This window comes from Arthrobacter sp. C9C5 (genome assembly GCF_013359735.1).
Taxonomy (GTDB): Bacteria; Actinomycetota; Actinomycetes; order Actinomycetales; family Micrococcaceae; genus Arthrobacter.
The window spans coordinates 111893-156799 of sequence record NZ_JABFMX010000010.1; the positions used below are offsets into that span (position 1 = coordinate 111893).

Annotated in this window: 38 protein-coding genes and 2 pseudogenes (1 of these 40 running past the window's edge); 23 read left to right on the forward strand and 17 right to left on the reverse strand. The window is 62.6% G+C overall.

Features of this window, described 5'->3' with window-relative positions; translation table 11 throughout:
• Both fabG and HNO80_RS09885 read left to right on the forward strand, forming a co-directional pair.
• Window positions 1–371, forward strand: partial view of a 3-oxoacyl-ACP reductase FabG gene (gene fabG / locus HNO80_RS09880; RefSeq protein WP_175322675.1) — the 3' portion only. The gene continues 364 nt to the left of window position 1, outside the view; only the last 371 of its 735 coding nucleotides appear in the window; its start codon lies off the left edge, out of view; it ends in the stop codon at window positions 369–371.
• Between the two features lie 31 nt (window positions 372–402).
• Entirely contained in the window at window positions 403–852 is a 450-nt protein-coding gene (locus tag HNO80_RS09885; RefSeq protein ID WP_175322676.1) for an acyl-CoA thioesterase, read from the forward strand.
• A gap of 451 nt (window positions 853–1303) precedes the next feature.
• On the opposite strand, the gene HNO80_RS09890 is transcribed toward HNO80_RS09885, so the two are convergent.
• From HNO80_RS09890 to HNO80_RS09900, 3 genes are read right to left on the reverse strand one after another with little or no spacing between them, the layout of a single operon-like run.
• Complete coding sequence (locus tag HNO80_RS09890; RefSeq protein WP_175322677.1) at window positions 1304–2077, reverse strand: SDR family oxidoreductase; 774 nt, start codon at window positions 2075–2077, stop codon at window positions 1304–1306.
• A gap of 17 nt (window positions 2078–2094) precedes the next feature.
• On the reverse strand, window positions 2095–2901 hold the full coding sequence (locus tag HNO80_RS09895) for a CoA-transferase subunit beta (protein ID WP_175322678.1): 807 nt from the start codon (window positions 2899–2901) through the stop codon (window positions 2095–2097).
• Window positions 2898–3818 (reverse strand): CoA transferase subunit A, encoded by a 921-nt coding sequence (locus HNO80_RS09900; RefSeq protein WP_175322679.1) that lies wholly within the window; start codon window positions 3816–3818, stop codon window positions 2898–2900. Before HNO80_RS09900 ends, HNO80_RS09895 begins: the two co-directional genes overlap by 4 nt.
• 120 nt (window positions 3819–3938) lie before the next feature.
• Here HNO80_RS09900 and HNO80_RS09905 point away from each other — a divergent pair, with 120 nt between their 5' ends.
• Window positions 3939–4883, forward strand: a complete 945-nt coding sequence (locus HNO80_RS09905) for a LysR family transcriptional regulator (RefSeq protein WP_175322680.1) — start codon at window positions 3939–3941, stop codon at window positions 4881–4883.
• A 123-nt stretch (window positions 4884–5006) separates the two neighbouring features.
• Window positions 5007–6404, forward strand: coding sequence for an MFS transporter (locus HNO80_RS09910; RefSeq protein WP_217500767.1), 1398 nt, complete (start codon window positions 5007–5009; stop codon window positions 6402–6404).
• A 1377-nt stretch (window positions 6405–7781) separates the two neighbouring features.
• On the opposite strand, the pseudogene HNO80_RS18210 reads toward HNO80_RS09910, so the two are convergent.
• From HNO80_RS18210 to HNO80_RS09935, 4 genes and pseudogenes are all read right to left on the reverse strand, one after another.
• Window positions 7782–8668 (reverse strand): annotated as a pseudogene (locus HNO80_RS18210) (Ldh family oxidoreductase).
• 120 nt (window positions 8669–8788) lie between these two features.
• Complete coding sequence (locus HNO80_RS09925; RefSeq protein WP_175322683.1) at window positions 8789–10270, reverse strand: NAD-dependent succinate-semialdehyde dehydrogenase; 1482 nt, start codon at window positions 10268–10270, stop codon at window positions 8789–8791.
• Window positions 10271–10459: 189 nt separating this feature from the next.
• A complete protein-coding gene (locus HNO80_RS09930; RefSeq protein WP_175322684.1) occupies window positions 10460–11320 on the reverse strand; it encodes an alpha/beta fold hydrolase in 861 nt (286 codons plus the stop codon).
• An 18-nt stretch (window positions 11321–11338) separates the two neighbouring features.
• Entirely contained in the window at window positions 11339–11746 is a 408-nt protein-coding gene (locus HNO80_RS09935; RefSeq protein WP_175322685.1) for a hypothetical protein, read from the reverse strand.
• A 217-nt stretch (window positions 11747–11963) separates the two neighbouring features.
• Here HNO80_RS09935 and HNO80_RS09940 point away from each other — a divergent pair, with 217 nt between their 5' ends.
• Entirely contained in the window at window positions 11964–12926 is a 963-nt protein-coding gene (locus HNO80_RS09940; RefSeq protein ID WP_175322686.1) for a LysR family transcriptional regulator, read from the forward strand.
• Window positions 12927–13105: 179 nt separating this feature from the next.
• Here the strand turns inward: HNO80_RS09940 and trxA are convergent, their stop codons facing one another.
• Genes trxA through dnaK form a run of 6 tightly spaced genes read right to left on the reverse strand, consistent with a single transcriptional unit; the run spans window position 13106 to window position 19864 of the window.
• Window positions 13106–13534 carry a thioredoxin gene (trxA, locus tag HNO80_RS09945; RefSeq protein ID WP_175322687.1) on the reverse strand — a complete coding sequence of 143 codons (429 nt, stop codon included), beginning with the start codon at window positions 13532–13534 and terminating at the stop codon, window positions 13106–13108.
• Complete coding sequence (clpB, locus tag HNO80_RS09950) at window positions 13531–16167, reverse strand: ATP-dependent chaperone ClpB (protein WP_175322688.1); 2637 nt, start codon at window positions 16165–16167, stop codon at window positions 13531–13533. Before clpB ends, trxA begins: the two co-directional genes overlap by 4 nt.
• Entirely contained in the window at window positions 16164–16481 is a 318-nt protein-coding gene (locus tag HNO80_RS09955) for a chaperone modulator CbpM (protein ID WP_175322689.1), read from the reverse strand. The genes clpB and HNO80_RS09955 overlap by 4 nt, the downstream gene beginning before the upstream one ends.
• The gene (locus tag HNO80_RS09960) at window positions 16478–17428 is read right to left on the reverse strand and encodes a DnaJ C-terminal domain-containing protein (protein WP_175322690.1); all 951 of its coding nucleotides are present in this window, start codon (window positions 17426–17428) and stop codon (window positions 16478–16480) included. The genes HNO80_RS09955 and HNO80_RS09960 overlap by 4 nt, the downstream gene beginning before the upstream one ends.
• Window positions 17421–17963 (reverse strand): nucleotide exchange factor GrpE, encoded by a 543-nt coding sequence (locus tag HNO80_RS09965; RefSeq protein ID WP_175322691.1) that lies wholly within the window; start codon window positions 17961–17963, stop codon window positions 17421–17423. The genes HNO80_RS09960 and HNO80_RS09965 overlap by 8 nt, the downstream gene beginning before the upstream one ends.
• 8 nt (window positions 17964–17971) lie before the next feature.
• A complete protein-coding gene (gene dnaK, locus HNO80_RS09970; RefSeq protein WP_175322692.1) occupies window positions 17972–19864 on the reverse strand; it encodes a molecular chaperone DnaK in 1893 nt (630 codons plus the stop codon).
• 737 nt (window positions 19865–20601) lie between these two features.
• Between dnaK and HNO80_RS09975 the strand changes: the two genes are divergently transcribed.
• The 6 genes from HNO80_RS09975 to HNO80_RS10000 all read left to right on the forward strand — a co-directional run bounded on the left by HNO80_RS09975 (window position 20602) and on the right by HNO80_RS10000 (window position 27690).
• Window positions 20602–21471 carry a S1C family serine protease gene (locus HNO80_RS09975; RefSeq protein ID WP_175322693.1) on the forward strand — a complete coding sequence of 290 codons (870 nt, stop codon included), beginning with the start codon at window positions 20602–20604 and terminating at the stop codon, window positions 21469–21471.
• A gap of 63 nt (window positions 21472–21534) precedes the next feature.
• Entirely contained in the window at window positions 21535–22107 is a 573-nt protein-coding gene (locus HNO80_RS09980; protein ID WP_175322694.1) for an HdeD family acid-resistance protein, read from the forward strand.
• A 106-nt stretch (window positions 22108–22213) separates the two neighbouring features.
• Complete coding sequence (locus HNO80_RS09985; RefSeq protein ID WP_175322724.1) at window positions 22214–22477, forward strand: UBP-type zinc finger domain-containing protein; 264 nt, start codon at window positions 22214–22216, stop codon at window positions 22475–22477.
• A gap of 24 nt (window positions 22478–22501) precedes the next feature.
• Window positions 22502–24247, forward strand: coding sequence for an FAD-dependent oxidoreductase (locus HNO80_RS09990; RefSeq protein ID WP_175322695.1), 1746 nt, complete (start codon window positions 22502–22504; stop codon window positions 24245–24247).
• A gap of 518 nt (window positions 24248–24765) precedes the next feature.
• A complete protein-coding gene (locus HNO80_RS09995; protein WP_175322696.1) occupies window positions 24766–26394 on the forward strand; it encodes a PucR family transcriptional regulator in 1629 nt (542 codons plus the stop codon).
• Between the two features lie 186 nt (window positions 26395–26580).
• Window positions 26581–27690, forward strand: a complete 1110-nt coding sequence (locus tag HNO80_RS10000) for a hypothetical protein (protein ID WP_175322697.1) — start codon at window positions 26581–26583, stop codon at window positions 27688–27690.
• Window positions 27691–27718: 28 nt separating this feature from the next.
• On the opposite strand, the gene HNO80_RS10005 is transcribed toward HNO80_RS10000, so the two are convergent.
• Entirely contained in the window at window positions 27719–28801 is a 1083-nt protein-coding gene (locus tag HNO80_RS10005) for a LacI family DNA-binding transcriptional regulator (RefSeq protein ID WP_175322698.1), read from the reverse strand.
• Window positions 28802–29010: 209 nt separating this feature from the next.
• Between HNO80_RS10005 and HNO80_RS10010 the strand changes: the two genes are divergently transcribed.
• The 10 genes from HNO80_RS10010 (at window position 29011) to HNO80_RS10055 (ending at window position 39271) form a co-directional block, all read left to right on the forward strand.
• Complete coding sequence (locus HNO80_RS10010; RefSeq protein ID WP_175322699.1) at window positions 29011–29493, forward strand: hypothetical protein; 483 nt, start codon at window positions 29011–29013, stop codon at window positions 29491–29493.
• A 48-nt stretch (window positions 29494–29541) separates the two neighbouring features.
• Entirely contained in the window at window positions 29542–30702 is a 1161-nt protein-coding gene (locus tag HNO80_RS10015; protein WP_175322700.1) for a substrate-binding domain-containing protein, read from the forward strand.
• Window positions 30703–30753: 51 nt separating this feature from the next.
• Window positions 30754–32262: a sugar ABC transporter ATP-binding protein gene (locus tag HNO80_RS10020; RefSeq protein WP_175322701.1), complete on the forward strand. Its 1509-nt coding sequence runs from the start codon at window positions 30754–30756 to the stop codon at window positions 32260–32262.
• Window positions 32263–32265: 3 nt separating this feature from the next.
• Window positions 32266–33252 (forward strand): ABC transporter permease, encoded by a 987-nt coding sequence (locus HNO80_RS10025; protein WP_175322702.1) that lies wholly within the window; start codon window positions 32266–32268, stop codon window positions 33250–33252.
• Window positions 33253–33258: 6 nt separating this feature from the next.
• Entirely contained in the window at window positions 33259–34413 is a 1155-nt protein-coding gene (locus HNO80_RS10030) for a Gfo/Idh/MocA family protein (protein WP_175322703.1), read from the forward strand.
• The gene (locus HNO80_RS10035) at window positions 34410–35225 is read left to right on the forward strand and encodes a sugar phosphate isomerase/epimerase family protein (protein ID WP_175322704.1); all 816 of its coding nucleotides are present in this window, start codon (window positions 34410–34412) and stop codon (window positions 35223–35225) included. Before HNO80_RS10030 ends, HNO80_RS10035 begins: the two co-directional genes overlap by 4 nt.
• Before the next feature lie 69 nt (window positions 35226–35294).
• Window positions 35295–36467, forward strand: coding sequence for a levoglucosan dehydrogenase (locus tag HNO80_RS10040; RefSeq protein WP_175322705.1), 1173 nt, complete (start codon window positions 35295–35297; stop codon window positions 36465–36467).
• Window positions 36468–36530: 63 nt separating this feature from the next.
• Window positions 36531–36854: a putative quinol monooxygenase gene (locus HNO80_RS10045; protein WP_249777269.1), complete on the forward strand. Its 324-nt coding sequence runs from the start codon at window positions 36531–36533 to the stop codon at window positions 36852–36854.
• A 119-nt stretch (window positions 36855–36973) separates the two neighbouring features.
• Window positions 36974–37969, forward strand: coding sequence for a sugar phosphate isomerase/epimerase family protein (locus tag HNO80_RS10050; RefSeq protein WP_175322706.1), 996 nt, complete (start codon window positions 36974–36976; stop codon window positions 37967–37969).
• Between the two features lie 255 nt (window positions 37970–38224).
• Complete coding sequence (locus HNO80_RS10055) at window positions 38225–39271, forward strand: helix-turn-helix domain-containing protein (RefSeq protein ID WP_175322707.1); 1047 nt, start codon at window positions 38225–38227, stop codon at window positions 39269–39271.
• 150 nt (window positions 39272–39421) lie between these two features.
• Here HNO80_RS10055 and HNO80_RS10060 read toward each other — a convergent pair whose 3' ends face one another.
• From HNO80_RS10060 to HNO80_RS10075, 3 genes are all read right to left on the reverse strand, one after another.
• Window positions 39422–40150: a hypothetical protein gene (locus HNO80_RS10060; RefSeq protein ID WP_175322708.1), complete on the reverse strand. Its 729-nt coding sequence runs from the start codon at window positions 40148–40150 to the stop codon at window positions 39422–39424.
• A gap of 114 nt (window positions 40151–40264) precedes the next feature.
• On the reverse strand, window positions 40265–41386 hold the full coding sequence (locus HNO80_RS10065) for a sensor domain-containing phosphodiesterase (RefSeq protein WP_249777270.1): 1122 nt from the start codon (window positions 41384–41386) through the stop codon (window positions 40265–40267).
• A gap of 411 nt (window positions 41387–41797) precedes the next feature.
• Window positions 41798–42013 (reverse strand): hypothetical protein, encoded by a 216-nt coding sequence (locus HNO80_RS10075; RefSeq protein ID WP_249777271.1) that lies wholly within the window; start codon window positions 42011–42013, stop codon window positions 41798–41800.
• A gap of 502 nt (window positions 42014–42515) precedes the next feature.
• Between HNO80_RS10075 and HNO80_RS10080 the strand changes: the two genes are divergently transcribed.
• Complete coding sequence (locus HNO80_RS10080) at window positions 42516–43679, forward strand: low temperature requirement protein A (RefSeq protein WP_175322709.1); 1164 nt, start codon at window positions 42516–42518, stop codon at window positions 43677–43679.
• Between the two features lie 364 nt (window positions 43680–44043).
• Window positions 44044–44285: pseudogene (locus HNO80_RS10085) on the forward strand (Y-family DNA polymerase); the annotation flags it as partial.
• Window positions 44286–44907 lie beyond the last annotated feature (622 nt).

The window sequence follows — 44907 nt, forward strand, 5'->3', positions numbered from 1 at the left end:
CCGACATCATGCGAAGGGTCGGAACGGCCGGCTCGATTATTAATGTGTCCTCTATCTCGGGAAAGGTAGGGATGCCGGGACAGACGAACTACAGTGCCGCGAAGGCCGGCATCGTGGGTCTGACAAAAGCTGCGGCCAAAGAACTCGGTTTCACCGGCATCCGGGTCAACGCTATCCAGCCGGGCATTATCCGGACCGACATGGTCGAAGCCCTGCGCGCGGACATACTCGAAAAGAAACTCGCCGAAATCCCGTTGGCACGGTTCGGCGAGCCTGAGGAAGTTGCCAGCGTGGTGCTGTTCCTTGCCAGCGGAATGTCCAGTTATATGACAGGAACGGTTCTTGAGATTACCGGTGGCCGGCATGCCTAGCAGGAGGGCATCCGAAACGGCGCCGCCCTACATGAATGCCGCCGACCACCGTGGCGTGCAGGAGCGCTTCGAATGCCTCATGCCTCTGCGTTGGTCGGATCAGGATCTTAACGGGCACATCAACAACGCCCGCATTGTCACGTTGATGGAAGAGGCACGGATACTTTGGCTCAACCAGAGAGCCGCCGCTGAAGGGTTGGAATCGTTCCGGTGTCCTAAGGTGGTTGCCGCCCTGACCGTTGAATACCTCAGACCTGTCAGCTACGGGGATGAGCTCCTGCTGATGCTCGATATTTCCAGAATTGGTAGCGGATCCTTCACCGTCCGCTACTCGGCGATCCAACAATCGTCACCCGTCTTTAGGGGCAGCACGGTACTGGTCCCGCTTGAACGTGAATCGAACCGCCCCAGAAAACTCACCGCCGCTGAAACGGCATATCTCTCGCGATATACCGAAACGGAGACGTCACGACCGGAATAACCGGGTCCTTGCTGGAAGAATCCCTAACTCCGGGGAACCGCCCATCGCCTTCCGGGTGCGCCCCCTGCTGACAGCTTGAGCCGCATGTTGCCCCGGCTGCAGGCCAGTATCCCGAGGCCTGTTCCCGGCTGCCCCATCCCTAGTTCGCCGGTGACGAGCCGAGAGTCCCCGGCTTACGCCAGTCCCGCGCCGCGGCCCAGGGCTACGCCATCCCATACGGCAATCACCGGCTGCGGCACCTGCGTGATGCGGCTGAAATGGTTGAGGAGCTGCCCGCCAGCGCATCGACCGACGGCGTCCGCGCAGCTCCCAAATGTCGGTGTGGGAGGCCGAGCCCCTTTTCCGTTGGCTTCGGACCGTGAAAGGCCTCTCGGGATCGCACCTTCTCTCACGGATGCCGGGGCTCCCGCCGCCTCCCAGGAATGCATCGGCCACGTTTGCCTTCTCCTTGTCAGTGGCCGGTTAGACGCCGGCCGCCGTCGATCAGCAGCTCACTTCCGGTGATGTACGAGCCAAAATCACTGAGCAGAAAGGCGCAGGCATCGGCAATTTCTTCCTTCCTGGCCAGCCTTCCCAGCGGAATATTTGCCAGGTGCCCCTCCATCTCAGGTTCCGTTCCGTACAGTATCCCGGCACCACCGGTCTGCTCCGTCAGCCCGGGCGTGAGCACGTTGAGGCGGACTCCGTGAGGTGCCCAGGCCGCGGCGAGTGACTTCGTCATGGCCATCACTCCCGCCTTCGCACTGGCCGAGTGGACCGTGTCCGGGTTTCCCATGAGAGCCGCGGACGTGCCGATGTTCACCACTGACAGCGGCACCGACAGAGTGATGGCCCGCCGGCCGACAGCCTGGGTGAGGTTCCAGGTGCCGTTGAGCACAATGTTTACGACCGCATTCCAGCCGTTGGGCGTCAGGTCCAGCGGGTTGACTCGGAAATTTCCCGCGGCGTTGTTCACGAGCAGGCCCACCGGCGAGAAGTCCGACTCGATCGCCTCAAGGGCGCCGTGCACCGCCGCTTCATCGCGGACATCCGCCTTGTAGCCCCTTACTTCGAATCCTCTCGCCGCCAAAGAGGCGACGGCCCTTTCGAGTTTGCTTTCGTCACGACCGATGATTGCAGTCCTGGCACCGAGCGATGCCAGGCGTTCGGCAATGGCCAAGCCGATGCCGGAGGTGCCTCCGGTGACAAGCGCGGTTCGGTCGCCAAAAATCTGGGTGCTGAACATCCGTCCCTTTCCGTCCCTCACCGGAGGTAGACGCGGCCCGGGTCGATGTCATCACGCAGTAGCCGGAGCTCTTCTCCCGTGGGCGGAGGCGTCACAGTCAGGCCGTCCATCACCTTGATCGGCCACCCGGTCTGCTCGCGAACCTGGTCCACCGTCACGCCTTCATGCACACTGGCCAGGCATAATTCACCTGCTGCATTGGCTTTGAAGACACCGAGTTCGCTGATGACGGTGGTTACACCAGCGCCGTGTGTCGGCACTTTGGGATCCGCCCGCCGCGCGGCCGCCGGCGACGGGCTGGTGCAAAAGTCCAGTTCCCGGACAAAGGAAGTTTTGTTATGCCGGCGCATGACGACGAATACCTCTCGGGAGTTCACCATCACTTCGGCGGCACCGCCGGAACCGGGAAGGCGTACTGTCGGCGAGTCCCACGGGCCGATGACGCTGGTATTCAGGCTGCCGAACTTGTCGATCTGCGCTGCGCCGAGAAAACCTACGTCGATCCAGCCGCCCTGGAGTACATACCCAAACAGCACGGGCATGGTCAGGATGGTTTCCGCGCCCGTGGCCAGGGAGGCGTCGGCGATGGTTTCCGGTAATTTCGGCGGATGAGCACCGCATACACCCGACTCGTAAACCTGCTCAATGTCCGGCGATGTGGACTTCTGTGCCAGCGCAACGGCGAGGGTAGGCAGGCCAATGCCAGCAAAAACCCGCCGTTTGCCCTGCAGGTAGCGGCAGCTGACAGCCGCCAGGAGTTCACTGACGGTGTAGTACGGAGTCGGGTCCGGCCCGGTAGTGGTTGTCTCGACGACGCTGGTCATAGGACGCTCCCATAGTTGACGGGGGTGGACAGGCGGGGAACCGGCGTCAGCCGGTCGAAGAATCCGTCGCCCAGCTTGCTGAGGTAACCGCGGTGGTCTCCGGCGTCGTGGATCCATTCCTGGATCCAGGACTCGAGACGGTCCGGGTCTTTGCTGATGGCTGACCACGAACGGTAGAAGTCGTTGTCGCGGTCATAGTAGCCCTGCGCGAAGGAGGGGTGTGCCCCATATCTGCACTCCACGACGGCATCGACGACGAAGCCGGGAATTAGCGTTCTGTTGGGATCGGAGCGGATGACATCATCATCGACAATCTCTTCCACCAACACGATGGTGCGCTTGGACGCAAAGGCGACTTCCTGTTGTGGCCCAAGGATGCCCCAGCTCTGGATATTGCCTTGCCGGTCCGCCCGCTGAGCGTGGATTATTGCCACGTCGGGGTTCAGTGCTGGCACCACGTAGGTTTCGACATCCTCCTCGAAAGGGGAGGCCACTTTTTTGAGCTGCGGGTTGATTTTGACCAGATCGCTGCCGGCATAGGACCTGACGGGCATGAACGGGATCCCGGCGGCGCCAGCCTGGTATCGCGCCAGGAGGCCGTAGTGGCTGTACTCCTCAAGCTCGAGCTCGCCGGCACCACCGGCCTCCACTGCCCGCCGCACCGCATACAAAGAACCGACCGAGCTGTTGCCGGTGAAGGCAAAGACCATCCTGTTCACGCAGCCGGCCGCCACCAGTTGGTCCGCAATGATGTCCGGAGTCATCCGCACCAGCGTCAGGCCCTTCACACCCTGCCGGATGATCTCGTGGCCCGCAGCGAAGGGAATGAGGTGAGTAAACCCTTCCAGTGCTACGACATCATCGTCGGACACGAAAGTGCCTATCGCGTCCTTCAAGGAGAACAATTTTTCGGCCATTGGGAACTGCCTTCCGGGTCTTTCGGCTGGTCTCCCATGCTTGCATCCGAGATATATAACGGTCCAATACATAAATCTGACCTATATGATAGGGATCTCATCTGAATCGAAGGGGCAGTAGTGGAACTAAGACATCTGGCGGGATTCATCGCGATAGCCGAGGAGCTGCATTTCGGCCGGGCTGCTGCCAAGATACACATGGCACAACCGGCCTTGAGCCAGCAAATCCGGCTTCTGGAGAAGGAACTGGGGGTCCCCCTGTTCCACCGGAATACTCGGTCCGTGAGCCTTAGCGATGCCGGCAAAGCTCTGCTCGGGCCAGCCAAACAGGTGATGGCCGACGTTGACATCGCCCGCCGTTCTGCGGTTCTGGGGATCTCGGAGATCGTCGGCAGGGTGACCATTGGTTTCGCCGGGGCAAGCAGCAGAAACGTCCTGCCAATATTGGCGCGTGCTGTCCGAGCAGAACAGCCCGGTATCGAACTTGTGCTGCAGGGCCAGACATATGCGGGGGCGGCGATTGCCGAGGTGGTCGCCGGCGATCTGGACATTGGCTTCTCACGCCTTCCTGTCAACAACCAGAGCATCACCACCCACGTCTATGGCTATGAACGAATGGTCGCCGCCTTGCCGTCGGACCACCCGCTCGCAAGCAGAGAAACGATCAGGGTGTCGGACCTCGCGAGCGAGCCGTTCGTGACTTTTCCGGGCACTCAGGGTTCCACCGTGCGGGATGCCTTGATCCATGTGGCCATGGGAGCCGGCTTCACTCCGCGGATCATGCAGGAGGCCCCGGATTCGTACACCATTCTGGGACTGGTCGCCGCCGGCGTTGGGGTCACCATCACCGTGTCGTCCGTGCAGCACATCAACACTCCAGGTCTTGTCTACCGGGACTTGGAAGATGACCTTCCGGAGCTTGCTGCAGTCCTCGCGTGGCGGAAGGACAACGTCTCCACGGCCACACACGCTGTGCTCGAAATTGCCCGACGGGTCCTCCCGACCCCACCGCTTCCCGGCTCGAGAAGCAGCCAAGCAACGGAAGCCGCCGAAGAACACTTATAGAGTTTTCCACTTACTGTAGAACGAACTAGATATTGGACGCTATTAGTTTCGGGTGTCAGGGTAGGGGATGAAATTCACCGTGTGCTGTGTCACAGGGTGCCACAGCTAGACAATGGAGTTGTTGTGAGCGGATTACAGAAGACGGAATCTGGCCCAGCCCAGTTCCGGCAGAAAATGGCCCGGAAAGCGGGCTGGGCATCGTTCGCGGGAACCACCGTCGAATGGTACGACTTTTACGCCTACGGGACCGCGTCCGCTCTTGTCTTCGGCAAGATCTTCTTTCCGGCCCAAGACCAGGCGGTCGGGACTCTGGCCGCTTTCGCGACGTTTTGGGTTGGTTTCCTCGCGAGGCCGCTTGGTGGGATCATTTTCGGTCACATCGGCGACAGGCTCGGTCGCAAGAAAGCCCTGGTGACCACGCTGCTAATGATGGGCATATGCACCACTGCCGTTGGGCTACTGCCCACGTACGCCCAAGTGGGCGGGTGGGCAGCGGTCCTCCTGGTGGCCCTTCGACTCATCCAGGGTATTGCCATGGGCGGCGAGTGGGGCGGCGCCGTCGTCCTCGCTGCCGAGCATGCACCCAAGGGCAAGGGAATTCTTTACGGCGCTTTCGCGCAACAAGGCTCCCCCATGGGCAACCTGCTTTCGACACTTGTCTGGCTGATGGTCGCCCAGCTTCCCGATGACGCCTTCATCACCTGGGGCTGGCGCATCCCATTCCTGCTGTCAGCGGCGCTTGTGGCAATTGGACTATTTGTTCGGCTAAGCATTGAAGAATCTCCGGCTATGCAGGCCCTCATGGAGACCAAGACCGTCGCGAAAGCGCCGTTGACTGAAGTGCTGAAGAGCTCCAAAGGCATCGTCGCCTTGGGTATCGGAGCGTGCGTCATTGGTGTCTCCGCCACCTACTTCAAAGGCACTTTCGCACTCGCCTGGGCCGTTGACGAAGGACTGTTCAGCAGAACAAGTTTCCTGTCCATCGTGACCATCTCCCTCGTGGTGCAGTTCATTGTGCAACCTTTTGGAGCCGTGATCGCCTCAAAACTGACACTGCGCAAAGCGGTGCTGCTGATGCTGGTCCCCGAGCTCCTGGTCCTGCCGCTGATGTTCATGCTGATCGGGACAGGCGACTACACGCTGGCCGTCATCGGAATGGCAGTGGCCACCATCCCGCATTCCATGTACTACGCCGCCATGGCAGGTATTCTCGCCAAGTCGTTCCCGCCCAACATCCGCTACACCGGTATCTCGCTCAGCTACCAGCTCAGCTCTACCGTCTTCGCAGGGACAGCCCCCATGATGGGGCAGTATCTTCTAAATGCGACAGGATCGATCCTGGCTGTCATCGTCTTGGCCATTGTGCACGTAGTCATCACGATCGCCTCAGTTCTCGGGCTGCTGTCACGCTCGCGCAGCCTGGGCGCGGACTACGGCAGCGCTGACAGCTTCGGAACGGAAAGCGAGAGGACTCCCGCGACCGGAATCGAAAGCGACAGGACCCCGAGCCTGCAGCGCTAGTACCGACCGAAACACTGACGCAGCGGTGTCGCCCGGGTTCTCCGGTGCGACACCGCTCTTTGCGTCATTTCCAAGACCCTCGTGACGTCAATGATGTAGTCGCCTGATTACGATCCGACAGAACGGGCAACCCGACAAACCACAATCGTTGAAGATAGCAATGCGGCGTCGCGCGAGCACAGTCAATCCGCACAAGTGGAACGTGGCGTCCCTTTGACTGTGGGCCCGCATCACGTGGTTGACCCTGCCTGCCTGTCCCGGGCGAAGGTCCGGTACTAGATCGCGGCTCTGGATGGCCTGCCCGTTGCCATAGGCGGGTCAACAATCGTGGTGTCCGGCGACTCACATGAGGCAACGAAAGCACCTTCCGGGACCTGTTGCCTTGAGTCAACAGGAACGCGTCGTGCCGCTGCTGAGCTGTTGGAGGACGGGCACAAACGCTCCAGCCATAGCCAAACAGTTGAAGCATTATTGAGCCCCCGCGCGCCCGCACTGGACATCAGGTGCGCGTCCAGTTCGTTCCGGGAATCAGGGCTTTCTGTCCTTCCCAAACAAATTCTTAGAAGCGCATAGTGAGGCATGACAGACATGTTGGTTGGGAAGCCAGAGTCGAGGGAGCGTCGATCCGGGACTAGCGGGAAAGAAGACACGGAAAGCTTACCCGGCGGGGGCTTCTCTACCAGCCTGGCAACCTGTCGAAGCAGGGGCATGTAGCTGAGTGAGGAATCCGCAATGGGAAGGCATGACGAAGCAAACGGACGACAAGCAGACGCGCTCAAGGCTTCCCCGGATTTCGGTCAAGTCATGCAGTTCCAGACGTGCGGCGCCATGAAGTACTGAAAGGCACCGCCATCAGCGAGAGGAACCTCGGCCACAACACCGGCCCACAAGAAAGGCCCCCGAAGGGGCCCATACGTCAACATTCTGTCCACCGTACCGGCGGTCAAAAACCCTGGTGACCTGCGGAAACACTGTGCCCGAGGTGGGACTCGAACCGGGTTCCGGACCCTGCACACGCTGGGACCCGGCCGAAACATACCGAATCAGGCCCAGTCCGCCACCAGTACGACCCGCTCCGACTGCAAGAGTGTGCACATTGTGCACACTTATTTTTATGCCCACTCTGCTGTTCCAACCAGCCGGCTCTCGCCCCCGGACTGTCGTGGGAGTCACCGTAGCCTGCCCAGATTGGGGCGAGCGTGGCCAGCTTGGGTGGGTACAGCTTCGCTACGAGGCCGCCGGCGAAACCGCGTAAATGAAATGAAGCAGCCAAGGGTGCCGAGGACTATGTGTCGAGGCACACCTGGTCGAAGGCCTGTTGTGGGCGGTGATCCCCTCCGTCGTCAAGAGAATGTCCGACGCCCAAGGGGGGGTCGTTCATTGTTCCTTCTGTGCAAGGGCCGTCACGGCCCCAAGGACCGCAACGTCGACGTCGAACCCGCCGGCGGCAAGCTGCTCGGCCCGCCGTGCGGCGGACCGTTCGAAGGGCATCCGGACGGGCACCTTCTCATCCGCGCGTCTGGTCTTCCGCATTGCCTCGGAAAACGTCGAGACCTTCTTCGCGAATTCGTCCCTCGGCGTCAACAGGTCGGGCTGCATGGCGAGGACAAAGAAGCCGAAGTCTTCCAACTGCTTCGGGAAAACCGGCGAGCCGGCCAGCATGCCCAGCAGCTGGATGCTCACGCCGAGACCGCTACCCTTGTGTCCGCCCCACGCTGTAAACGCTCCGGCCATGGCACGTGCAGGATCTGTCGTAGGTTGCCCGTCGGAGTCATAGGCGACACCGTGTGGAAGTTGTTGGCCTTGTCGCTGTGCGAGGACGGCTTGGGCATGAATGATTTCCGAGATCCCGATGTCCCAAATCACGGGCGTTGAGGTGCTGGGAAACCCAAGCAAAAAGGGTTTGTGCCGAACCGGCCCTCCGTCCCGCCGAACGGCGTCACCCAGGGCGAGGCATTTGAAGCGATCACAGCTACGAGCCCTTTGGCAGTGATCATTTCCGCGTAGTTCGACAGCATTCCTGTGTACCAGGTGTTGTTCGCTCCGACGACTGCCAAGCCCACGTCCGCAGCTTCGTCGATGGCGATCTCCACGGCTTGTTGCGCCACAACGTAGCCAACCCTGTCACCGCCGTCCAGCTGGGCTGACAAAGGAGTCTGCCGCGTTATTCTGAGGTCCTTTGCACCTGGCGGCTTCGCAGTCGACCGTTCACTGATGCTGAGACTCCGGGCTAGTCCGCTAAACGACAAGCCCTCAACTGGCAATCGAGAAGGTGCCGGAAGGTGATCTGCGTATCCGGAACGGACAATCCCACTGCCCTAAGAGCGGCAGTACCCACCTCAGTGGCGTCTTCCAAGCTGAGGGACACTCCCCCTCCTTTCGGTTTAGCCGGCGTAGGGGTCGGCGATGCCGATGTACTGCGTGTAGAGGTACTCCTCGATGCCCTCCAGTCCGCCTTCGCGGCCCAGGCCGGACTGCTTGACTCCGCCGAACGGTGCGGCCGCGTTGGACACCACACCGGCGTTCAGGCCCAGCATGCCGGTCTCAAGGCGTTCGCCCATCCGGATGCCCCGGTTCAGGTCCCGGGTGAAGACGTACGCCACCAGACCGTACTCGGTGTTGTTTGCCAGGCGGATAGCATCCTCCTCGGTGTCGAAGGTGATGATCGGTGCGACGGGGCCGAAGATTTCCTGGGACAGGATCCGGGCGCCTTCGCGCACGTCGAGGAGAAGGGTGGGTTCGTAGAAGTATCCCGGACCGTCCACGGGTGACCCGCCCATGATTAGGACGGCACCATCCTTCACGGCGTCGGTGACGAGCTCGTGGACCTTGTCCCGGCTCTTCGCGTCGATGAGCGGACCCACCGTGGACTCGGCCTCGGTGCCGCGGGCCGTGGTCATGCCGGCCATCTTGGCGGCGAATTTCTTGGCGAACTCCTCGGCGACGGATTCGTGGACGATGAACCGGTTCGCCGCGGTGCAAGCTTCGCCCATGTTCCGCAGCTTCGCCAGCATCGCCCCGGCCACCGCGGCGTCGACGTCGGCGTCTTCAAACACGACGAACGGGGCGTTCCCGCCAAGCTCCATCGAGGTCCGCAGGACCGTCTCGGACGCGTCCGCGAGCAGCCGGCGGCCGACTTCGGTGGAGCCGGTGAAGGAGAGCTTGCGGAGCCGGGAGTCCTCGATCAGAGGACCCGTGGTGGCACCGGCCGTGGAGGTCGGGATCAGGTTCAGCACACCGGCCGGCAGCCCGGCCTCCACCATCACGGCCGCAAACAGCTGGGACGTCAGCGGGGTCAGGTTCGCGGACTTGAGGACCATGGTGCAGCCGGCCGCGACGGCCGGGGCGACCTTGCGGGTGGCCATGGCCAGGGGGAAGTTCCACGGCGTGATCAGCAGGCAGGGGCCCACCGGCTTCTTCGTCACCAGGAGCCGGGACTTCCCGTCCGGGGACACCGAGTAGCGCCCGAAGGCCCGGACGGCCTCTTCGGAGAACCAGCGCAGGAACTCCGCACCGTACATGACCTCGCCGCGGGCCTCGGCCAGCGGCTTGCCCATTTCGAGGGTCATCAGCAGCGCGAAGTCCTCCGCACGCTCGGTCACCAGTTCGAAGGCGCGGCGCAGGATCTCCCCGCGCTCACGGGCCGAGACCTTCGCCCAGGACTCCTGCGCGGCAGCCGCGGCATCCAGTGCCGCCGCCCCGTCTTCCGGGCCGGCATCGGCAAGGCTCAACAGGACTTTGCCGGTCGAGGGATCCTCCACATCGAAGGTCTTGCCGGACGCGGCCGGACGCCACTCGCCGTTGATCAGCAGGCCAGTCGGCACGGACGCCAGCAGGGCGGCTTCACGCTGGGCGTTTATTGACATCGTTCTATCTCCAAGGGGTTTTAAGGAAGTCGTAGCGGTGTGCAGCCCGACCTTCAGCAGTTTGGTACGGTCCGGGTGCCAGAGGCAGAGCATGAGGAGGTTGAATCTTCTGTGTGTCTTTACCCGTTAAGGTGGCAGGGTCGGTGCCGACCCTCTTGGGTCGGCACCGACGCCTTAGGTGAGAATCGGCTAGGCTCCGACCGCCGTCTTGGTGCGGATCAGGTCCAGAGCCTGAACGAGGTATCCCTTGAAAACCGGGTAGTTCTCGCTCATCGGGAAGTGCCCAATGGCCTTCATCTCGATGAACTCGGCACCCGGGATCTGGCTGGCCGTGCGGGCTCCGTCTTCGGGGGTGGTGAGGTAGTCGTACTCGCCGGTCATCAGGACCACCGCGCATTTGTCGGTCTGGATCTCGCCCAGTTTGCCGCGCAGATCGTGGTCCACCGAGTAGAAGTACAGGTCACCCTTGAACGCCTCGGAACCCTGAGTGTAGTAGAACCACGTTTTCCAGCGGTCCGCCTCCGGCGATTGCGGGGCCATGAGGTCCCAGGTGCCGCTGCCGCACACCTGTGCGGCATTGGCATGGGGGTGCTGCCACCAGTCGAGATAGAAGCCCGGTGAGTGGTCCGCTCCCTCCACGGGGATGACGGCGTCGAACCTCTCCGGGAAGCGGTGGGCGAGCTGCAGCGCTATGTTGCCGCCGAAGGAGGATCCCATGAAGATGGGGTCAACCAGTTCCAGTGCATCGACGAGGGCGACGATGAAGTTAGCGAAGTGGTCCGCACTGAGCTGGTACTCCTCAGTCCACCACTCAGTGTTTTCAGGGGGGTCCGATTTGCCATGGCGGGGGAGGTCGTAGGCGATGACGCGGTATTTGGCGGTGATCTCCGGGTCCTCCAGAAGGCCGCGCCACTGGTGGTTGTGCGCTCCGGCGGTGTGCTGGCACACCAGGGGCTGGCCCTGGCCGTTTTCGAGGTAGAAAACCTTGTATTCGAGGCCATCCACGTCGACGGTGACGTAGCGGCCTGTGACGGGGGAAATTTTGCTCATTTCAGGAACTCCTATGGTCTAGACGGGTGCGCCGGTGGAGCGCAGCAGTTCGATCTGGCGGGTGAGGCAGCGCAGATTCTGCATCAGGACCAGGACATCGCCTTCCAGCTTCATGTCGCGCTGGAAAGTGGCGGCCCAGATGCCGTGGTACATGGGATCCGGGACGGGCTTGCCGAACTCACCCCACGTGTGTGCGCTGGCCCGGATGGCGAACTGGTAGGGCACCTCGATGGGTCCCGGGTCGACGGAAATCTGTGCGATGGTGCCGGACACCACCCGGACAACAAAGGTGTGCGCCTCCATGTCCAGCAGGTAGGAGCAGGTGAAGTACTTTCCGTGAGCCTGGATCTCCGGGTCGTGGTTGTTGGCCTCGGTGAAGCTCTGAACCCAGGATTCTACGGAAGGGGCACGTGTTACGACCGTCATTTCGTTGTTCCTCTCATTGGTCTCGCGGAGGGTCGGGCTTCTCTGCCCGAGCCTCTTTAGCGGGGTTTCTGGAGTGCCTCGGCGGCTGTCTCCGTTGGCAACCCTTCGCTGTTTCCATTGCAGCCCCCGTTGCCCCGAACGGTCCAATACCTGTCCCCTATCCACCAATAGCCTGAAACTATTGGACCCCGATTGTGGCGGAGCTTAGAGTTGAACGATGCAGCAGCCACAGCTTGACCTGCGCGTCCTGCAGTACTTCGTCGCCGTTGCGGAAGAGCTGCATTTCGGGCGAGCCGCTGCCCGACTTCACATCGCCCAGCCATCCCTCAGTGTCCAAATACGGAAGCTTGAACACGCTCTGGGCACTCCCCTGCTGATCCGGACCAGCCGCAGCGTCTCTCTGACCAGCGCGGGGGATGTTTTGCTGGGTGAAGCAAGACGCCTTATATCCGCTGCGCAGCGCGCCGTTTCGTTGACCCAGGAGGCTGCCAGCGGCGTGAGGGGCACCCTGATAGTCGGCTTTCAGGCCAACGCAGCAGCTGAACTGACTCCGCGGATCCTCGCCGCGTTCAAGAACAACCATCCGGAAATCCACGTCCAGATGAGGTCCTTCGATTTCGCAGACCCTACCGCCGGGCTTGCCGACGGAAGCGCTGACGTGGCATTTGTGAGGCCTCCCCTGCCGGCGGCTGACTGGCTCGCCATGGAGACACTGTTCATTGAGCCGCGGGTCCTCGTAGTTGCCAGCAGCTCCCGCTTTGCCGGGCTGTCCGAGGTCTCGGTGGAACAGGTCGTTGATGAGCCCTTCGTCGCCCGCAAGGCTCCGGATAAATGGCGGGATTTCTGGCTCGCAACCCAGGCCCGTGGCGGGCAGCCGGTCCGTCTGGGCACTCAGGTAGCCACCGTCGACGAGTGTTTCGAAGCCATCATGGGTGAGCGGGGAATTGCGTTCACTCAAGCCTCCACGCAGCGTTTCTATGACCGTCCGGGGCTGTCCTTCATCCCGGTCAAAGACGTCCCGCCCTCTCCGCTGTCGATTGCATGGCGCACTGACGTCAATGACGGGCTGGCACGCGAGTTCGTGGAGACCGCCCGGACCCTGGCCTCCTTCGGAGGCGTCCCGAACCTCGTCGACTCGCGTCGGCGTGCCTCGCTACCCTCCTCGCTCCAGTCCCACTAGCGCCACTGACGGTCGCAGTGCAGTCAAGAAATACCGCCGATATCGTCTCTGTAATAGTGGTTACCCGATGAGGGACTTGAGCGTCGTGGACGCCTTCTCAACCATCTGAACGGGGTTACCCGCGACCCATAACGGACGATGGCAGGCAACCGGCCGCCGTCGTCCGCTGCTCTTGTGAGCTACTTCGTGAGGGCCCCCTCCAACCAGGACCTCAGCACGGGAGCGGGAGCTGCGCCGGCCTGCCTCGCGACGATCTTGCCGTCGACGATGACCATCAACGTTGGCACCGCCTGAATGGCGAATCTGGCGGAGAGCTGCGGCGAGTGGTCCACGTCGACCTTCACAAGTTTGATTTGTCCCGCGCGTTCGTGTGCCAACTGGTCCAGCACGGGGCTCACCATTCGGCAGGGTCCGCACCACACCGCCCAGAAGTCCACCATCACCGGAACGTCGGACCGTTCAGCGATTTCGCCGAAGTCATCATCCCCCGCTTCAACGACCCAGGGAAGCTCCCGGTGACAACTCCCGCAGTGCGGCCGGCCCTCGGCAACAGCCGGTACGCGGTTGGACTTGCCGCAATGCGGGCATTTGATGATGGCCTTGTTCATAGGGTTCCAGCCCCCTCCAGCTCCAGCGTGCTGTAGTCAACCACTAATTCCCCTCCGGCCGTCGTCACCGTGACCACTCCGCCTTCCGCGATGCTGCCACGGAGCAGGGCCCGCCCCACTTGCGTTTCCACCACATGGGAAATGTAGCGGCGCAATGGACGCGCTCCGTAGACCGGATCGAAGCCGCGTTCGGCTATCAGAAGGCGCGCTTCCTCGGTCAGGTGCAGCTCTATTTGCTGCTCGGCCAGCCGCTGCCGCAGCTGTTGGAACTGCAGATCAACGATGCGCTCGATTTGCGGCAGTCCGAGGGGTGCGAACAAGACCGTATCGTCCACGCGGTTGAGGAACTCGGGGCGGAAATGCGCCCGGAGCTCACCCATCACCATGCCGCGCGCCTCCTCGGTGATCGCCCCGCCTTTGGTCGAACCCTCCAGAAGATACTGGGAGCCGATATTGGAGGTCATGATAATGACGGTGTTGCGGAAATCAATGGTCCGGCCCTGGGAGTCAGTAATCCGTCCGTCGTCGAGCACCTGCAGCAAAGTGTTGAAGATGTCCGGATGGGCCTTTTCCACCTCATCGAACAGCACCACCGAGTACGTCTTCCGGCGCACCGCTTCAGTGAGCTGTCCTCCTTCGTCGTAACCGACGTAGCCAGGAGGCGCCCCCAGCAGGCGGCTCACGGTGTGGCGCTCCTGGTACTCGCTCATGTCCAGCCGGATCATTGCGTTTTCGCTGTCGAAGAGCGCCGCAGCCAGAGCCTTTGCAAGCTCGGTCTTCCCCACGCCGGTCGGGCCGAGGAAGATGAAGGAACCGATGGGCCGGCGGGGATCCCGAATACCGGAGCGGGCGCGGATGATGGCGTCTGACACAGCACTAATCGCTTCTTCCTGCCCGACGACGCGGGCGCGCAGGATTTCGTCCAGGTGCAGGACTTTCTCACGTTCGCCCTGCTTCAGCCGTGCGACCGGTATGCCTGTCCATGCCGCAACGATGTCGGCGATCTCGTCCTCCGTCACCACCTCGCGGAGTAGGCGTTTTTCACCCTGTTTCGCGGTCAACCGTTCCTCCTCGGCGGCCAGCCGTCGTTCGAGGTCGGCTAGCCTGCCGTAGCGTAGCTCCGCCGCACGATTGAGGTCGTAATTCCGCTCGGCTTCCTCCGCCTCCTGCCGAGCCCGCTCCAGCTCACTGCGGATTTCCTGCAGTTTGTGGATCGCTTGGCGCTCGGCTTCCCATTGGGCCCTCTTCGCGTCGGCCTCACCGCGCAGGTCCGCCAATTCACGCCTCAGCTCCTCAAGCCGGGCCTTGCTTGCCGGATCGGTCTCCTTGGAGAGTGCCGCCTCTTCGATTTCGAGCCGGGTGACTTTCCGTGTGAGCTCGTCCAGTTCCGCGGGCATCGAATCAATTTCCGTCCGGAGGCGAGCGCACGCCTCATCCACGAGGTCGATGGCCTTGTCCGGAAGGAAACGATCGGTGATGTACCGGTGGGAAAGGGTGGCCGCAGCCACCAGGGCACTGTCTTGGATCCGTACGCCGTGGAAGACCTCGAGCCGCTCCCGCAGCCCGCGAAGAATGGAAATAGCGTCCTCGACGTCGGGCTCGTCCACCGTGACCGGCTGGAAACGGCGTTCCAAAGCCGGATCCGATTCAATGTGTTTGCGGTATTCGTCAAGGGTGGTCGCGCCGATCATGTGCAGCTCCCCGCGGGCCAGCATCGGCTTCAGCATGTTCCCGGCGTCCATCGACCCCTCGGACGCGCCTGCCCCGACGACGGTGTGCAGCTCGTCCACGAAGAGCAGGATCCTGCCTTCTGCCGCCAGCACCTCGGCCAGCACCGCCTTCAGCCGCTCCTCGAACTCTCCGCGGTACTTGGCGCCGGCCACGAGGGCGCTTATGTCGAGCGAGAAGATGGTCTTGTTCTTCAGCCCTTCCGGCACGTCCTGCCGGACGATCCGCTGGGCCAGACCCTCCACAATGGCGGTCTTGCCGACTCCAGGCTCGCCGATCAGCACCGGATTATTTTTGGTTTTGCGCGAAAGTATCTGGACGACCCGTCGGATTTCCGCGTCGCGGCCGATGACGGGATCCAGCTTTCCAGTGCGGGCGTCCGCCACCAGATCGCGGCCGTACTTCTCCAGCGCCTCGTAGGTCTGCTCCGGTGTTGCCGAGGTGACGCGCTGGTTTCCCCTGACCTGTGTCAGGACCGAGAGAAACGCCTCGCGGGTGATGCCATGCTCGGCCAGCACCCTGCCGGACGCGGTGGACCGACCTTCCTCCGCCAGGGCGACCAGCAGGTGTTCCACCGAGACGTATTCGTCTTTGAGCCGTTTGGCTTCACGTTCGGCCGCATCGAGGAGTGTGCCGAGCCTGCGGCTTACGTACACCTGCCCTGGTGCTGCCCCCGGGCCGGTGACCTTCGGCTTCCGCCGCAGCTCGGCTTCGACCGCTCTCTTCAGCTCGTCCACGTCAACCTGCATGCCCACGAGCAGCCGCGGAACGAGGCCCCCCTCCTGCTCCAGCAGGGCCGCCAGCAGATGCTCCCCGTCCGTTTCGGTGTGGCCGTGTTGCTGGGCGATCCGCTGGGCCGCGGCCAAGGCTTCCTGCGACTTCTGCGTCAAACTCTCCATATTCATCGCGAAGTAGTCCTTTCCACCTGCGTGATTTCAACCAAACGTCGTTCCAGCGCGTCCACCCGCGCCTGGAGGTCCAGTACCAGCGGGATTGCCGCATAATTCAGCGCCAGCTCCGCGTGCAGCCGCAGGACACGCGCGATCAGTTCCGGGGTTCGCGGACTGAACCAGGGGCCGCCGGGAGCATCACCGCCTAGCGGTCGGATCAGGTCCAGCTCCGCGAACCGCCTGACGATGTCGGGGTGGACGCCGCTGCTGCGCGCCACCGCCTCGAGATTCAGGCGCCACGGGTAGGCGAGCGCATACGTCTTGCTCATTGTTTCTCCCGGGGATTGAAGTCGGAGATGCTGCCGAGTTTCTGGTACAGCTTGCGTTCCTCTTTGTTAGGGCTCGGCGGCACCATGATCTTGAGCTCCGCATACAGGTGCCCCGGTAATCCCCGCGGGTTGGGCATGCCCTGCCCTCGCAGCCGCAGCCGGCGGCCGCTGGAGGAGCCCTCGGGCACGGTGATGGTGACTGTCCCGGTTGGCGCCTGGGTCTTGATCTTGGCCCCTAGGGCCGCCTCTGAGGGCGATACCGGAAGGTCGAGGTAGATATCCCGGCCCTTTAGCCGGTACCTGCTGTCGGGCAGGAGCCGTACGGTCAGCTGAAGGTCGCCCGGCGGTCCCCCTTCGCGGCCCGCCGCGCCTTCCCCAGCGAGACGGATGCGCTGTCCGTCGAGCACACCGGGAGGCACGTCGACGTCATAATCGCGGGTATCCCCGTCCGACTGAGCCAACCTGACGGTGCGCCTTCCGCCGCGGACTGCTTCCTCAACGGTCAGCCATAGCTCGGCTTCGTGGTCCGCACCCCGGGACGGGCCCCCCGCTTGTTGCCGGAACCAGCCACCGAGCAGATCCTCCCAATCGACGTCGCCGCCCATGTCGACGTGAGCATTGCCGTATGGGCCGCGTCCCGGACGCGGGCCCGGCCGGGGGCCCGGGCGCGGCCCCCCGGAACCCCACCGCGTGCCGCCGCCCCCCGGGCCTGCGCCGCTGCCGGCGTACTGCCGGAAATCAGCACCGAAACGGTCATAGCGCGCCCTGTTTTCGGGATCCGACAAAATCTCGTAGGCCTCGCCGATCTCCTTGAACCTATCGCCGGCATCCGGCTCCCGGTTCACGTCCGGATGGTATTTTCTGGCCAGCTTGCGGTAAGCGCGCTGGATTTCGTCAGGCTCCGCCGTGCGCGGGACGCCGAGAACTGAGTAGTGATCCTTAGCCACGGTCCGGGGTCACCGCCCGGCTCACCACAACGGCGGCTGGCCTGAGGACAGTGTCCGTACTGCCGTAGCCCGGGCGCAGAACGGTCAGCACAGTCCCGGGGGGAGCCTCGTCCGTTTCCGATACACTGACCACCTCGTGAATCCGCGGGTCGAAGGGGACGTTCTCGCCGTCGATCCGCGGATAGCCCAGACGGGCCAGGGTATCGATCGCCTGGGATCGGATAGCGGCTATGCCCTCCACAAGCGGATCCCCCGCGGAGGGTGCGTGAGCCATGGCCAATTCCAGGTTGTCCAGCACAGGTAGCCATGCCAAACAGACCGCGGCGCGTTCCTGTGCCCTCACTTGGGCGCCGTCACGGGCGGCGCGCTTGCGAACGTTATCCGCATCAGCCAGCGCACGGCGCCACAGATCCTCCATTTTGGCCAGCTCGCCGGCCTGCGCAGCCGCTTCGGCTCCCCTCTCATCGGCTGCGGAGGTCTCTGCCTCGTCACCTCCTGGATGGGCCTGTCCAGCAGGGCCCGCCCGGTCGCTCATGGCCGTTCCTAGCCACGATCGAATTCTGCATCGACGATGTCATCTGCATCGTCGGAGGCTCCGGGCTGGGATGCGGATCCCTGGCCCGCCCCTGCAGTGGCCGCGGCGGCAGCCGACGCACTCAGCGCCGACTGTAACTGCTGAAGCTCGGAAATTAATTCCCTCGCGGTGCCAACCTCCGCCTGGTTGCTGACAGCGTCGCGCGCCTGCCCGATCAGCAGTTCCGCGCGCGCCTTGTCATGCACCGGGGCTGCATCACCTAGCTCATTGACGGCCCGCTCAACCCGGTAGGCCACCGCGTCGAGTTCGTTCAAGGTGTCAATCCGCTCCCGGTTCTGCAAGTCATCGCTTCGGTGGGACTCAGCCTCGGCAATCATGCGCTCGACTTCCTTGGCGTCGAGGTTGGAGCCTTCGCTGATCGTGATGCCCTGTTCCTTGCCCGTGTCCTTGTCGCGAGCCGTGACGTTCAGAATGCCATTGGCGTCGACGTCGAACGTGACCTCGACCTGCGGTTCGCCGCGGGGCGCTGGCCGGATATCGCTCAGCTGGAACCGGCCCAGCACCCGATTATCCGCCGCTAGCTCCCGCTCCCCCTGCAAGACCACCACATCGACGGCGGGCTGGTTGTCGTCGGCGGTGGAGAACACTTCGCTGCGCCTGGCGGGAATAGTCGTATTGCGCTCGATGATCTTTGTCATCACCCCACCGCGAGTTTCGACACCGAGGGAAAGCGGCACAACGTCCAGTAGCAGGACGTCCGAGACCTCCCCCTTGAGCACCCCGGCCTGGATCGCCGCACCGATGGCGACGACTTCGTCTGGATTGACGCTCATGTTGGGATCTTTGCCGCCTGTCAGACGCCGAACGACGCTCTGTACCGCGGGAATGCGCGTGGAGCCGCCGACTAGAATCACTTCATCGATGTCGTTGGCGGTAACTTTGGCGTCCGTCATCGCCTGCTTGACCGGACCCATGGTGCGTTCCACCAAGTCATGGGTGATGTCTTCAAAAACAGAGCGCCGAACGGTGGTCGTCAGATGCTTGGGTCCCGTGGCGTCGGCAGTGATGAATGGAAGGTTCACCTGGGTCTGGGTCACTGAGCTGAGCTCGACCTTCGCTTTCTCGGCAGCCTCGAACAGTCGTTGCAGCGCCTGGGGGTCCGACCGGAGGTCGATGCCCGCCTCCTTCTGGAAGTCGTCAGCCAAGTAATCGACAAGCCGGCGGTCAAAATCGTCCCCGCCGAGGTGCGTGTCACCCGCCGTGGAACGGACCTCCACAACCCCGTCCCCCACGTCCAGCAGGCTCACATCAAAGGTTCCGCCGCCAAGGTCGAAAACCAACACCGTCTCATGCTGGCGTTTGTCGATGCCGTAGGCCAGGGCCGCTGCAGTAGGTTCGTTGATGATGCGCAGGACTTCCAGCCCGGCGATCTTGCCCGCGTCCTTGGTAGCGGTTCGCTGTGCGTCGTTAAAGTACGCGGGAACCGTAATGACGGCCTCCGTCACCTTTTCGCCCAACTGCTTCGCGGCGTCGTCCACCAGCTTGCGGAGAACGAGCGCACTCGCCTCTTCTGGCGCGACTTTTTTGCCCTGAACTTGAAACCGCGCTACGCCGTTGTCGTCCGCTACGACGTCGAAACTCACGGCCTTGGCCTCATCCGTGATCTCGTCATAGTGCCGGCCGATAAACCGCTTGGCGGACGTGATAGTCCCCTTGGGGTTGAGAATCGCCTGGCGGCGGGCCAGCTGCCCCACGAGCCGTTCTCCGGTGTCCGTGTACGCCACAACTGACGGAGTGGTCCGGGCTCCTTCCGCATTGGGTACGACGCGGGCTTCCCCGCCCTCCCAGACGGCGATTACCGAGTTGGTTGTTCCGAGATCAATTCCTACTGCTTTGGCCATGACTCACTCCGGTCCTAGAGGGCGCGACCGGTCCTGCGGCGACGTCCGCCCGATGTTGCACCCGCATGACGTACGCCTTGGCTGGGCCACGAGGCCCAAGGTCGTGTCATGGGGCCTTATGGGGTTGAGTCTGCCCTCGGGCGGGAGCGACGGCATGACCCTGGAGGGTCAAATATGTTCCAGAAAATTGACCTCTCGGGACACGGGTCCAGCTCTGGCTCGCCTCCGGCTATCCGACCACTGGTTTTGACCTCCCTGACTTCGAGATCCGCCCAAACCTGTACGAAGCCGCGCGTTCGCGATCCTTGCGTTTGAGGGTGGCGCGGCCCCCGCTAAAGCGTTGCCCAACTCCGGCCAGGCGGGAGATCCTAGCGCGCACGAGCTGCCCCGGGTTGACCTGTCGGATTCAAATGTGGGCGGTTTTTAGGCGTCCCGGGGCCATGCGGACGCGGAGGGGGCGGAGGAGAGTCAACCTGCTACCTGCTTCAGCAGCCAGAGAAAGCAACGGGAATCCAATGAGTATGAGCAGAACGACGGCCGCCGGGGGTACGGCCTCGCCCCCGCCAGGACGCGGAAGGGCTTGGACCGCCGCCCTCGGCGTGGGCTTACTCATGTTCGGGTCGGCGTGCACAGGGTCGCCCCCGGCTCCGGCGTCACAATCCGCCAGTGCTGGAGCTTCGAATTCCACGGGGGACCTTTCAGCCGTTCCTAGGATCGTCAGAGAGGTCGAGCCGTCTGTGGTCACGATCGAAACATCAGGCGGCATCGGCAGCGGAGTGGTCTACCGCAGCGACGGCACCATCGTCACGGACGCCCACGTGGTGGAGGACCAGCAAAAGAAGCCGTTTAAGCGCGTCCGGATCCACTTCGCGGACGGATCTCAGGCGCCAGCCACGGTCGTCGGTGTAGACGACGCAACCGACGTGGCAGTGGTGAAGGCTGACCGGGGCAACCTTCCGGCCGCCAAGTTCTCTACGGCGCCTCCAGAAGTCGGGCAGCTGACGGTTGTTATCGGCAGCCCGCTCGGGCTGGAGCAGACCGTCACGGCGGGCATTGTTTCCGCACTTCACCGTAATATGCCCCCGTCCGAGGGATCGCCCCAGGGGCTTATCGACCTTATCCAGACAGACGCCCCCATCTCCCCGGGCAATTCCGGCGGGGCCGCGGTCAACATCAGCTCTGAAATCATCGGACTCTCGGAAGCGTATCTGCCGCCCAGCTCGGGCGCCGTGTCGATCGGGTTCGTGACTCCCGCGGCCACCGTGACCGACATAGCGGACCAGATACTGAAGAGCGGAGTGGCCACGCACCCGGTCCTTGGAATTATTCCGACCGATATCTCCCAAGAGGTCGCCAACCGCTTTGGCCTCCCCACCACGTCGGGCGCGCTAGTCATCGAAGTTGCCAAGGGAGGGCCGGCAGCCAATGCGGGACTGCAGCCAGGTGACATCATCACCCAGTTCGACGGGCAGAAGATCAGCAGCGTGACCGATCTCCTTGCCGCTATCCGCAAGAAAGAGCCGGGCCAGCAGTCAGACGTCGGCTTCCAGCGCGGGCAGGATACAAAGTCGGTGAAAGTCACATTGGGCAGCACTTCAACGGGCTAGACCTGCTCGTGCGGCCGGGACCAGCAAGATTAGGAAACCAATTCCAGAAACAGAGGTGTGGCTATGTCCGACCCACTGGCAGAACAATTGTTTAAGGGATCAGGAATGGCGTTGATCATCCGGGGTGCTGCCGCCATTCTATTCGGTATTTTGGTCGTCCTCTGGCCCGGAGTCTCCGTACTTGCACTGGTGATCCTCTTCGGGATCTACGCTCTCTTTGACGGGGCAGCCAATATCGTGCACTACGCTACACGCAAGAAGCGCCGGTCGGTCTGGCAACTAGTGGGCGGCATCGTCTCCGTGCTCGCGGGTCTCGTCGCGTTCGCCTGGCCGGGCATCACCGCCCTCTCGCTGGCGCTTGTCATCGGCCTGTGGGCGGTTATTCTCGGTGTCTCCCAGATCGCGCTGGCAGTTGAAGTCAAAAAGACTGTCGGGTCATGGTGGCTCTGGCTGATCACAGGAATCATCACCATTCTCTTCGGGCTCTTCCTGGTGATTCTTCCCGGCCCAGGCATACTCAGTCTCCTTGGCCTGCTCTCGTCCTTCGCGATTCTCCTCGGAGTACTTTTAATCGCCTCCGGTGTCGGACTGCGCAGGCTGGGCGGACGCCCTAATACACGTCTCTCGATGGGTTAAAACTAAAGGGCCGCCAAATGAGCAAAGGCTTCCGGTGTGAGGGCCCAAATCCCGATCTGCGCGGCAAGGCTCGCTTCATGGCCAGACTGATATAGGAGCCAACATGATGATTCCTGGAATTCCTGATCCGCACCTGGCACGGATTCGGCCGGTTCGAGTGCGGACGCCGCAGGGCTGCGAGGAATGTCTGGCCTTGGGCACCCCCTGGGTTCATTTGCGCTTGTGTCTCTCCTGCGGCCATGTGGGGTGTTGTGATTCCTCACCCATGCGGCACGCGCGAGCTCACGCCAACGAGTTGCATCCGATCGTTCGTTCCTTGGAGCCCGGCGAGGACTGGCGCTGGTGCTATCCCCATGAGGCATTGGTCTAGGCTACCGGCGGGCGTAACTAGCTGATGGAACCTGTCGCAGGATCGACGCCGATCGAAACGCCGGATGTCTCCGGCGCCTATCCACGGCTCAGCCAAGCCCAGATCGAATTGTTGGGCCGCGCCGGCACCAGCCGCGCTACCTCGGCCGGAGAGGTCCTCATCCAGGAGGGGACGGTCGAGGCTGATTTCTTCGTCATCCTGCAGGGCACAGTCCTGGTCGTCGAGGGGCTGCACAGCGAAGGTGGCAGGCAGACCGCTGAGCTTGGCCCCGACACGCGGATCCTCGAAGCTCACGGCCCGGGACGCTTCCTCGGGGAACTGGGCCTGGTCGAGGGGCAACCGGCCTTTGTCAGCACTGTGTCCGCCGAGGCGGGTGAAGTGCTGCAGATCAGCGGGGACGACCTGCGCCGTGCCGTGCTGACGGACGCCGCGGTGGGCGAGACCATCCTGCGGGCATATCTTCAGCGGCGGATCCTGCTGATCAGCGCGGGCGCGGGCATGCGCATCGTGGGATCACGATTCAGCCGGGACACTCTTCGCCTGTTGGAATTTGCAGCCGCCAACCGCCTGCCTCACCTGCTGGTCGATCTGGAGGATGACGAGCATGCGCAGGGCATCCTGGACCGGGCCGGGATACTCGCGGAGGAGCTGCCGGCCGTGGTGCTAAGCGCATCACAGATCCTCAAGAACCCGTCGAACGCAGAGCTTGCCCTTGCCATGGGCCTGCGGGCGGTGAAAGAGCATTCGGCATCGTACGATCTCATGGTGATCGGAGCCGGCCCCGCCGGTCTGGCGGCGGCGGTCTACGCGGCGTCGGACGGGTTGTCGGTTGTCCTTAAGGAAGGCTTCGCGATAGGTGGGCAGGCCGGCACGTCGTCGCGGATCGAGAACTTCCTCGGCTTTCCCGCCGGGATCTCCGGCGGTGAACTTACTGAACGAGCGATCATTCAGGCCCGAAAGTTCAGCGTCCAGATCAACGTCGCATGCTGGGCACGCACCATCGAATTGAAGGACGGCGAGTTCCGCGCCGAGTTCAACGAGAGCGGCCCGGCCTCCTCCCGAGCCGCTCTGCTCGCAACCGGGGTTCGTTACCGCCGGCTGCCAGTCCCCGGGCTGGAGAAATTCGAGGGGATCAGCGTCTTCTACGCCGCCACTGTCCATGAAGCCAGGCTCTGCGGATTGCAGCCCGTGACCGTCGTCGGCGGTGGAAACTCCGCGGGACAGGCCGCGCTTTTCCTGGCTGGCACCGGAGCACAAGTGCGGCTGGTGGTGCGCGGGGCGGACCTCCGCGCAGACATGTCGAGATACCTCGCGGACCGGATCGAAGAGCAACTGGGCATAGAGGTACTCCTGAGGGCCAACGTCGTGGCCGTAGACGGTTCCGGCGCCCTTGAACGGATCGTCGTCGATCTGGGAGCCACAGGCGAGCGGCGCATCTTCGACTCCCGATACCTCTTCATTTTCATCGGGGCCGCGCCGTGCACAGAATGGCTGCAGGGCACCGTCGCCCTGGATGATCACGGCTTTGTTCTCACCGGAGCTGATCTTGAGGACCTTCCTGCTGGATTCAGCCATTTGGGGCGCAGACGTCTGCCCCTGGAAACAAGCGTTCCCGGAATGTTCGCGGCCGGCGATGTTCGGCATGGATCGGTGAAACGCGTGACGGCTGCCGCCGGGGAAGGCTCAACGGCCGTGGCGATGATCCACGAGCATCTGCGTCTCCTCCGGGACGGACCGGCAGGTGCGCCGCGTTGGAGGGAGGGCCGGTGAAAGTCCAGCGGAACGGCCCCCTGGCGCGACGGACGACGGCAAACGGGCCCAACGTCGCGAGTCAGGTCGCCGCACGCCAGCTGGCGGCCGAGGGGTCTGGCGATGCGGCGGAAGCGTCGATGACGTCCCCAGATGCCGTTGAACGTCCAGCACACCGACGGCAATCCGCAGGGATATGGCAAGCGCTTAACAACGGCGGCATACGGGCGTAGGTTGGTGGTGTTGGACAGCCGATCCCGGCCTTGCCGCACCAGCCTCAGAGTCGGCGGGCCCGCTAGAGACGAGTCACCGGCATCCCGGCCGAGTACCGGGTTGGATAGTCTGTCCCGAGCGTTCGTATTCAGGCGTTCGTATTCAGGAGGGCATACCGCGGGATCCGAAAATCAGTTGATCCTAAGCTCGGTGGTGGGACAAGCCGCTGAGCAGAATCTGGATCATAGAGGGCAAAGGATTAGGGTCTGCTCGGGGTTGTATCACCTGTATGTTTCCCTTTGCTGTGGACAGAGACGAGGAACAACATGTTTGATCAACGTCCGGCAGAGGAAATCCTCAACACGGCCGCGCAAGCGGTGTCGGAGATGTCGTTCTGTGAGGTCGAGGGCCGTTACCTCGCGGTGAATGGCCGGTTGAGCCCCGTGCCCGAACGCGCAGCGTTGCCCCTGGATCAAGACGTCCGGCGGCTCAATGGCAGGGATTCCGTTCTCCCGTGTGCCGGGACCGGCTGGCGATATGCGCTGTTCACCGTTAGCGACGGTGCCGAGCTGAACGGGTGTCTGGTGCTGTCCGCCGCCGACCCTCCGGATCTCCCACAGCTGATGCGCCTCCGGACGGTTGCGGGGACAACGGCAACGGCTCACGCCAGGGGATCCCCCGGCGAACTCCCGGATGACGCAATCGATCAGCTGCTCCGCCGTGATGACATGGACCAGCGTCTCCTGTCCCTCTCGGCGACGGTAATTGAGCTTGAAGAACACGACAGGATTCGGGATGCCCTGGACCAGGGCGCGACTTCCGACCTCGGGAAGAGTGACTCCAGGGAGGGACTCCTGGCGGAGGTCCTTTCACGGCTGACGGGACGGCCCATCTGCATTGAGGACGCGTTCGGGCATATTAGCGCGGCGGCGGGGATCGGGTCCAAACGGCCCTACCCCAGGCTTGGCGCAGCGGCCAGGTCGCGGACTGCGCAGCTATGGCTTGCCTCCGGCTCACCAGTTCGCGAACCCCGAAGGCTTGTAGCCCTCGCCCTGTCGCACGGCGAGGTGTTGGGGGCTATTTGCATGCTGGAAACCGACAGGCCGGTCACCGCCGGTCAGGTCTTCGCGTTGAAGTACGCATCGCGGCTCTTAGAAGTCGAGTTGTCGCACCGCAGGGACCTGGCCCGGCTGGAACTAAGGCTGGGGCGCGACCTCGTGGACGAACTCGTGTCCGGATTGGATGGCGCGACCGCAGCGGTTCGTACCGCGGCATTGGGGTATGACATCAGTGGTCCGCAGCACGTCATCGTGGCGGAGTGGCAGCCGCCAAGAACTGACGATACCGTCGTGGTGGCACTGCGCAGGACGTTCCTGGAACTTCGTTCATCCGCACTCGTTTCGCGGCGCTCGGACATGGCTGTTGCCGTGGTACGTGGGGACCCATTGGGTGCCGAGGTCTTTTCAGTTGTCGCCAAGACCCTGCGAAGTGCCACCGGGGCCGTGGGCATCGGCGGGCCATGCCTGGATGTCGCTCAGATTCCGCGCTCCTTCTCGGAAGCCCTGCACGCGCTGCACATCCGCGCCGGTTCAATCGATCGCTACGGTGTCACGCGATTTGACCAACTAGGGATCTACCGCATCTTGGACCCGGCCAGGGGCGCACCGGACTTGGCAGGCTATATCGACGAGTGGCTCGGTACCCTTCAACGCGCCGACGACAGCCGCGGGTCTGCCCTGGTGCAAACGTTAGCCCAATACTTGGACCACGGCGGCAACTATGACAGCACGGCCGAAAGCCTGACCATCCATCGAAGCACTCTGCGCTACCGCCTGAAGTCAATCCGGCAGATCACCGGCTTCGACCTTGCCGATCCCGAGACCCGGCTAAACCTGCACGTCGCAACGCGCGCATGGCGCGTTCGTCCGCACGGTGCCCCGTTTCACATCCCATAGCCGGGTCCAATCAGATAGCCGAGGTCCGCGCGGTGCCGGGTGACCTTCCGGATTCGATTAGGAGCAGATTCTGGACGCGCGGGACAATGCGGCATCCACGTCGGTCAGGCATCGGGGCCCTGTCTCCGCGGCGAGGGTGACGTGCAGTTTTGCAGGTCATAAACACTGAACCATTGGAGGCCGGGCGTGCCGGAACATTCGGACGACACAAACCCCAAGAGTGCCCGTAAGCTGGGCGTTCTCGCTGAACCGGAGGTCACCGCCGAATTCGCCGAGCGCAACGGCCGCGAAGTGCGCCATCTGCTCAATCTTGCCGATGAGCGCCACGACTGGTCGGTGGTGATCGAGTACCAGGATTTTACGGCCGGCAACGGGTTGGCGCCGATGCTGGACGCCTTGGCGAAGCACCGGACCCTTCGTGCATGGGATGTCATGGTCTGCCTGACCGATCTTCCGATCCGTTTCGAGGGACGGACCGTAGTCGCGGAAGTTGCGCTTGGAGAGCCGATCTCCCTTGTTTCGTTGCCCGCGCTCGGCGCAGTCAACATCGACCGCCGGGTCCGCACCGCCGTCGCCGATCTTGGCTGGGCGATGCACCGCCACTTCGATCCCGAGGATGACCCCATAGAATTTGGGCCGCCTTCGCTGCACCAATCCAGGCATATTGAAACTGCTGTTCCTGATGAGGGGCCGATAGGGTTCCGCTATGTCTCGGCAACCAGGCTCGGCCGCGGACGGTTACTGGCGGGCATGCTGCGGGCGAACCGACCTTGGCGGTTGGTCTTCGGATTGAGAAGCGCAATGGCCGCCGCGATCGCCACGGGTGCCTTCGCCCTTGTCACGAACACCATCTGGCAACTCGCGGACCTGCTAGGGGCGCCGAGGCTGACGTTGCTGATGGCCCTTTCGATCAGCTCTATGGTGTTCTGGATTATCACCCAACACGATCTCTGGGAAAGCCCCCGGCGCGACGGTACCCTCGAACGGTACAAGGCTTCCTTGTACAACACTTCTACAGTGTGGTCGTTGATGATCGGCGTCGTGATCAGTTACGTCCTGCTATTCGTGGCCGTGCTGCTGGCCGCGGCCTTCACTATCGACGACTCCCTATTGACACAGACCCTGCAACATCCGGTGACTGTTTGGGACTTCATGGAAGTCGCCTGGATGACGACATCGGCGGCGCTCATCGGTGGTGCGTTGGGCTCAGGCTTCGAGTCAAAGGACGACATTCTTCGGGCCGCGTACGGCCAACGCGAACGTCATCGTCGCCAGGCGGTCGACGAAGGCGAATAATCCGGCCGGAGGCGACCGGTCCGGGCCCCTACCGGCCCGTGGCCGCTACCTTGGATGCGGCCGGCCTGGTGCTGGCCCGGACGACAAGAGCCGGAGCTATTGGCGTTCGGTCCACTTCACGCCCCTCCATGGCGCCGATAAGCACCTCCATGCTCATGAGCGCCAGGGCCGTGAAGTCTTGGCGCACCGTGGTCAAGGGAGGCAGGAAATAGTCGGAACCTTCAATATCGTCGAAACCGACGACGCTGACATCGTCGGGGACGCGGACGCCGTTTTCGGCGAACGCGCGGATCAGCCCGAGGGCAGTATGGTCGCTGGCCGCAAAGATCGCCTGGGGGACCTTTGCCTCCCGGACGAGCTCGAGGGCGGTCTCGTAGGCCCATCGCGGGCTCCAGTCACCTTCGACGCAAAGACCTGGTTCGAGGCCGGAGTCACGGAGCGCCGCTTCCCAGCCGCGCTTGCGCACCCGTCCATCGAACCAGTCCATGGAGCCAGCGAAATGGGCAATGTCGGTGTGGCCCAAGTCGATGAGGTGCTGGGTGGCGAGTCTCGCTCCGAGCTCCTGATTTTCGGAGTATGTGAATACGTTTGGAGTTGACGACGCGCCCGCCGCAATCATCTCTACTGGCAGGCGGCACGATGCACTCCAGACGGCCGCCGCCATTTCGACGAGGGGCGCGATGACGATAATTCCCCCTACGCCTGTATCGTCCAGAGTGTCCAGGGCCTCCTGGACGGACTCTTCGTAGGGTTTTTGGACGCTGATCACGGTTGTGGCATACCCCTTGTGCCGCGCTACGTTTTCGAGCGCCATAAGGGTTCCCACCGGGCCGAAACGGGGGGATCCGCCCGACAGGATGCCAATGGAGGTCGACCGGCTAGTGACCAGCGCTGTGGCTGCGCGGTTCCGGCGGTAGCCAATGTCCTTAATGACCCGGAGGACTCGCTCGCGAGTCGAGGCGCTGACATCGGGGGCGTTATTCAGGACTCTTGAGACCGTCCCGAAGGAGACGCCTGCAAGTTGGGCGACATCGTTTATGGTCGGTTTCCGGCGTAAGGGAGCGTCGGCAGCCCGGCCGTTGTCCTCGCGCGGAATCGTCGTGTCTGTCATGCCATCTCCTGTCCAGCTTGTGTGGGCCGAGGCGACGGCGGCCTTGTACCCCGTCAATCTTACGCTGCCACCTTGCCTGGGACCGCACAGCGGCTCTTGGTGTGATGCTTGACACTAATCATCGTGAACGTTTACGATCGGTGGCGTAAACGTTCACGGAGGGTTCGTAAACGTTCACGGTGTTAGTACTTCGATGGAGAGGGAGCGGGATGAGCGACAACACCGCCTACGCACTTTTAGTCGATCCGAGCGTTGCCCGTCGAGACATCGACCAGACCCAGTGGTCAAATCTGGTATTGCTCCTGGAGGGCGCAGCACGCGATGATCTCGCAGTCGCTGTCCGCACCTTCGTTTCGGCCGGCTCCACGGCTGTCATCGGCGTATTCGATGACAACTTCCTCTGGACAAGCTTGATCATTTCTGTCGACCAGGCCGGGGCTCCCGAGTCGCTGTCCACCATTGACGACTCGGTCGCTGAGGCGGCCGGCGAAATGACAAAGGCGGCCGGCGAGGCGGTGAAATGGGTAGAAGCCCATTATGGACCGTGTTCCCTCGGGCTCTTCGTCAACAAAAAGCACGCAGAGGCCCTTGTTAGGGCTTCAGACAAGGCTGCTGCTGTCCGCACAGCCTCCGCCGCCGGTGGACTCGTCCTCTCCCCCGTACCCCCTTCCCTCGCCATTGCCCTGGCCTGACCCCGCAACGATCTACCACCTACCCCCACACACAAGCACTGGAGAACAATGATGATCCGCAGGCTTCCCTTTGTGGCCTTGGCCGCAGCCCTGTCAATTTCCGTCGCTTCCTGCAGCAGCTCGACGGCGGGCAGCTCGAGCGCTCCTGATACCGGCGTGTCCGTGAAGGCCCAGCAGGCCCTTGACAAGATCAAGGGACAGGTCCTGAGCAAGGGCCCGAATGGCGAGACGCCGTCACCGGCATCGACTGCAGATCTCACGCCCGAAGAAATTGCGAAGATCAAGGCTCTCAATGCCAAGGCTGCAATCGTGATGCATTACGGCGGCAACGACTGGGCCACCGCCCAGACAAACGGCCTCAAGAGCGAGTTCGAAAAGCTCGGTATCAAGGTCATCGCTACGACAGACGCGAACTTCAAGCCGGACAAGCAGGTGTCGGACATCGAGACCGTGATGACCCAGAATCCGAACATCATGATCTCCATTCCCACTGACCCCGTAGCGACGGCCTCCGCCTACAAGAAGGTGGGGGCCGCCGGGACGAAGCTCGTCTTCATGGACAACGTTCCCCAAGGACTAACGGCCGGCAAGGACTACGTTTCCGTGGTTTCCGCCGACAACTACGGCAACGGTGTCGTCGCCGCGCACCAGATGGCCAAGGCCATCGGCGGCAAGGGCAAAATCGGCCTTGTCTTCCACCAGGCTGATTTCTTTGTGACGAAGCAGCGTTACGAGGGCTTCAAGGAAACGATCACTAAGGAGTACCCGGACATCCAGATCGTCGAAGAAAAGGGCATCGCCGGCCCCGACTTCGCCGGAGACGCCCAGGCCGCGGCAAATGCGATGCTTAGCAAGCACGCCGACTTGAACGGCATCTGGGCCGTGTGGGACGTCCCCGCAGAAGGCGTCATGGCCGCAGCTCGTGCCGCGGGGCGTCAGGACCTGAAGATCGCAACCGAGGACCTCGGTAAGAACGTTGCCATCGCTCTGGCTAAAGACCAGCTAGTCGTCGGTCTCGGCGCCCAGGTTCCTTTCGATCAGGGGGTCACGGAGGCTCGTCTGGCAGCAGGCGCCCTCATCGGCAAGAAGGCACCAGCCTATGTGGCCCTGAGCGCCGTCCCGGTTGACCACTCCAACGTCCTGGAAGCCTGGAAGCAGGTCTACCACGAGGACGCTCCCAAGGACATTCAAGAGTCCTACAAGAAGTAGCCAGACTTGGACGGTGCGGGTACCAACCCGCACCGTCCCGAAAGGGCAACAATGAACACCGCAGACAATGTCGTCGAGATGCGTTCTGTCTCCAAGGGCTTCAATGGCGTTTCAGTCCTGAAGGATGTCAGCTTCGACGTCCGCAGGGGCGAAGTCCATGCTCTCGCAGGAGGCAACGGGGCCGGCAAATCCACGCTCATGAAGATCCTGCAGGGCGTCTATCAGGCGGACGCGGGAGAGATCATCATTGGCGGCAAGCCAGCGGCGATCAACTCGATCCAGGATGCGAAGAATGCCGGCATCGGGATGGTATTCCAGGAATTCAGCCTCGTACCAAGCCTTACGGTGGCGAAAAACATCTTCTTGGCCGCTGAACCGCTCGGCGCAGGCGGCCTGATTGACGACCGCGCCTCGGTCCGCCGGGCCAAGGAGGTCTTCGCCGAAATGGAGGTTGACGTCGATCCCCGGGCCGAAGTCTCCCGGCTCGGAACCGCCTACTGGCAGCTGACCGAGATCGCCAAGGCGCTCTCGCAGAACGCTCAGGTGCTGATCATGGACGAACCCACGGCAAGCCTTGCCCGTCACGAATCTGAGGCGCTCTTCGAACTGATTGACCGCCTCAAAAAGCGCGGCATCTCGATCATCTACATCTCGCACCGCATGGACGAGGTCTACCGTCTTGCCGACCGGATCACTATCCTCCGGGACGGCCGGCGTCTGCTTACCGAGCCACTGAGCGCGGTGACCCCCGAACAGATCGTCGAGGGCATTGTCGGCAGGAAGATCGAAGGCCAGCTTGCCTACCGCGAGCGGGACCACGCGGTTCACGAGGGTGCCCCCCTGCTGGAGGTACGTGGACTAAACGCCGGGCGGCGAGTACGGGACGTCTCTTTCTCGCTCCGGCCAGGGGAGATCCTGGGCTTGGCCGGTCTTATGGGCAGCGGCCGCACCGAACTCGCCCGGGCATTGTTCGGCATCGACCGGCGGGACAGCGGTGACATCCTCATCCGAGGGAAGAAAATCAACCTGAATTCCCCCCAGCAGGCCATAGACGCCGGGGTTGCCCTGATCCCCGAGGACCGGCGCGCACAAGGCCTCGTCCTGGACCACTCGGTCCGCGACAACCTGCTGCTACCCCTGCTTGGCCAGATTCAGCGGGGACCGTTGCTGAATTCCACGAAAGGCAAGGATCTGTCTTCATCTCTCATCAAGAAGTTCGCGGTCAAGGTCGCCCACCCCAACCGCCCAGTGCGGCTGCTTTCAGGCGGAAACCAGCAGAAAGTGGTGATCGCCAAGTGGCTGGGCACAAACCCGGACATCCTGATTCTGGACGAACCCACAGCCGGCGTCGACATCGGCACCAAGAGCGAGATCCTGGACATGATCCGCGAACTCGCCAGCGCCGGTAAAGCAGTCATCGTCATCTCCTCCGAGTACCCGGAACTGCTCGCGGTCAGCGACCGCGTCCTCGTCCTCAAGGACGGCTCCGTCATCCGTGACATCCCCCGCAGCGATATCGCTGACGAGGAATATCTTCAACTTGCAGTCCAGGGAGTCTGAACAGTGAGCAAGGCAAACACCATCCCCGCCGGCGATACGGCGGCACCCCGCAATTTTGGCACGTTCCTCAAAGAGCTCGACTGGCGACGCTACGTCATCTACATCGGGTTCGTCGTCGTCTTCCTCTTCTTCGCCGTTCTGCTGCGCGATCAGGGATTCATGACCCCACAAAACCTGCTGAACATTTTCAGGCAGACCGCCACCATCACCGTCATCGCAGTGGGCATGACCTACGTCATCTCCTGCGCTGAGATTGACCTCAGCGTCGGCTCAGTGGCCGGACTGGCCAGCGTCTGCACGGCCATGGCGGTCTCGCAGTGGGGCCTGGTCCCAGGCATCCTCGCCGGCCTCGCCGTCGGACTCGTCGTCGGATCCATCAATGGCGCGCTGGTCAGCCTCCTGGGTATCCCTTCCTTCCTGGTGACGCTGGGCATGTTGGGTATCGCCGCTGGCGTCGCCCAGTGGATCACGGCTTCGGCCCCCCAGCCGATCCTCAATGACACTTTCAACATGATTTTTGGATCCGGGGACTTCGGTCCGGTTCCTGGCCTGGTCGTCTGGAGCGCCCTCTTTGTTGCGGCCGGCGCCGTCGTATTGAACCGCACCAAGTTCGGCCGCCAGGTGCTCGCTACCGGCGGCAACAGGAACGCTGCCGAGTTCACGGGCATCAATACCAAGCGCATCAAGTTCCAGGTGCTCCTCATTTCGGGCACGGTCGCGGCCGTCGCCGGCATGCTGTATGCCGGGCGTCTCCAGTCCGGCCGGTTCCAGTGGGGATCGGGTGACGAACTGTCCGCCATCGCCGCCGTCATCCTCGGCGGGACAAGCCTCTTCGGCGGATTCGGTTCCATCATGGGAACTCTGTTCGGTGCCCTCCTGATTGGCCTGATCAACAACGGCCTGATCCTGGCCGGTCTAGACAGCAGCCAACAGCAGGTGGTCCGTGGAGCCATCATCATCCTGGCCGTCGCCCTCGCCCGGAAGAAGTAAAACCGCATGACCCTCAAACTACGGTCCGGAATCATCGGCACAGGATTCATGGGCTCAATCCATGCCCACGCGGTGCGCGCAGCAGGGGGCGAAGTCAGTGCAATCGCTGGAAGCAGCCAGGCTTCCGCCGAAGCGGCAGCAGCCTCGCTCGGCGCCCGAACCGCAACCGAGTCCCCCGAAGCACTGATCGCACGAAACGACGTAGATGTCGTACACATCTGCACCCCGAACGCGACCCACGCTGACCTTGCCCGTAAGGCCATCGCAGCCGGGAAAGCAGTTGTCTGTGAGAAGCCCCTCGCCACGAGCGTTGAGGACGCCGGGGAACTCACGCACCTCGCAGACCGGGCAGGCGTCGTCACGGGCGTGCCCTTCGTGTACAGGTTCTATCCGGCCGTCCGTGAGGCCCGTGACCGTATCCTGGGCGGCGACGCCGGCCGTCTCTGGCTGCTGCACGGTTCCTACCTGCAGGATTGGCTGGCGGGCGCGGAAGCCACAAACTGGCGGGTCGACTCCAAACTCGGAGGAACCTCCAGAGCTTTCGGTGACATCGGCGTGCACTGGTGCGACCTGATGGAATTCACCACCGGACACAGAATCACCAGCCTGGTGGCAAAGACCAGCCGGGCCTACGATCAACGTGAAACCGACGGCCAGTTGTCCTCCGTCGTTACGGAGGACGGCGCCACGCTCCTGTTCCAGACCAACAAGGGGGCCACGGGCTCCCTCGTTGTCAGCCAGGTCAGCCCGGGCCGCAAGAACCGGCTGTGGTTCTCCTTCGACGGAACCGAAGCGTCATTCAGCTTCAACCAGGAACGGCCGGACACGCTTCACATCGGAAGTACAAAATCCAGCTCCGACATCCCCGTGGGCCCGGAGTCCCTTTCCACCCCGGGCGGCAGACGCTACGCCAAACTCCCACCGGGACATCCCCAGGGATACCAGGACAGCTTCAACTCCTTCGTCGCCGACGTCTATGCAGCCGTCCAAGGACAGGCGCCCGAAGGCCTGCCCACGTTCCGGGACGGTCTGCGTGCAGCGATTCTGACGGATGCACTCGTCACCTCCGCTGCACAACAGTCATGGGTAGACGTTCCCGGTACTGACATCCCATTCGAATTACTCAAGTCTTCCCCCGCATCTGAAAGGCAGAAGCAATGAAACTTGGTTACTGTTCCATCACCTGGGGCGGCGTCGTTGGCCACCCGCAAGGCGTCACGAGCGTCAAGGACCTCTTTTACATGACCCACGGCTCCATGAGGGACGCCGTCAAGGACATCGCATCCGTCGGCTATCAGGGTGTGGAGATGTTCGACGGGAACCTTGCGGAGTACGCGGAAAAGCCCGAGGAACTCAAGGAGCTCCTGGGCACTTCAGGAGTTGTGCTGACAAGCGTGTACACCGGGGCCAACTTCATCTACGCAGACATCCTCCCGGACGAAATGCACCGCATTCACCGCGCCGCGGAATTGGCCGCGAGCTTCGGAGCGGAACGACTCGTAGTGGGGGGCGGAGCACGGCGCGCAGCCGGAACCACTGACGAGGACTACCAACGCCTCGGTGAGGCGCTGGACAGCGTGGCGGACATCGCCGAGAGCTTTGGCCTGTCGGCCAGCTACCACCCGCACCTGAGCACCATTGTCGAGGGCCCGGAGGATCTGGATCGGCTCATGCCGCTGACCCGGATCGGCTTCTGCCCGGACACGGCACACCTTGCTGCGGGCGGCGCAGACCCGGCCGCAGTCATCCGGAAGTACCCAGACAGGATCCAGCACATCCACCTCAAGGACTTCCAGAAGGACCCCTTCAATTTCCTGCCGCTGGGACAGGGAGAACTCGACTTCCCGGACATCATCGCCGCGATCCGCGAAAGCGGGTACGACAGCTGGCTCATGGTCGAACTCGACAACTACGACGGCGACCCGCGAGCCGCCGCAGAAATCAGCAAGAAATACCTTGAGAAGCTCCTTTAACTGATTTTCAACCGCGAGGGGCAGCCACAGCCGGCGTGTCCCGAACTTTCCGGAAGGAACAAGATTCACATGCAGAACCTCAATGTCGGCCTCATCGGAGGCGGCTTCATGGGCAAGGCCCATTCCCTGGCCTACGCCGCCATGCCCATGTTCTTTTGGCCGGCACCGGCACTCCCGGTCCGCAAAGTCATCGCTGAAGCCAACCCGGATCTCGCCGCCGAAGCGGCCCGCCGCTTTGGGTTCGAGAACTCCACCGCTGACTGGCGCACCATCATTGACGATCCGGACATCCACGTCGTAGACATCGCCACACCCAACCATCTCCACGCCGAAATTGCCATCGCCGCCGCTGAAGCAGGCAAACACATCATCTGCGAAAAACCGCTGGCCCGCACCGGCGAAGAATCCAAGGCGATGTACGACGCCGTCAAAGACAAGAACATCGTCCACATGGTCGCCTTCAACTACCGGCGCACCCCCGCAGTCGCACTGGCAAAGAAATACATCGAGGAAGGGGCAATCGGACAAGTCCTCAACTTCCGCGGCACCTATCTGCAGGACTGGAGCGCCGACCCGAACTCCCCCCTGTCGTGGCGCTTCCAGAAATCCATCGCAGGTTCCGGTGCCCTTGGTGACATCGCAACGCACGTCATTGACATGGCAAGGTACCTCGTCGGCGAGTTCAGCGCAGTCAATGCCGTCCTGTCCACCTGGATCCCGGAACGACCGCTCCAAACAGGCGGGGCGGACGCACTCGGCACCGTACGGGGCGGGGAGGGCCCCCGAGGCCAGGTTGATGTCGATGATGAAGTCATGACCATGATCCGCTTCGCCAACGGGGCCGTCGGATCCGTCGAGGCGACACGCAACGCTCATGGAAGGAACAACTACATAACCTTCGAAATCCACGGAACCGAGGGCAGCATCGTCTTCAACTACGAGCGGCGCGACGAACTGCAGGTCTGCTTCGCGTCCGACCAGGGCGACCGGCGCGGATTCCGCACCATCTACACCGGTCCGGCACATCCCTACGGAGAAGGACTCTGGCCGATTCCTGCCCTCGGCATTGGCTACGGCGAAACGAAGATCATCGAGGCCTATGACTTCTTCAAAGCCATCGCAGAAGGCGGCAGCGTAAGCCCCAACTTTGCAGACGGCTATCAGGTTGCCCTCATCGACGACGCGATCGTCGAATCAGCTGCAAAAGAATCCTGGGTCGAGGTCCCGCAGATCAGCGTCTAACACCCGTTCGGGGGACGGCGACTGCCGTCCCCCGAACCCCAAAACCGAGAAAGGGATGGAAACATGGCCCCCGCACTCCCAGCTCAACGCAACGCGGCAGAAGTCTGGCTGATGCCTGTCTTCATAGCCAAAGAAGGGCGAGGCGGCGAAGTGCGGGAAGCGCTCGCCAACCTGCAGTCAGTGAGCCGCAACGATCCAGGCTGTCTGGAGTACACCGTCTTTGCCAACGACCAGCGCTCCGGGACCTTCGTGCTGTTTGAGGGATGGAACAGCCGCCAAGACCTAGTTGACCACAACGACAAGAGCCACGTGAAGGATTTTGTGCAGATGGTGACGCCGCTGCTGGCCGCGCCGTTTTCGGTGACTTCTCTTACGCCGCTGGCCTGACAAGAGCCAGAGGTATCGCGGAAGGCATCCTTGCTGCGCCCATTGATGCCTCTGCCAAACCATCGAAGCAACATCTTGCCGGTTTCATCATCCATCCCAACACGCTGTAGGAGCCTGACATGCCCCGCCCGTACACCCTGTTCACCGGCCAGTGGGCCGACCTGCCCTTCGAGGAAGTCGCCCGGCTGGCCTCCGGCTGGGGCTACGACGGCCTGGAAATCGCCGTCTCCGGAGACCACCTGGACGCCTGGCGCTGGGACGAACCCGGCTACGTCGACGCCAAACTCGCCGTGCTGGACAAGTACAACCTCAAGGTCTGGGCGATCTCCAACCACCTCAAGGGCCAGGCCGTCTGCGATGACCCCATCGACTTCCGGCACGAGGCCATCGTCGGTGCCAAGGTCTGGGGCGACGGCGACCCCGAAGGCGTCCGGCAGCGTGCCGCCGAGGAAATGAAACACACCGCCCGCCTCGCCAAGGCCCTGGGTGTGGACACCGTCGTCGGCTTCACCGGCTCCTCGATCTGGCAATACGTGGCCATGTTCCCGCCCGTCCCGGAGAAGATGATCGAGGCCGGCTACCTGGACTTCGCCGACCGCTGGAACCCCATCCTTGACGTCTTCGACGACTGCGGGGTGCGCTTCGCCCACGAGGTCCACCCCAGCGAAATCGCCTACGACTACTGGACCACCGTCCGCACCCTGGAAGCCATCGGCCACCGGGACACATTCGGCCTCAACTGGGACCCGTCCCACATGATGTGGCAGGGCATCGACCCCGTCTCCTTCATCTGGGATTTCAAGGACCGGATCTACCACGTGGACTGCAAAGACACGAAGCTGCGCCCCACCGGCCGGAACACTGTCCTGGGCTCCCACCTGCCCTGGGGCGACCCCCGCCGCGGCTGGGACTTCGTCTCCGCCGGCCGCGGAGACGTGCCCTGGGAAGCATCCTTCCGCGCCCTCACCGCCATCGGCTACACCGGCCCCATCAGCATCGAATGGGAAGACGCCGGCATGGACCGCCTCCACGGCGCCCCCGAAGCCCTCGGCAACCTCAAAAAGTACAACTTCCCCGCCTCGAACACCTCCTTCGACGCCGCATTCAAACAATAAGGGGCGGCAATGGCCATTCCGGCCGCAGGCAGTGACAAGCAGGTCGGGACATAGGCACCACCGCTTAGGGAGCATCCACCTCCTGCGGGCTGATGTCATCGGTGTCAGAACCCGGTGGCCGGGTGCAACTGACGTGCTGGTGGCCGGCCAGCGGTAGAATGGACGGGCGTTCTACACCCCGTACAACACCGGCAGGCCTTGTGTTGCAGCCGCGCGGCACATTGAATCTCGGACGAGCTAGAAGGTCCCCAGCCAATGCAATACACACCTCACGGCGAGGTCACGGCCGGCGGTTCGGACGGAGCACCGCAGGGCCAGATCCTGCGCTACAGTGTTCCGGCGGGGCTAAGCCCGGAGGAAAAATTTGATCATTGGCGCAGCTGGTACGGCAGCGCCATTGACGCTCCTGCCCGGTTGGAAAAAATCGAAAAGTCAGTGCCGCCGGGTTTCAATCCGACCGCACTGGGCCTCGACGGTCCCGGGTTCAGCCTTGTTGATGTCACGAATGACGCTGCCAGTTGCCATTGGGACGGGGTTTCGTATCCCAGCGACTGGCTCCTGCATTTCAGGTCGTCGTGTGACAAATTCAGCTTCTCGGGGCACTCGGAGGCCGTCTCTGCCGGTACCGTCAGGTTCTTTGATCTTTCGGTGCCGGGCAACTTCTATGCGTCAGCCGGACTAAGCGCAGTGCGGTTGCATTTCGACCGCGAGCTGCTCGGCTTGGACGACACGTCAGTTAAACGGCTGCAGGGGTTGGCCGACATCAAGGAAAACCCGATTATGAAGGGGCTGGTTCTTCCAGCCTTGTCCGGCTGGCAGCGGACCGGGTTAGCGCAGGAGGTGCAACGACTTCAACCGGTTGTCCGGTCGATGATGACGGCCCTGATCAGTTCGTTGCTCGAAACCCCGGCCGATCCCCGCGACCTTAGGCTGGCCCGAATCGCAGCGGTCAAGAAGTTCGTGCGCAAGAACTTCAGAAACCCTGCCCTCACTGTTGACGAGGTCGTGACCTATTCATTTCTTTCACGCCGTGCCCTTTACTACCTCTTCGAAGGTGAAGGGCTCCAGGTGAGCGCACACATCCGCGCCCTTCGGACCTTGGAAGCCCTTGAGCTCCTCGCCGAAGCAACCGCCTGGAAACGCTCTCTGACGGACGTAGCGGGTGCCAGCGGTTTCACAAGCCTGCAAGCCATGCGACGTGCCATAAGGGAATTTACGGGTCTGTCGCTTCGGGAAGCGCAGGAGAAATCGGAAGTGCTGCGGATCCGATCCGCCGAATTGAGAAAACTGACCGAGCTGTGAACCGGTCGGACTGGAACCTCGCCTGGCAGCCGATCTCCCTGTGGCCCTGGACAGCCGGGAGCCCCATCGAACGGTATGCATACCCGGGATCGCTCCGCGGACAAATGCAGGGTCACAGACCTGACATCGAGTCGCAAGCAACAGCCGTCCTCATGAATTTCGGGAATCCGGGGCAGGACTGCCCTCTGCCGAGGACGGGACAAAGCGTTCCCGATTCCTTTTCTCTTCCCTAAAACTCTTGACGAGGCCGTACCCTTCCCCGTGGCCCAGCCGCGAAATAACGATCGGGCCGGACGGCAGAGCGACCCGGATGGTTTCCCCGGTGCTTCGTTTGCCGAGCGACAGCGCTTCGATGGATCCGTGCGGGGCATCGAAGAGTATTCGGGAACCGAGGACGCTCGTCTCAATGACGAGGAAGCGCCTGCTCGTAAGGACGACATAACCGGCGGCCTCATTCAGGTTCCCTTTCCCGACCGCCAGGACGGTTTCGCCCCGCGCCAGCAAACGGACCACAGCTCGAAACTCAGTCCGCCCGCCCAGGGTGAGCCCAGCCCGCAACGCGGCATCCTCAAGCCCGTGGTAGTCCATGACCCCCTCGGGCAGCTTTTCCTCAATGTTGGCCAGATGCCCATGGTTGAGCGGCCCCTGATCGGCCGTCCAGACCACGTCGGCACCACGCCCGGACAGTCGCACGGCAGCGGTCATCCGCACTGCGCGGCGTCGATTGCGGAGGGAGAACGGTACCGCGATATTGATGCAGTCCTCGTCGCAGAGCCTAGCCCTGAATCCTGCCTCGGCTGCGGCGCCGTGGAGGAGGTGACGAGCGGCGTCCACACTCGTGAGCATCGCCCAAAGGACGGTTCCGGCACCTGCTGTCATCTGAAGACCTCTCGCACAGTGGTGGAGTTGTGGCTCGTAGCCGGGAAGGTATCGCTGTAAGCGCCTGCAAGAAGAATGGGCCGGAGCGTTGGCCGGCTCCGCGGATTTGGGCCTTCATGTGACATATGACTCGGCATCTCCACTCGGTGACGGACGGTTCCGCCGTCTCCAATGGGACCAGTCCGCCGAAAGCACAGATGGCCGCCCCAAGAGGTAGCCTTGCCCGGTCTTCACGCCCAGGTCGGTTAAGGCCGTTAGCTCTGCAGGGGTCTCGATTCCCTCGGCGATCAGGTCTGCGCCGATTTGTGACGAGAAACCTAACATCGCTGTGCACAGGGCGCTCTGCTTCGGGTCGTTGTCGATACCCGCGATTATTGCCCGGTCCAGTTTGATTAGTTCCGGGTTGAGCTTCAGGATGTGGCGCATCGACGAGAACCCGGCGCCGACGTCGTCTATGGCTATGCGTAGGCCAGCGCTTCTCAGCGGAGCCAAAGCTGCTGCGAGGCGTACATAGTCAGCCACTGCTGTGCGCTCGGTGAGCTCCACAACGATTCGTTGAGGCGTCAGACTCGATTTCTCCACGATGTCACTTAGCTTCAGTTCAAGGCATGCCGATGGGGAGAGATTTACGGCGATATAGAGGTGGTCAGGAAGATCCGCAGCGGCGATCAAGGCTGTTTCCAGGGCCAGCAATTCGAGTTCAACACCTCGGCGGATTGAATCGGCGTCGTCAAACCATCGATCCGGGGACCTGCCAGGAGAGCTGACGAAGCGAGTGAGCGCTTCGGCGCCAATAACCTCGCCGGTTCCCAGATGACAGATCGGCTGGAACGCTGTGATCAGGGCCCGAGTGGCGATCAGGCGATCGAGACGCGCCGCGATCGTCTGGTCTGCGGGGCGCTGCACGGCGAAGTCTGCTGGCGGCCGTGCGATTCCTTGGAATCCTGTTCCCCGGCCCTCCACATCCGCTCGCCGCCACCCGACGACCTCTACGCTCCGTCGCTGGCCATCCCGGTGGCGGGCGGGAAGTATCAGTCCTTCTGGACCGGCGCCTGCCTCAGGCTTCCGTGCGGTCTTGAGGTCGGAAAGGTCGATGATCAGACTGCACGGGCGTCCCACGAGGTCGGAGGGCTCATAGCCGAACAACTCCCGGCTTGCCGGGCTCGAGAACGTGAACCGGCCGTCTGTTCCTACTGCCCAAAGCCAAACGTTGGTAGCGTTCAGGATTGCGTCCATCAGTCTGGCGGTTGTCGACGCCTCAAGACGGTCCCTGCGCTGTTGCCGGACAAGGCTGCCGGCCGCATGCAGAAGAACCGGCACGAGCAGAACTGAGGCGAGGGCGGACACTTGGGCTGGGACCCCGAGGCCGTTCCAAGGCACGAGGCCGAACAATAGAGGCAGAAGAATTGATAGGGCCGATGCCAGCCAAAGTGACAGAACGGGCAGGAACCATCGACCCCACGCGGATGTTTGGGATTGGCTGGTGGCTTTCGGTACTGGGGACATGCGAGCCTTCTTCTTCCGTCGCTCAATGCGGATTTAATCCTACGGATCTGCATCGGCGGTCTGTCTGCCTTCGCCGTGACGCGAAGGTGTACGTCAAGGGTCGCGCCGGCCGAATTTCATTCCGGCCGGCACGCTCCCTTTTCAGGCGAGGTCGCATTCCCGTGTGGTTCCATAGGGGACGTCCGGGCTCAGGCTTACTGTGAACGAGTTCGACCCATGGCGGGTCACGAGAATTCCGTGCTTTCCTTCAACCAGCGCCCGCGCCCGTGCCTGTTCCTCAGCGGCATCGAGGCGTTCGGCTATCAAGTGGGGCTCATCTGCTGTGACGTGGTACATCATCCCGGCGGCGGTGGTCATAGATCGTTCCTGTTCTGGTAGCGCTCAAAGGCAGGGAGCTCTCTCGCCCGGCGTCCCGGTGCGGAGCCGCTAGTGCGGCTCTGCAAGGGCTGTACAGATCGAGCGTGGCCATCGCGAAACCTATGGCAGCTCGGACCCGAGTTGCTCGGCCGAGCCGTGTGCCCGCCTTGAAAAAATCCTACGATCCGTGGTCGTGCAAGAATGCCGTGGTTGTTCCAAAGCGTGCACCCTTTGATCTCGGACCGATCGATTCGTGCAAGACGTGTCCGGGCCGGGCGAAATGGGCTGTTTCGTGAGATGAATATGAACTTCGATGACGAAAATCTGACGCCCGGGAGCTCTCGGAGCGTTCCCCTGGGCGGCAGCTCTTTCGCCACGCCCCGTGGGAGGGGCGCCGTGACACTTGTCCAGCCAGTTCCCCCTTGACTTCTCTTCTGACCATCGTCAGTCTTTCGACAACAGGACGGGCATCCGTCCGCTCCTGGCACAGTGGAGGATGCTCATGTCTCGTGCCACGTCGCTGATGCGTTCCGCAGCCTCCGGAGGCCGCGTTACACGGCTGGAGCTATTCTTCGATCTGGTCTTTGTGTTCGCGCTGTCGCAGCTTTCCCATCATTTGCTGGAGCAACCTTCATGGGGGGCGGCCGGTGAGACATTTGTGCTTCTTCTTGGGGTCTATAAGGTGTGGGTGTATACGACCTGGGCGGCTACGTTGCTGGACACTTCGCGGTTTGAGGTGCAGTGGATGCTACTGGTCGTCATGCTGATCACACTGTTCATGAACGCCTCAATCGGCTCAGCGTTTGGCGCCTTCGGCTGGCTCTTTGCCGCGAGCTATCTCCTGGTCCAGCTGGGCCGGGGTGCATGGTTACTCACTGTCGGACTTGACCGCACCACCCACAACCATTTCGTGCGCACGCTGATCTGGCAGTGTATGAGCGCGCCGTTTTGGATTGCCGGCGTCTTTTTCGGTCCGGGGTCCCGCCTGATGTTCTGGGGTGTCGCTGCCGCAATCGATCTGGGCGGCCATATGCTGGCTCACCGCTTGCCTGGACAGAAGACAGAAGGAAGCCGGGTCCCGCTGCCGGGAGAAAGGATCTTTGAGCGGTTCGGGTTGTTCTACCTGATCGCGCTTGGCGAGACGATCCTTTCAACCGGTCTGGCGATCGCCGGCAACCTGGAGGACCCTTTGATATTTGTGACCGGAACCGTAAGTTTGGCCGGAAGCGTCGCGATCTGGTGGTGCTACTTCTATAGCCTCGAACAGGAAATTCTGAAGAAGCTTGCGTCTGTGGATGATCAGTTCCGACCCGGCATCTTGGCGGGCAACACCTTGGTCGTGCTACTGGCGGGCCTGATCTTGGTGGCGGTGGGTGATCAGCTCGCCATCAGCGATCCGGCCGCCCGCCCCGATGTTGCCACCGTTCTGTTCCTTTTTGGCGGGCCGGCTCTCTTCCTTGCCGGCCGTGGCTTTTTTATCCGGCGGGTACTGGGCCACCGCCAACCATCTGATCTCGCCGGCATCGGAGCCTTGGCAGTGCTGGCAAATCTGAGCTTTCTCCTCCCGGCCTTCGTTGCCGCTATGGGCGCCGCGCTCCCCCTCATAGGTGTGGCAGTCGCAGATGCCGTGAACCGCCGCCGCCGAACGCAACAAGGAGCCCGCTGAGGCGGAGGGCCGGATCCTGCCAGCAGACCATGAAGGACGCAGTGCCGTTGCACTTTGAGAACGCTGGCTAGGAACGGAGGTGAAATGATTATGAAAAGCTTGGTGACCCACGGCCCTGCGGGGTCTGCCCAAGAGCCCGCACTAAGCGAGGGCATGCCCCAAGGCCTCCCAAACTGCCGCACCCCGCATTGACACCCTTTCATGGCCGCAGTCGTCGAGAGCCCCATCACCGGCGGCGCCTCTCAGAACTCCGTTTCCGCGAACTCGCCGGAGCCATGCTCCAACCAGGGAACCATAGCGACGGCACCGACATCGGCCGGCTCAGCCAAGCAAAGGCGACGGCGTCACCGGACACCGACCGTCGCCTCCGCTTGCGGGCAAGCCGATTATTGTCGGCGGCGGGGCGGTCCTATGGAACCGGCTGTAGTGTCGACCACATCCTACGAGGCCAAGGCATTCGACATGGAGATGCCCTTACGCATTGCGGCCCAGAAACTGCCCGACGCTGTGGTCCTGCCCGTCGATCAAGAGGCTTACCTGGCGGGGTCTGGAACGGTGGTGGCCACCCTACGCGAGCAGCCCGGCGCCACCGTGCAGGTGCTGGGTTGTGCCGCACTTAGGCTACTCAGATGGAGTTGGCTGGCTCGGAGCCCGCTACGCGGCGGCTCACAGCGGCTTACCTGTCGGCGTTGAAGGATCTTCGTCGGGCGGTGGCTGAATCAACGGCCCAAGCAACGAGGCCAGGCAAGCTCGCAGAGCTGAGCGCCGTCCGTTCTGCATGATCTTGCGTGGAAAAGCCTGTGAATAAAATCATTGCCTAGCAGAGTCAGGACGCTGCGAAGTTGGCTGAAGTTAGGGGATCCCAGGGGCGCTGTCCCCTCGCGCCTTGGGGGTAACGCGTCGGGGACAGCACCTAGGAAGAGGCTACCCGGGGCTAAGAAGCAGCCCTCACTTCGTGGAAATCCTTAACGTTTTCTTTACGTCTCCCAACAAGAAACCCGCGACAGTCGCTGCGACTGGGGGGGTTTTTTGGGCTCTAGACGCTGAGCGTCAGGCCTGGCATGCAGTAGGTCCTGCAGCAAATGCCGTGGACTGATCAAGTACCGGCGCTGCCGCATAGAGCGATAGAAACCATCAGTGAGTTCTGCAAGCTGGCTCCATCGTTTTTGAGACCAAGAAGCCAGCCTGCGGGGGTGCGCCCCCGAACGCGGTCTGGCCTGCCCCCCCC

Coding starts and splice junctions, on each gene's coding strand:
- HNO80_RS09885 (WP_175322676.1), top strand. CDS start 403: ATGAATGCCGCCGACCACCGTGGCGTGCAGGAGCGCTTCGAATGCCTC.
- HNO80_RS09890 (WP_175322677.1), bottom strand. CDS start 2,077: ATGTTCAGCACCCAGATTTTTGGCGACCGAACCGCGCTTGTCACCGGA.
- HNO80_RS09895 (WP_175322678.1), bottom strand. CDS start 2,901: ATGACCAGCGTCGTCGAGACAACCACTACCGGGCCGGACCCGACTCCG.
- HNO80_RS09900 (WP_175322679.1), bottom strand. CDS start 3,818: ATGGCCGAAAAATTGTTCTCCTTGAAGGACGCGATAGGCACTTTCGTG.
- HNO80_RS09925 (WP_175322683.1), bottom strand. CDS start 10,270: ATGTCAATAAACGCCCAGCGTGAAGCCGCCCTGCTGGCGTCCGTGCCG.
- HNO80_RS09930 (WP_175322684.1), bottom strand. CDS start 11,320: ATGAGCAAAATTTCCCCCGTCACAGGCCGCTACGTCACCGTCGACGTG.
- HNO80_RS09935 (WP_175322685.1), bottom strand. CDS start 11,746: ATGACGGTCGTAACACGTGCCCCTTCCGTAGAATCCTGGGTTCAGAGC.
- HNO80_RS09940 (WP_175322686.1), top strand. CDS start 11,964: ATGCAGCAGCCACAGCTTGACCTGCGCGTCCTGCAGTACTTCGTCGCC.
- trxA (WP_175322687.1), bottom strand. CDS start 13,534: ATGAACAAGGCCATCATCAAATGCCCGCATTGCGGCAAGTCCAACCGC.
- clpB (WP_175322688.1), bottom strand. CDS start 16,167: ATGAATATGGAGAGTTTGACGCAGAAGTCGCAGGAAGCCTTGGCCGCG.
- HNO80_RS09955 (WP_175322689.1), bottom strand. CDS start 16,481: ATGAGCAAGACGTATGCGCTCGCCTACCCGTGGCGCCTGAATCTCGAG.
- HNO80_RS09965 (WP_175322691.1), bottom strand. CDS start 17,963: ATGAGCGACCGGGCGGGCCCTGCTGGACAGGCCCATCCAGGAGGTGAC.
- dnaK (WP_175322692.1), bottom strand. CDS start 19,864: ATGGCCAAAGCAGTAGGAATTGATCTCGGAACAACCAACTCGGTAATC.
- HNO80_RS09980 (WP_175322694.1), top strand. CDS start 21,535: ATGTCCGACCCACTGGCAGAACAATTGTTTAAGGGATCAGGAATGGCG.
- HNO80_RS09985 (WP_175322724.1), top strand. CDS start 22,214: ATGATTCCTGGAATTCCTGATCCGCACCTGGCACGGATTCGGCCGGTT.
- HNO80_RS09990 (WP_175322695.1), top strand. CDS start 22,502: ATGGAACCTGTCGCAGGATCGACGCCGATCGAAACGCCGGATGTCTCC.
- HNO80_RS09995 (WP_175322696.1), top strand. CDS start 24,766: ATGTTTGATCAACGTCCGGCAGAGGAAATCCTCAACACGGCCGCGCAA.
- HNO80_RS10005 (WP_175322698.1), bottom strand. CDS start 28,801: ATGACAGACACGACGATTCCGCGCGAGGACAACGGCCGGGCTGCCGAC.
- HNO80_RS10010 (WP_175322699.1), top strand. CDS start 29,011: ATGAGCGACAACACCGCCTACGCACTTTTAGTCGATCCGAGCGTTGCC.
- HNO80_RS10015 (WP_175322700.1), top strand. CDS start 29,542: ATGATGATCCGCAGGCTTCCCTTTGTGGCCTTGGCCGCAGCCCTGTCA.
- HNO80_RS10020 (WP_175322701.1), top strand. CDS start 30,754: ATGAACACCGCAGACAATGTCGTCGAGATGCGTTCTGTCTCCAAGGGC.
- HNO80_RS10030 (WP_175322703.1), top strand. CDS start 33,259: ATGACCCTCAAACTACGGTCCGGAATCATCGGCACAGGATTCATGGGC.
- HNO80_RS10035 (WP_175322704.1), top strand. CDS start 34,410: ATGAAACTTGGTTACTGTTCCATCACCTGGGGCGGCGTCGTTGGCCAC.
- HNO80_RS10040 (WP_175322705.1), top strand. CDS start 35,295: ATGCAGAACCTCAATGTCGGCCTCATCGGAGGCGGCTTCATGGGCAAG.
- HNO80_RS10045 (WP_249777269.1), top strand. CDS start 36,531: ATGGCCCCCGCACTCCCAGCTCAACGCAACGCGGCAGAAGTCTGGCTG.
- HNO80_RS10050 (WP_175322706.1), top strand. CDS start 36,974: ATGCCCCGCCCGTACACCCTGTTCACCGGCCAGTGGGCCGACCTGCCC.
- HNO80_RS10055 (WP_175322707.1), top strand. CDS start 38,225: ATGCAATACACACCTCACGGCGAGGTCACGGCCGGCGGTTCGGACGGA.
- HNO80_RS10060 (WP_175322708.1), bottom strand. CDS start 40,150: ATGACAGCAGGTGCCGGAACCGTCCTTTGGGCGATGCTCACGAGTGTG.
- HNO80_RS10065 (WP_249777270.1), bottom strand. CDS start 41,386: ATGGACGCAATCCTGAACGCTACCAACGTTTGGCTTTGGGCAGTAGGA.
- HNO80_RS10075 (WP_249777271.1), bottom strand. CDS start 42,013: ATGACCACCGCCGCCGGGATGATGTACCACGTCACAGCAGATGAGCCC.
- HNO80_RS10080 (WP_175322709.1), top strand. CDS start 42,516: ATGTCTCGTGCCACGTCGCTGATGCGTTCCGCAGCCTCCGGAGGCCGC.